Raw genomic sequence first — 57,056 nt, forward strand, 5'->3', positions numbered from 1 at the left:
CGGCGTCTCGACGATCCCCCACGTCAGCAACCGGTGCACGCCGGTGGCCAGCGCAACCGCCAACGGCCCGACGAGGTCGCCGCGGCCCTGCTCCTTGAGCGCCAGGATGGCTTGCCGGCGCGCGCCGGCGTAGCGGCCGAGGGCGAACACCGGCACCTGCGGGTCGATCCGGGGGTTCACCACGTGCGGTTGGTCGGCGGCCACCGACAGCTCCCGCGCGCACGCGTCACACCAGCGGGTCGACGGCGCACCGCAGCCGCCGCACTGCAGCGGCAGGATGAGGTCGAGCATGGGGCCAGTGTCGCGGCCGGGACCGACATGGCCTGACCAGCTCAGCCCGGCAGCACCGGCGCCGCGCCGAACACCGTCAACCCCGGCACCTCCGACCAGCCCTGCTGGCTTTCGGCCGCCGCCGCCGAATACTGCAGCACCCCTTGCGGAGCGCCGACGTAAACCGTGGACGGGTTGGCCGCGACTGTGATCACCGGCATCTGCAGGCCCCGGGCGGGCGCGTCGGAGTTCACCCCGTCGAGGTTGACGTATGACACCGGATGGCTGGCGTCGGTGCGGGTCACCACGATGTCGTCGCCGGTTCGCCAGGATAGCGACACCACCGAGTTGCCCAGCCCGAAGCCGAGCCGCCGCGGGTAGGTCAGCGCGTACTGGCCGGCCTGGGTCTGCTCGACGCTGGCCAGGATCACCTGGCCGCCGATCACCATCGCGGCGCGCGTGCTGTCGCGGGACAGCTGCAGGTCGGTGATCGGCCCCGGGAAACGGGTGGCCACCGCGACGGAATCGACCGGGATGCGGGCGGGTTGGCCCGACGCCGGCTCCTGGATCGCGCGCAGCACGTTGTTGCCGTCCACCACTACCCAGACCGCGTCGTCCAACGACCAACTCGGCCGCGACAGGCTGTGCCCGTCGGCGGATTGGACCGCTTCGCCACCGAGGTCACCGATCCACAGCGACGCCGCCTCGTCCGGCGCGCCGCGGTGCAGCGTGACGACGGACGCCACCTGCCGCCCGCTGCGGGACAGCGCGGCCCCGGTCTGATCCCCCATCCGCCCGAAGGCCCCCGGCACGTTGCTGATGCGCTGTCCGTCCAGGCCGACCAGGGAGCCGTTCACCAGGGCATGCAGCCCGGCGCCCGCCCCGTCCGCCACGCCCGGGTCGGTGGCGGCGACGTCGGAGGTCGTCCACCCCTCGGCGAACCGGTCGTCCAGCGGTGCGCCGTCGGCGTTGATGACGTACGGCCCGCGGATGTCGGCCCTGGCCAGGGTCCAAATGATCTGCGCGGCAAGCAATTGCCGGCTGTGCGGATCGGTGGTGGACAGCTTCTCCAGATCGATGCGCGCGCCGCCGTAGCCGCGCCCGATCCCGTTCTTGCCGCCGTCGGCCCGCGTCACCGGTCCACGCAGCCGCAGCGGCGGGGCGAGCAGGTTGCGCACCGTGTGGGCCATCTCCGGCCGCGGCCCGGCGATCATCTTGGAGACCAACTCGGTGGCCAACTGATCGTGGTCGGCGACCGCGACGTAGCGCGGGTCGGGGACCACGGTCTTGCCGGTCGGGTCGGCGAAGTACAGGGTGTTGCGCTTGTAGGTGGACTGAAACTGCTGCCAGTCCAAAAAGACTCCGTTGGGCAGGCGGTCGATCCGCCACCCGCCCGACGTCTTGACCAACTCGATCGGGCCCGGGTCGGGCAACACCCCCTCGGCGGTTTCGAACACCCCCATGTCCGACAGCGAGCCGAGGATATCCGCCCGCATGGTCGCCGAAACCCGTTCGGCGGCACGGGTTTCCACGAACACGACGTGGTCGATCAGCAGCGCGCTGCCGGCGTCGTCCCACGCGTTGGATGCCGACTGGGTGAGGAACTGCCGGGCCGCCAGATGCCGGTTCGCGGGATCGGCTGTGGCCTTGAGGAATTCGCGCAGCAACACGTCGGGGTCCATGCCCGGCGTGGGCTTGGGCAGATTCGACGGTGCCGGCCGCTCGACGGTGCCGATGGCTTGGGGCGCCGACGAGCTGGGCACGCCCGCGCAGCCGCCCAGCAGCACCGCCAGCAGCAACAACCCGAGCAGGCGCCGCATCACCCGCTCCTCTCGGCGTGTTCACGTTGGTGCGAACGGTCTTTCGGCTGCGGGCCGGTGTTGGCGGTCGGCGGAATCGGCTTCATGGGCAGCGGGCTGGTGGTGACCTTGTGGCCGCGAACCAGCGGAAGCGTCAACCGGAAGCACGAGCCCTCGCCCGGCTCGCCCCACGCCTCGAGCCGGCCCTGGTGCAGGCGCGCGTCCTCCACGCTGATCGCCAGGCCGAGCCCGGTGCCGCCGGACCGGCGCACCCGCGACGGGTCGGCCCGCCAGAACCGGCTGAACACCAGCTTCTCCTCGCCGGGCCGTAGCCCAACCCCGTAGTCGCGGACGGTGACGGCGACGGTGTCCTCGTCGGCGCCCATCCTGATCTGCACGGGCTTGTGTTCGGCGTGGTCGATGGCGTTGGCGATCAGGTTGCGCAGGATCCGCTCCACCCGCCGGGTGTCGACCTCGGCGATCACTTCCTCGTCGGGCAGGTCGACGAGCAGCTCGATGCCGGCCTCTTCGGCCAGGTGGCCCACGTTGCTGAGCGCGCTCTGCACGGTGGTGCGCAGATCCACTGCCTCGACGGACAACTCGGCCACACCGGCGTCGTGCCGGGAGATTTCCAGCAGGTCGTTGAGCAGCGACTCGAACCGGTCGAGCTCGTTCACCATCAGCTCGGTGGACCGCGCCAGCGTGGGGTCGAGGTCGGCGCTGTGGTCATAGATGAGGTCGGCGGCCATCCGCACGGTGGTCAGCGGGGTGCGCAGTTCGTGGCTGACGTCGGAGGTGAACCGGCGCTGCAGGTTGCCGAACTCTTCGAGCTGGGTGATCTGGCGGGACAGGCTCTCGGCCATGTCGTTGAACGACACCGCGAGCCGGGCCATGTCGTCCTCGCCGCGCACCGGCATCCGTTCGGACAGGTGGCCCTCGGCGAAGCGTTCGGCGATCCGCGACGCCGACCGCACCGGCACCACCACCTGGCGCGAGACCAGCAGCGCGATCCCGGCGAGCAGCACAAGCAGCACGGCGCCACCGGTGATCATGGTGCCGCGCACCAGCGTGATGGTGGCCTGCTCGTTCTTCAACGGGAAGATCAGGTACAGCTCCAAGTTGGCCACCTGGGACGACGCCGGCGTGCCCATGACCAGCGCCGGACCGGAGAATCCGTCGGTGTGCACGGTGGCGTACTGGTACGACGCCTGCCCGGCCTTGACGAAGCCGCGCAGGGAATTCGGCACCTGGTCGACGGGCCCGGCCGTGGTCGCCGCGCGCGGCCCGTCGCCCGGCACGATCAGCACCGCGTCGAACGCGCCGGCCAGCCCGGCGCCCGACGCGGGGTCGGTCTTGGACGTCAACGTGTTGCGGGCCAGCTGCAGGCTGCTGTCCAGCGAGCGCGTCTCCTCGCCGCTAACGATCCCGCCGACGGTGGTGCGCGCGCGTTCGATCTGTTCGATGCCGGCCTTGACCTTGACGTCCAGCACGCGATTGGTGACCTGAGAAGTCAACACGAAGCCGAGCGCCAAAATCACCGCCAGGGACAACCCGAGCGTCAGCGCCACGACGCGCAGCTGCAACGACCGGCGCCACGCAACGGCAACGGCTCGACTCACCGCACCCATGCCGCGAGTCATGGGACCGGAGCGCCCCCAACGGCTCCGAGTGCGTCGCCGGGAGCCCCAGATCAATGACGGCGCTCCTCAGCATCACTCCGTTCTGCATCGTCTCCGATGCGGATCACGGAGGTCCGGCCTTGTAACCCACTCCTCGAACGGTCAACACCACTGTCGGGTTCTCAGGGTCTTTCTCAACCTTGGCCCGCAGACGCTGGACATGCACGTTCACCAAGCGGGTGTCCGCTGGGTGACGGTAGCCCCACACCTGTTCGAGCAGCACATCACGAGTAAACACCTGCCGCGGTTTGCGCGCCAACGCGACCAGCAGGTCGAATTCCAGCGGCGTCAGGGAGATCTGCTCGCCGTTGCGGGTCACCTTGTGCGCCGGCACGTCGATCTCGACGTCGGCGATGGACAGCATCTCGGCCGGCTCGTCGTCGTTGCGCCGCAGCCGCGCCCGCACCCGGGCCACCAGCTCCTTGGGCTTGAACGGCTTCATGATGTAGTCGTCGGCGCCCGACTCGAGGCCGAGGACGACGTCCACGGTGTCGGTCTTGGCGGTGAGCATCACGATCGGCACGCCCGAATCGGAGCGCAGCACGCGACAGACGTCGATGCCGTTCATGCCCGGCAGCATCAGGTCCAACAACACCAGATCGGGGCGCAGTTCGCGCACCGCAGTCAGGGCCTGGGTGCCGTCACCGATGACCGCGGTGTCGAAACCCTCCCCACGCAACACGATGGTGAGCATCTCGGCCAGCGAAGCGTCGTCATCGACGACCAAAATCCTTTGCCTCATGGAGTCCATGGTGTCACCAGATCGGGACAAACCCGGCGCGCCACACGGGCGTTTCTTGCGCCGAGCCGCAAATATGGATGCAAATTCGGTCAAATTCCCGTGCTCGAGGCCCCCGCCGTGCCCTTCCGGGCGGTTGCGGGGACCTCTTTGGCGCCGGTGAGGGTGGCGGCCAGCCGGTCCGGGTCGACTTCCGCGTCGGCGACCAGCCAGGGTCCCCCCCAGCCCGCGGCGGCCAGTTCGGCGTAGACGGCGCCCGTGCGCAGCTGCAGCTCGTGGTCGCGTTCGTAGCTGTCGCGCGGCCGCCCCGGGTCGGACTGCGCCCGGCTGCGGGCGCGCTGCCCGGCCAGCTCGGCCGGCACCGCGAGCAGCACCTGCCAGTCGGGGGCGGGCAGCCCGAGCCGCCGGTACTCCAGCTCGAGCACCCAGGCGGCCGCCGCCCCGCCCGCGTCCTCGTGCAGGCGCGCGGCGCTGTAGGCCGCGTTGGATGCGACGTAGCGATCCATGATGACCACGTCGTGGTCGCGGCGCAGGGCCTCGATGTCCTCGACGGCGCCGGCCCGGTCGAGCGCGAACAGCAACGCCATCGCATACACCGACGACGCGAGATCACCGTGCTGGCCGTGCAGGGCCTCGGCCGCGACGTCGGCGGTCACCGATTTCCCGTAGCGCGGGAACGCCACGATCGCCACCGACTTTCCGGCCGCCTCGAAGGCTCTGCGCAGTCCGTCGGACAGCGTCCGCTTGCCCGCGCCGTCCACTCCCTCGATCGCGATCAGCACGGCGCCGAGCCTATCGGGCCGACGAGCGTGAAGTTATTTTCACACTCGCTGCCGAGCGTGAAACTAGTTTCACGTTCGGCAGCGGGGCACCCTCAGTAGCGGTAGTGGTCGGCCTTGTAGGGGCCGTCAACGTCGACGCCGATGTACTCGGCCTGCTCCTTGGTGAGCTTGGTCAGCTTGCCGCCGAGCGCCTCGACGTGGATGCGGGCCACCTTCTCGTCGAGGTGCTTGGGCAGCCGGTAGACCTCGTTGTCGTACTCGTCGTTCTTGGTCCACAGCTCGATCTGGGCGATCACCTGGTTGGAGAAGCTGTTGCTCATGACGAACGACGGGTGGCCGGTCGCGTTACCCAGGTTCAGCAGCCGCCCCTCGGAGAGCAGGATGATCGACTTGCCGCTGTCTTTGAACGTCCACACGTCCACCTGCGGGCGGATGTTGGTCTTCGTGGCGCCGGACTTTTCGAGCTGCGCGACCTGGATCTCGTTGTCGAAGTGCCCGATGTTGCCCAGCACCGCGTAGTCCTTCATCGCCTTCATGTGCTCGAGGGTGATGATGTCCTTGTTACCGGTGGCGGTGATGACGATGTCCGCCTCGCCGATCGCGTCCTCGACCGTCGCGACGTCGTAGCCCTCCATCAGGGCCTGCAGCGCGTTGATCGGGTCGATCTCGGTGACGACGACGCGCGCCCCCTGGCCCTTGACCGACTCCGCGCAGCCCTTGCCCACGTCGCCGTAGCCGCAGACCAGCACCTTCTTGCCGCCGATCAGGACGTCGGTGCCGCGGTTGATCCCGTCGATCAGGGAGTGCCGGCAGCCGTACTTGTTGTCGAACTTGGACTTGGTCACCGAGTCGTTGACGTTGATCGCCGGGAAGGCCAGGTCGCCGGCCGCGGCGAACTGGTACAGGCGCAGCACGCCGGTGGTGGTTTCCTCGGTGACGCCCTTGACCGACTCGGAGATCTTGGTCCACTTGTCCTTGTCGGTCTCGAAGCGCTTGCGCAGCAGCTCCAGGAAGACCTTCCACTCGGTGGGGTCGTCGTCCTCCGCCGGGGGCACCACGCCGGCCTTCTCGTACTGCGCGCCGCGCAGCACCAGCATGGTGGCGTCGCCGCCGTCGTCGAGGATCATGTTGGCCGGCTCGTCGGGCCAGGTCAGCATCTGCTCGGCGGCCCACCAGTACTCCTCCAGCGTCTCGCCCTTCCAGGCGAACACCGGGACGCCCTTGGGCTCCTCGGGCGTGCCGTGGGGGCCGACGACCACTGCGGCGGCGGCGTGGTCCTGGGTGGAGAAGATGTTGCACGACGCCCACCGGACCTGCGCGCCCAGCGAGACGAGGGTCTCGATGAGGACCGCGGTCTGCACCGTCATGTGCAGCGAGCCCGAGACCCGCGCCCCCTTGAGCGGTTGCACTTCGGCGTACTCGCGGCGCAGCGACATCAGACCCGGCATCTCCTGCTCGGAGAGCTCGATGTCCCGGCGACCATAGTCCGCCAACGACAGGTCGGCGACCTTGAAATCGATGCCGTTGCGGACGTCGGCGGTCAGCGAACTTTCGGTCGTCGTCATAAATCTCATTCCTTCTGCGGCTTAGGGTCCAAGAGGATTACTTAGCTTAGGTATGCGCTCTTGCGCCACTGTAGTCGGCGGCCGCGGGGGCAGCAGGCGTCAGGGCACGTTGACGACGCCGTGACGTTCCGCGAACGGCGTCATCAGCCGGGCCAGGTCCGCCGCGACGTCGTGGTCGGCCTCGGGCGGCATCGACACGTAGCTCATCGCCAGTCGCACGATGGCCCGCGCGAGCACGCCGGCGTCCTCGTCACTGGTGGCCACCCAGCTTTGGGTGAATGCCGCACTCAGCCGTTCGGACGCCCGCGTGATGATGGGTCCGCTGTCGGTGGTGATGATCTGCAGCAGGTCCGGCTTGGCGACACCGGTCAGCAGGGAGATCACCAACGGGTCGGCCGCCGACTCCGCGAAGAAGGCGCGAAAGCCTTGCAGGAACGCTTCGTAGATGTTGCCGACGTTGGCGTCGATCGCTGCCCCGACCGCGTCGACCAGGCGATCGGCCAGGCGCAGGGCGTAACCCTGCGCCAGGCCCTGCCGCGAGCCGAACTCGTTGTAGATGGTCTGCCGGCTGATGCCCGCCGCGCGGGCCACGTCCGAGAGCGTGATGGCCGACCAGTCGCGGGTGCCCAGCAGCTCGCGCATGGCGTCCAGCACCGAGTCGCGCAACAGGACGCGCGACGCCTCGGGGTACGGCATCCGCTTCACAGGCGCGACAATAGCCGCTTTCGCGACGGTTTCCGGTTCTTCGATCGCATTCGTGGCGATCACGAACGGGCGATCTCCACCATCTCGAAGTCGGATTTCGCGGCGCCGCAATCCGGGCAGCTCCAGTCCTCCGGGATGTCGTCCCAGCGGGTCCCGGGGGCGATGCCGTCTTCCGGCCAGCCCTTGGCCTCGTCGTACTCGAAGCCGCACTGCACGCAGATGAAGAGCTTGTAGTCGGTCACTGATTCACTCCTATCCAATTGTCCGGCTCCTCCTCACCCGCTTGCGCGGCTGCATCGTCGCCGGACGACGTCTCGAAGTCGGCCTTCTCGCGCACCGCGCAATCGGGGCAGCACCAGTCGTCGGGGATGTCGCTGAAGGGCGTGCCCGCGGGAAAGCCCTCCCGCGGGGCGCCTTTCGCCTCGTCGTAGATGTAGTCGCAACCTGGGCAGCGGTAGGCGATCATGCCGGCACCCCGTAGCGCGCCAGCACCTTGCCGCGCATCCGCGGGTGGATGTTGACCTTGGTGATGTCGCCGTCGTAGTGCTCCAGCACCCGGTGGTCCATCACCTTGCGCCACAGCGGCGGGATGTAGGTCAGCGAAATCATCGATGCGTACCCGCTCGGCAGGTTGGGCGCGCCCTCCATGCTGCGCAGCGTCTGGTAGCGGCGCGTGGGGTTGGCGTGGTGATCGCTGTGCCGCTGCAGGTGGTAGAGGAACAGGTTGGTGACGATGTGGTCGGAATTCCAGCTGTGCACCGGAGCGCAGCGCTCGTAACGACCGTTGCCACTCTTCTGCCGCAGCAGCCCGTAGTGCTCCAGGTAGTTGACGGCCTCCAGCAGGCTGAAGCCGAAGACGGCCTGGATGATCACGAACGGGATCAGCGCCGGGCCGAAGACCGCGATCAACACCCCCCACAACACCACCGACATGAGCCAGGCGTTCAGCACGTCGTTGGACAGATATGTCTTGGGGTTCCACGGACTGCTCCCCTGCCGGCGGATTCGCTGGGCCTCCAGCCGCAGCGACGAGCGCAGGCTGCCGAACACGCTGCGCGGCAAGAACTCCCAGAACGTCTCCCCGAAGCGGGCCGACGCGGGGTCTTCCGGCGTGGACACCCGCACGTGGTGGCCGCGGTTGTGCTCGATGTAGAAGTGGCCGTAGCAGGTCTGCGCCAGGGTGATCTTGGACAGCCACCGCTCCAGCGCGTCCTTCTTGTGCCCCATCTCGTGGGCGGTGTTGATGCCCACGCCGCCGAGGACGCCGACCGACAGCGCCAGGCCCAGCTTGCCCGCCCAGCCCAGCGCGCCGTCAAAGCCGAGCCAGTGCAGGTTCGAGGCGGTGAACAGGTAGGCGCCGAAGACCACGCTGAGGTATTGGAACGGAACGTAGATATAGGTGCAGTAGCGGTAGTACTTGTCGTTCTCCAGCTGCTCCATCACCTCGTCGGGCGGGTTCTGCCCGTCGGGCCCGAACCGCAGGTCCAGGATCGGCAGCAGGATGTAGAGCAGGATCGGCCCGATCCACAGCGGCACCTGCGCGGCGGCGTGCCAGCCGAGCTGGTTGAGGCCCCAGACGATCGGCAGCATGACGAACAGCGCCGTCGGGGCGATCAGACCCATCAGCCAGAGGCGCCGCTTTTTGTCCCGCCAGACAGGCGGCTCGGCCGCTTCGGGCGTCACCTGCGGTTCCAGTGTGGTCATATGCCAAACCTCCTTGTGAGTCACACCACGTTGGAGATTGACAATATCGCCATATGCGTCTCGTGTCTAGACACCAGACGTACTTTTGTAAAGCAATCCGCCTAGGGCACGGTGTCCGGTTCGGCGCCCGCGGGCGCTTCGACCCCCTCCGACTCGCGGCGGCCCTGGACCGAGTGCCGGTATCCGTAGCCGACGTAGATCGCCGTTCCCACCACCAGCCAGACGCCGAACCGCACCCACGTCAGCGCGGTGAGGTTGAGCATCAGCCACACGCACGCGCAGATCGAGGCGATCGGCAGGACCGGGACCCAGGGGGCCCGGAAGCCGCGCTCGAGGTCCGGGCGGGTGCGGCGCAGCACCATGACGCCGGCCGAGACCAGGATGAACGCGAACAGCGTCCCGACGTTGACCATCTCCTCGAGCTTGGCGATCGGGAACACCGACGCCGTGAGGGCCACCACCAGCGCGACGAGCACGGTGATCCGCACCGGGGTGCCGCGCGTGCCGGTCTTCGCCAGCTGCCGCGGCAACAGCCCGTCGCGCGCCATCGCGAACAGCACCCGGCACTGGCCGAGCATCAACACCATCACCACGGTGGTCAGCCCGGCCAGCGCCCCGATCGCGATGATCTTGCTGGCCCAGTGGATTCCGTTCTCCGTGAACGCCGTGGCCAGGTTCGCCGGCTTGTGGCCGGGGAGGGTCTTGAGCTGGGTGTAGGAGACCATCCCGGACAGCACCACCGAGACGGCCACGTAGAGCACGGTCACGATCGCCAGCGACGCCAGGATTCCCCGCGGGACGTCGCGCTGCGGCCGCTTGGTCTCCTCGGCCATGGTGGCGACGATGTCGAACCCGATGAACGCGAAGAACACGATCGATGCGCCGGCCAGCACGCCGTACCAGCCGTAGTGGCTGCTGTGCGCGCCGGTCATCAGCGAGAGCACCGACTGGTTCACACCCGAGGCCTCGTGCCCGGCTTCGGGCTTGGGAATGAACGGCGAAAAGTTGGAGGTCTTGATGTAGAAGGCGCCGACGACGACGACCAACAGCACCACCGAGACCTTGATGCCGGTGATGATGGCGGAGAACCTCGACGACAGCTTGGTCCCCAGGGCGATCAGGGTGGCCACCCCGGCGACGATCAGCAGCGCGCCCCAGTCCAGGTCGAAAGACCCGAGGCTGGTTGTGCCGCCGGCGAATCCGAACACGTTACCCAGGTAGCTCGACCAGCCCTTGGCGACGACGGCCGCGCCGATCGCCAGCTCCAGCAGCAGATTCCAGCCGATGATCCAGGCCAGAAACTCCCCGAAGGTGGCATACGAGAAGGTGTAGGCGCTGCCCGCGACGGGCAGCGTCGAGGCGAACTCCGCGTAACACAGTGCCGCCAACGCGCAGGTGACCGCGGCGATGATGAACGAAATCCAGATCGCGGGCCCGGTGATGTCGCCGGTCGTCGACGCGGTCACGGTGAAGATTCCGGCGCCGATCACCACGGCGACCCCGAAAACGACCAGGTCGAACCAGGTCAGCTCCTTGCGAAGCCGGGTGTCTGGCTCGTCGGTGTCGGCGATCGATTGTTCGACCGACTTCATGCGCCATCGGTTGGCCATCCGCCGCCCTTTCCCATTCACTGGGACCCATTGGTCCGTGACAGTACTGGGTACTCTGCCGAGATGCCGGACACCAAAGCAAACACCAGGGACCATGCTGTGGTCATCGGGGGCAGCATCGCCGGACTGTGCGCCGCGCGGGTGCTCTCGGATGCGTATTCGCGCGTCACCGTCTACGAACGCGACGACCTGCCGAGCACACCGACGAACCGCACGACGGTCCCGCAGGACCGGCACCTGCACATGCTGATGGCCCGCGGCGCAATGGAGTTCGAGAGCCTGTTCCCCGGGCTGCTGCAGGACATGGTGGCCGCGGGCGTGCCCATGCTGGAGAACCGGCCCGACTGCATCCACCTCGGCGCCGCCGGCCACGTGCTCGGCACCGGGCACACCCTGCGCGACGAATTCACCGCGTACGTGCCCAGCCGACCGCACCTCGAGTGGCAGCTGCGCAAACGCGTCCGCGACACCGACAACGTCGCGATGATGCGCCGCTCCGTGGCCGAACCGCGGTTCGACCCGGCGCGCCAGCGGGTGACCGGGGTGCTGCTGGACCCCGTCGACGGCGGGGACCCGGAATTCGTCGCCGCGGACCTCGTCGTCGACGCGGCGGGCCGGGGCACCCGGCTGCCGACGTGGCTGACGCAGTGGGGATATGAGCGGCCGAGGGAAGACCTCCTCGACATCGGCATCTACTACGCGACCCAGCAGTTCCGCATCCCCGACGGTCTCATCGCCGAGAAGGTGGTGGTCGCCGGCGCCTCGCACGACAAGTCGCTGGGGCTGGGCATGCTGTGTTACGAGGACGGGACCTGGGTGCTGACCACCTTCGGGGTGGCCAGCGTCAAACCGCCGCAGACCTTTCCCGAGATGCTGGAACTGGCTGAGGAGCTGGTCCCGCCCCATGTGAGCGCGGCGCTGAAGCAGGCCGACCCGATCGGGGAGCCGGCCTTCCACGCCTTCCCGGCCAGCAAGTGGCGCCGCTACGACAAGCTGGACCGCCTACCGGCAGGCATCATCCCCCTCGGCGACGCCGTCGCCAGCTTCAACCCCACCTTCGGGCAGGGCATGACGATGACCTCACTGCAGGCGGGTCACCTGCGCCGCGCCCTGCAACTGCCGGACGACGAGGTGGCCGCCGCGCTGAACCGAGCGACGGCCAAGAGCACGTTTCCGGTGTGGACGATGAACGCGATCGGCGACGTCACCTTCCACCACGCCGACACCAAGGGGCCCATCCCGTGGTGGTGGCGGCCCTCCGGCGCGCTGTTCGACCAGTTCCTGGGGGCCGCCGAAACCGATCCGGTTCTGGCGGAATGGTTTTTGCGCCGCTTCTCGCTACTCGACAGCCTCTATATGGTTCCGCCGCCGCGCATCGTCGGCCGGACCATCGCCCACAACCTGCGGCTGTGGCTGGGCGAGCGCCGTCAGGCCGCGAAGGACCGGCGGGCCGTTACAGCCCTACAGTCGCCCTGAACAGCTTGCTGGGCTCGCGCGCGACCAGTCGGATCGGGGCGTCGTCGGCCGCCACCCAGGCGGCCATCCCCCGTTGCAGCGTCAGCGATCCGGACTTGCCGTGCACGGTCGTGCAGCCCTCGGTGCACAGCAGAATCTGCGGACCCTCGTGGCTGCACGAGGCGTCGACCTCGTGGCCCAGATAGTCGCCGTCGAGCTCCAGCAACGCGACCGCGAACTCGTCGGCCGGGGTCTCGTAGATCAGGCCGAAGCCCTCGCGGTGAACGGGTGCTCGCACCTCCGCCTCGGTGGTCGGCGCGAAGTCGAGCACCCGCAGCAGCTCGGGGACGTCGACGTGCTTGGGGGTCAGGCCGCCCCGTAACACGTTGTCGGAGTTGGCCATGACCTCGACGGCGAAACCCCGCAGGTAGGTGTGCAGGCTGCCGGCCGACACGAAGATCGCCTCGCCCGGGGCCAGGGTGATGCGGTTCAGCAACAGGGCCGCCAGCACCCCGGCGTCGCCCGGATAGCGTTCCCCCAGCTCCAGCACCGTCTTGACCTCGCCGGCGAATTCCGTTGCGCCCGAGCTGATGTACTGGATGGCACCGTCCAGCACGGCCGGCACCAGCACGTCGATGTCGGGCTGCGGTGCGGTGATCCAGGTGGTGAACAGCGCGCGCAGTCCGTCGGCGTCGGACTGGTCGTTGAGCAACTCGATGTAGGGGTCGAGGTCGGAGACGGCCAGGGCCCGCAGCAGCTCGACGGTGCGCGACGCCGGCCGGAATCCGGCCAGCGCCTCGAACGGCTGCAGCGCCACCAGCAGCTCGGGTTTGTGAGAGGTGTCGCGGTAGTTGCGCACCGGGGAGGACAGCGGAATGCCCAGCCGCTCCTCACGCAGGTAACCCTCGGCCGCCTGCGCCGCGCTCGGGTGGGCCTGCAGGGACAGCGGCTCGTCGGCCGCGAGGACCTTGACCAGAAACGGCAGCACGTCACCGAACCGGGCGCGCGCCCCCGGGCCGAGCTGCCCCTCCGGGTCGGCGACCAGCGCGTCGAGCAGGGACTCCGCGCCCGCGCCGGTTTCCAGCCAGGCAGGGTCGCCCGGATGCGCGCCGAACCAGAGCTCGGCCTCCGGATGGGCGGCCGGAACCGAACGCCCGGTGAACTCCGCTATGGCGGTACGCGATCCCCAGGCGTAGGTCCTCAAGGCTCCGCGAAGCAGTTCCACTGTTCTATCTATCCCCGCACCAGTCGCGCGTAAACCGCGGCCATCTCCAGTCGAACGGCCAATACTGCCAGTTGCTGCTCGGCGCTGATGGCGCCACCCAACGCCGGCGCGACCGTCGAACCCGCCGAGCCGCCGGGACCGTCGGGCACGTCTTCGGCGGCCAGCAGATAGACGTCGTCGAGCCCCGCGGTCCGGGCCGCCACGATCGGCTGTTCGGCAGACAGGGTGAGGGCCAGCACCAGCGGGCGCGGGGCCAGCGGCCCGTCGATCTGTTCGTCGTGGAAAAGCGCCTCGGCGGGATCCAGGAAGCCGCCGGAGATCCCGGCGCGCAGCGCGACGACGGCGTCCGACAATCCGGTGGCGCCGACCACCTGGTGGGCGATGCGCAGCAGGACCGAGCTGCCGTGCCGGGCCAGCGCCAGCGTCGCGGCGCAGTCCCCGGCCAGCGCGACCTGTCGGTCGGCGATGCGCGCGGCGATTGTCTTGGCCGGGTTGGTGAACAGCTCACGGCCCGCGCTGTTGCGCAGCGCCTCGGCGTCCAACTGGTCGGCCAGCGCACCCAGGTCGATGCTGGGCCGCTGGTCCACGCTTTGCACGACGGCCAGGCCGGCGGCCAGGTAGCGGCACAACCCGAATTCGTCGGGGAGCGGAAGCCGTGGCGCCAGCACCGCGGCCCGGCCGGCCGTGGCATCCCGCAGCGGGCCCTCGTACGGCGCGACGACCACGACCCGCGCCCCGCGGCGCGCCCCGGTCGCGGCGGCGCTGACCAGCGCCGGGTCGCCGGGATCGTCGCCCGCGACGATCAGCACATCGAGCGGGCCGATCCACGGCGGAACCTCGGCGGTCTGCACGATCGGCTCGGACGCCGCACCGCCCACCGTCGCGGCCACCATGGCGCCGGCGGTTTCGGCCGCCCCGCGGCCGGCGACCCAGATCAGGCTGCGCGGTCGGTCGTCGGCCCGCAACGGGTCCAGCGCGCCCTCGTCGACGGCGGCGGAAATCGCGCGCACCTGCGCGCCGGCCGACGACGCCGAGCGCAGCAGGCCATCCCGGTCGGCGGCCAGCAGGCCCTCGGTGTCCTCCAGATCGATCGCCCGGACCGCGCTCACGGCGCGGCCCCGGCGGGCGCCGACTGCGCGCGGATCTGCGCGCTGATCTGGGCGACCACCGCGTCGACATCCTCGGCGCTGCGCGCCTCCACGTTGAGCCGCAGCAACGGCTCGGTGTTCGAGCTGCGCAGGTTGAACCAGCTGCCGTCGCCCAGGTCGACCGTCACCCCGTCCACGTGGTCGATGGAGTGGATCCGGCTGCCGAAGGACTTCAGCACCGCCTCCGTGCACAGCGCGGCGTCCGCCACCGTGAAGTTGATTTCGCCCGACGATTCGTAGCGCTGGTAGTCGGCGGTCAGCTCCGACAACGGCCGGTCCTGCTCGCCGAGGGCGGCCAGCACGTACAGCGCGGCGAGCATCCCGGAGTCCGCGCCCCAGAAGTCGCGGAAGTAATAGTGCGCGGAGTGTTCGCCGCCGAAGATGGCGCCAGTGTCGGCCATCATCGCCTTGATATAGGAGTGTCCGACGCGCGAGCGCAGCGGCGTGCCGCCGCGTTCGGTGACCAGCTCGGGCACGGCCCGCGACGTGATCACGTTGTGGATGATGGTGGCGCCGATCTCGCGGCCCAGTTCCCGGGCGGCCACCAGGCTGGTCACCGTCGAGGGCGACACCGGCCGGCCGCGTTCGTCGACGACGAAGCACCGGTCGGCGTCCCCGTCGAAGGCCAGCCCTATGTCCGCACCGACGGCGCCGACGTATTTCTGCAGGTCGACCAGGTTGGCCGGGTCGAGCGGGTTGGCCTCGTGATTGGGAAACGTGCCGTCGAGCTCGAAGTACAACGGCAGCAAGGTGATTGAGTCGATCGCGCCGAGCACCGCGGGCGCGGTGAGGCCGGCCATGCCGTTGCCGGCGTCCACGGCCACCCGCAAGGGACGCAGCCCCGAGGTGTTCACCAGCGAACGCAGGAACGTCCCGTAGTCGTCCAGCACGTCGCGGTCGGTGACGGTTCCGGGTGGTCCGTCATAGCGCTCGACGCCGGCGATGACGTCCTCGCTGATGATGCGCAGGCCGCTCTCGGCGCCGACCGGCTTGGCGGCCGCGCGGCACAGCTTGATGCCGTTGTAGGCCGCCGGGTTGTGGCTCGCGGTGAACATCGCGCCCGGGCAGTCCAGCGACCCGGAAGCGAAGTACAGCTGGTCGGTGGAGGACAGGCCGATCCGCACCACGTCCAGGCCCTGGCCCGTCACGCCCGACGCGAAGGCCGCGGCCAGCGTCGGCGAACTGTCGCGCATGTCGTGGCCGATCACCACCTGCCGGGCGCCCTCGCCGCGCATCAGCTTGGCGAAGGCCGCCCCCAAGGCGGTGACCAGCGGCTCATCCAGCTCCTCGCCGACCAGCCCGCGCACGTCATAAGCCTTGACGACGCGGTGCACGGTCGCGGCGAGCCGAGACATGCCGGGGCCTCCTGACGCCATGAAAATGCTTCGTTCCTTCGCCTGTTGGCCGTCAGCCTATCGGCCCCCGGGAAACACCGACCGCAGCGGTGTGCGGGGAATGCGCGCGACGCCGGAACGGCTAGTCACTGGGATCGGGCAGCACCCGCAGATGCCCGCGGCGCCGGCCGGATCGATGCTCGGGCGGCGCGAGCACACTGCTGCTGGGCGCGGTGGCCTGCGACCCGCCGTGATGGATGTGCGGGTCGGCGAAGCCGTTCACCGGGGCGTACGGCACGACGCGATCGCCACCTTCGCGCACCGCGTCGGCCAGGGCGACCAGGTCGTCCTCGTCAGGGTGGGCGGGCTCGGCAAGGAGGGGTCCGGCGTGGCGCACCAGATCCCACCCGCGGGGCGCGGTGATCCGGCCGGCATGTCCGACACACAGGTCCCAGGAATGCGGTTCCCGCGCGGTCGCCAACGGGCCGACGACTGCCGTCGAGTCCGAGTAGACGAACGTCAGGGTCGCCACGGCGTAGTGCGGGCACCCGGGCCGGCAACAGCGACGGGGAACGTTCACGAGCGAAAGGCTATCGTGCGGAAACGCCGTCGAAGCGCCGGACACGCGCAACCGGCCGACCCCCGATGTGCAACCGTTACCATCGGCGCGTGGGCGATTCGCGCAGCTCCCCGCGGAGGGATCGGTCCCAGGGCCGATTCGCTTCCCATCGGTCCTCCCGGCGGGGCCGCGATGTGCGCGGCCCACTGCTGCCGCCGACGGTGCCCGGCTGGCGCAGCCGGGCCGAGCGATTCGACATGGCGGTGCTGGAGGCCTACGAACCCATCGAGCGGCATTGGCAGGCCCGCCTGGCCGACCTCGACGTAGCGGTCGACGAGATTCCGCGCATCGCCGCCAAGGATCCCGACAGCGTGCAGTGGCCGCCGGAGGTGATCGCCGACGGGCCGATCCCGCTGGCACGACTGATCCCGGCCGGTGTCGACGTCCGCGGCAACGCCACGCGGGCGCGAATTGTCTTGTTTCGCAAGCCGATCGAGCGACGGGCCAAAGACACCGTCGAGCTCGGTGATTTACTGCACGAAATCTTGGTGGCCCAGGTGGCCATCTACCTTGATGTAGAGCCGTCGGTCATCGACCCGACGATCGACGACGAATGACGCTGGCGCGGCGTTAGATAATGCCGCGCTTGAGGCGGCGGCGCTCGCGCTCGGAGAGACCGCCCCAAATGCCGAAGCGCTCGTCATGCTCCAGGGCGTACTCCAGGCACTCGTGGCGTACCTCGCACCCCAGGCAGATCTTCTTCGCCTCCCGGGTGGAACCGCCCTTCTCCGGGAAGAAAGCCTCGGGATCCGTTTGGGCGCAAAGCGCCCGGTCCTGCCACTGGTCCGCAACAGGCGCCGGCATCGGCTCGGGCTCGAATGCGACTGGCGCATCAGGAACCACGGTCAGGTGCGGCCGAACGGGTCGGACCGGCGCTGAGACGATAGGGGTGTGCGGCGTGCTCGCCATGACTCCTCGAAGATGTTCGTAAGACATACGGTCGTCCGCCTCCTCATTTTGATTGGGAGAGTGAGTGGTTCCCACTTTTCTGATGTGTACAGACAATTCGAACAAGTGATCGAATCTCGGTCTGCGACACCGGAACCGGCCGGCCAACCGGGAAATGACACTGTTGTGATTAGACACGGGTTAATCTGCCGGGTCAAGCATTACGGCGCATTTCCATACCATCTCGTGACCGAATTACGGCGTTTCCGTTGTTTTGCGCATTCGGCGTGTCGATCACACCGCGCGCGACTACGCTTAAGGGCCGCGTAACGGCCCCGCCACCGCACAGTCGCCGGGCAGTACTGTCGTCCACGTGAAGGTCACCGTTCTGGTCGGTGGGGTTGGCGGCGCCCGCTTCCTGCTGGGGATTCAACAGTTGCTCGGGCTGGGACAGTTCGAAACGCAACAGCACCCAGACGCGGGAGCCGGCAACCACGAACTTAATGCAATCGTCAACATCGGCGACGACGCCTGGATTCATGGACTGCGGGTCTGCCCGGATTTGGACACCTGCATGTACACCTTAGGTGGAGGGGTAGACCCGGAGCGAGGGTGGGGTCACCGCGACGAAACCTGGCACGCCAAAGAGGAATTGGCGCGCTACGGCGTGCAGCCGGATTGGTTCGGGCTCGGCGACCGGGATATCGCCACCCACCTGGTGCGCACCCAAATGCTCAACGCCGGCTACCCCCTCTCGCAGATCACCACGGCGCTGTGCGATCGCTGGCAACCCGGCGCCCGGCTGCTGCCCGCGAGCGACGACCGCTGCGAGACGCACGTGGTGATCACCGATCCGGACGACGGCACCCGGCGGGCGATCCACTTCCAGGAGTGGTGGGTGCACTACCGCGCCGACGTGCCCACGCACAGCTTCGCGTTCGTCGGCGCCGAAAAGGCCACCGCCACAAGTGATGCTGTCGCGGCCATCGCCGACGCCGACGTCATCCTGCTGGCACCCTCCAACCCGGTGGTGAGCGTCGGCGCCATCCTGGCCGTCCCCGGCATCCGGGCGGCGCTGCGCTCGGCGACCGCCCCGGTCGTCGGCTACTCGCCCATCATCGGCGGAAAACCATTGCGCGGCATGGCCGATGCGTGCCTGTCGGTGATCGGCGTGGAGTCCACCGCGGAGGCGGTCGGCCGGCACTACGGGGCGCGCCGCGGCACCGGGATCCTGGACTGCTGGCTGGTGCACGAGGGCGACCACGCTGACATCGAAGGGGTGGCGGTGACGGCCGTGCCGCTGTTGATGACCGACCCGAAGGCGACGGCCGAGATGGTGCGCGCCGGGCTCGAGCTCGCGGGAGTGGCCCCGTGACCGAACACGGCACCGGGGCCACGATCGAGATCCTGCCCGTCGCAGGGCTGCCCGAATTCCGTCCCGGCGACGACCTGAGCGCCGCCCTGGCCGCGGCCGCGCCCTGGCTCCGCGACGGCGACGTCGTGGTGGTGACGAGCAAGGTGGTGTCCAAGTGCGAGGGCCGGCTGGTGCCGGCCCCGCAGGATCCCGAGGAGCGCGACCGACTCCGGCGCAAGCTGGTCGATGCCGAGGCGGTGCGGGTGCTGGCGCGCAAGGGCCGCACCCTGATCACCGAGAACCGCATCGGCCTGATTCAGGCGGCCGCGGGTGTGGACGGATCCAACGTGGGCCGCGACGAACTGGCGCTGCTGCCGGTCGACCCGGACGGCAGCGCCGCGGCGCTGCGCGCTGGGCTGGCCGACCGGCTCGGCGTCGACGTGGCCGTGGTCATCACCGACACGATGGGCCGCGCGTGGCGCAACGGCCAGATCGATGCGGCGGTGGGGTCGGCCGGTCTGGCTGTACTGCACGGCTATTCGGGGACAGTCGACCGGCACGGCAACGAGCTGATCGTCACCGAGATTGCGGTCGCCGACGAGGTGGCGGCGGCAGCGGATCTGGTGAAGGGCAAATTGACCGCCATGCCGGTGGCCGTGGTGCGCGGCCTGCCAAAGAATCTCGTGGCCGACGACGGGTCGACGGCCCGGCAACTGTTGCGGCCCGGCGAGGAAGACCTGTTCTGGCTGGGCACCGCCGAGGCGCTCGACATGGGGCGCCGGCAGGCGCAGCTGTTGCGCCGGTCGGTGCGCCGGTTCAGCGCCGAGCCGGTCGCCGCCGAGCTGATCGAGGCCGCCGTGGCCGAGGCGCTCACGGCGCCGGCCCCGCACCACACCCGGCCGGTCCGGTTCGTCTGGCTGCAGACCCGCGACGTTCGGACGCGGCTGCTGGACCGCATGAAGGACAAGTGGCGGTCGGACCTCGCCGGTGACGGCCGGCCCGCCGACTCGGTAGAGCGGCGGGTGGCGCGCGGCCAGATCCTCTACGACGCACCCGAGGTCGTCGTCCCGATGCTGGTTCCCGACGGCGCGCACACGTATCCCGACGCCGCCCGCACCGACGCCGAGCACACGATGTTCACCGTCGCCGTCGGGGCGGCCGTGCAGGCGCTGTTGGTCGCGTTGGCCGTGCGGGGAGTGGGCAGCTGCTGGATCGGCTCCACGATCTTCGCCGCCGACCTGGTGCGCGCCGAGCTCGACCTGCCGGCCGATTGGGAGCCGTTGGGCGCCATCGCGATCGGCTACCCCGAGGAACCCGCCGGGCCGCGCGACCCGGCGGACGCCGGGGATTTGTTGATCCGCAAGTGATACTGGCCCCATGAAAACGTTCGCGGGCAAGGCGGCGGCATCCGCCGACAAGGTCCGCGGCGGCTACTACACACCGGCGCCCGTCGCCCGGTTCCTGGCCCGCTGGGTGCGCGGCGCCGGACCGCGCATCGTCGAACCCTCCTGCGGCGACGGTGCGATCCTGCGTGAGCTGGCCGCCCTCGGCGGGCGGGTCCGCGGCGTCGAGCTGGTCGCCGAAGAGGCGGCCAAGGCGCGGGAATTCGCGCCCGTCGACGCCGCGAACCTGTTCGCCTGGCTCGCCACCACCCGGCCCGGCGGTTGGGACGGGGTCGCGGGGAATCCGCCCTACATCCGGTTCGGCAACTGGGCGGCCGAGCAGCGCGAGCCCGCGCTGGAGCTGATGCGGCGCGAGGGATTGCGGCCCAGCCGGCTCACCAACGCCTGGGTCCCCTTCGTGGTGGCGAGCTCGGTCTTGGTGCGCGACGGCGGCCGGGTGGGCCTGGTGCTGCCCGCCGAGTTACTCCAGGTCACCTACGCCGGACAGCTGCGCGAGTTCCTGTTGAGCCGGTTCAGTGACATCACGCTGGTGACGTTCGAGCGATTGGTGTTCGACGGCATCCTGCAGGAGGTGGTGTTGTTCTGTGGGGTTGCCGGCGCCGGGCCCGCCCGGATCCGCACGGTCCACCTCACCGACGCCGATGCCCTCGCGCACGCGGATCTGGACGCCGAATGGGCGCCCGCGCTGTTGCACGAGAACGAGAAGTGGACCCAGTACTTCCTGGACCCGGCCGCGATCCGGCTGCTGCGCACGCTCAAGGAGTCGACGACGCTGACGCGGCTCGGGTCGGTCGCCGCCGTGGACGTGGGGATCGTGACGGGCCGCAACAGCTTCTTCACGTTCACCGACGCGCAGGCCCGCGAGCTCGGGCTGCTGCCCCACTGCGTCCCGCTCGTCTCGCGCAGCGCACAGTTGTGCGGACTGGTCTACGACAACGTCTGCCGGGCAAGCGATCTCGCCGCCGGGCGCCGGGGCTGGCTACTCGACGCGCGGCGCGACGCCGTCGACCCCGCCCTGCTGGCGCACATCGATGCCGGTGCGGCCGCCGGCGTGGACCGCGGCTTCAAGTGCTCGATCCGCAAGCCGTGGTGGAGCACGCCGTCGCTGTGGATCCCGGACCTGTTCATGCTGCGCCAGATCCACCGGGCGCCGCGGCTGACCGTCAACGCCGCCGCGGCGACGAGCACCGACACGGTGCACCGGGTCCGGCTCACCGCCGGTGTCGACCCGACCGGGCTGGCCGCGGTGTTCCACAACAGCGTGACGTTCGCCTTCGCCGAGATCATCGGCCGCAGTTACGGCGGCGGGATCTTGGAGCTGGAACCGCGCGAAGCCGAGCAGCTGCCCATTCCCCCGCCGGCGCTCGCCGGCCCCGAGCTCGCCTGCGACGTCGACCTGCTGTTGAAGGCCAACGAGATCGAAAAGGCGCTCGACCTCGTCGACCGCCACGCCCTGATCGACGGGCTGAAATTGCCGCCCGACGTGGTGCGGCACTGCCGCGCGGCCTGGGTCGCGCTGCGGGACCGCCGGAAACGGCGGGGTTCCCGGTGAGCGTCCGGGAGTCGGCGATCTCGCTGCTGTCCGGGTGGGAGGCGCCCGACGCGGCGCAGGACGCGTTGCGGCAAGCGGTCCTGGCCTTCGTGTACGCCCGCCCCGACGCGTGTCGCCGCGAGTGCGTGCCGGGTCATGTCACCGCCTCGGCTCTTGTGCTCGACGACACCGGCGGCCGGGTGCTGCTGACGCTGCATCCCCGCGTCGGCCGGTGGGTGCAGCTGGGCGGCCACTGCGATGAGGACGACGGCGACATCGTCGCCGCCGCGCTGCGCGAGGCCACCGAGGAATCCGGCGTCGACGGTTTGCGCATCGAGCCGCGGCTGGCCGCGATCCACGTTCACGCGCTCACCTGTTCGTTGGGTGTGCCCACCCGGCACCTGGATCTGCAGTTCGTCGCGCACGCGCCGGCCGGCGCGCAGATCGCGATCAGCGACGAGTCGGAGGACCTGCGGTGGTGGCCGGCCGACGGTCTACCCGAGGGCACCGATCACGCGTTGGCCTATCTGGTGGGGCGCGCCACCCGCCGAACGTGAAGCTAGCTTCACACTCGGCGCGGGAGGGGCAATGCGCTCAGACGTCGGAGGAGTAGCGGATCCCGCCGTCGGGGATCGAGACGCCGGGCCAAACCCGGGCGCCGCGCAGCAACTCGCAGCGCGCGCCGATGTCGGCGCCGTCGCCGATCACGCCGTCGCGGATCAGCGCCCGCGGGCCGATGCGCGCGCCGAAGCCGATGATGGACCGCTCGATCACGCTGCCGGCCTCGACCTTGACGCCGTCGAAGATCACGGCACCGTCCAGCCGGACGCCGGGACCGATCTCGGCACCCCGCCCGACGACGGTGCCGCCGACCAGCACCGCGCCCGGCGACACCGCCGCGCCGTCGTGCACCAGCTGCTCGCCGCGGTGGCCGTGCAGCGCCGGCGACGGCGCGATCCCTCGCACCAGGTCCGCCGATCCGCGCACGAAGTCTTCCGGTGTGCCCATGTCCCGCCAGTAGGTCGCGTCGACGTAGCCGCACACCTTGACGTCCGGGTCGGAGAGCAGGGCGGGAAACACCTCGCGTTCGACCGACACCTCGCGCCCCCGCGGGATGCGGTCGATGATGCCGCGCTCGAAGACGTAGCAGCCGGCGTTGATCTGATCGGTGGGCGGGTCCTGCGTCTTCTCGACGAACGCGGTGACCCTGCCGCTCTCGTCGGTCGTGACGCAGCCGAAGGCCCGCGGGTCGCCCACCCGCACCAGGTGCAGGGTGACGTCGGCCTGCTGGGCCCGGTGGAAGTCGATCATCTGATTGAGGTCGGAACCCGAGAGCACGTCGCCGTTGAACACCATCACGGTGTCGTGACGCAGGTGGCCTGCCACGTTGGCGATGCCGCCGCCGGTCCCCAACGGCCGCTCCTCGGTGACGTAGTCGATCTGCAGGCCGAGCTTGGACCCGTCGCCGAACTCCGCCTCGAACACCGCGGCCTGATACGACGTGCTCAGGATGACGTGCTCGATGCCCGCCGCGGCGATCCGCGAGAGCAGGTGGGTCAAAAACGGCAGACCGGCGGTGGGCAGCATGGGCTTGGGCGCCGACAGCGTCAGCGGCCGCAGCCGGGTGCCCTTGCCGCCGACCAGAATTACGGCATCGACTTGCGGGTTAGCCATCTCAGCGCCGCCCTTCCGCCAGTTTCCGGCTCCGACTGCGCAGCGCGCCACGCACCATCAGGCGGGACCGTAGCGCCAGCGACGCCCGCAGCGTCCAGCGCAGCGGCGCGCGCCGCCACCCCGAATGCCGGTCGGCCAGAAACAGATAGGTGCTCTTGTGATGCGCCGCCAGGTGGCTCGCCGGGTCGTCGCCGGTGGAGTGGCCCTTGTGGTGCAGCACCTCGGCCGACGGCACGTACACGTTGAGCCAGCCGGCCCGGCCGAGCCGGTCCCCGAGGTCGACGTCTTCCATATACATGAAGTAGCGCTCGTCGAACCCGCCGACTTGGCCAAAGGCGGACCGGCGGACCAGCAGGCACGACCCCGACAGCCAGCCCACGGCGCGTTCGGTGGGCTCCAGCCGCTCCTGGCGGTAGGCCGCCGTCCAGGGATTGCGCTTCCAGATCGGGCCGACGACCGCGTGCATGCCGCCGCGGATGAGGCTGGGCAGGTGGCGCGCCGACGGGTACACCGAGCCGTCGGGGTCGCGGATGAGCGGGCCCAGGGCGCCGGCGCGCGGCCAGCGGGTGGCGGCGTCCAGCAGGGCGTCGATGCTGCCCGGGCCCCACTGCACGTCGGGGTTGGCCACGATCACCCAGTCGTCGTCGATGTCCGGCGTCTCGGCGAGCTGGGCGACCGCGCGATTGATCGCGGTGCCGTACCCGAGGTTGGCGCCGGTGTGGAAGAGCCGCACGTTCGGGTAGCGCTCGACGGCGGCCTGCGGGGTGCCGTCGGTGGAGCCGTTGTCGGCCATCAACACGCACACGGGCCGCTCGGTGGCCAGCGACAGCGAGGCCAGGAAGCGCTCGAGGTGTGGGCCCGGCGAGTAGGTCACCGTCACGACCGGCAGGACGTCAGTCACGCGTTGAGGGTAACGGTAGATCGGCGGCGAGCGCCGCGACAAGCGCAGCGCGCCAGGGCCTTAACGGCCGCAGGCCCGCCGCGGCGGACTCGCGGCCCGACAGCGCGGAGTAGGTCGGGCGCGGCGCGGGGCGGGGAAACTCCGCGGTGCTGACCGGGTGCACACGCTCGGGGTCGGCGCCACACTCGGAGAAGATCGCGCGGGTCTGCTCGAAGCGGGACACCGCGCCCTCGTTGGCGGCGTGCAGGATCGGCCCGGGCACGTGGTCGTCGGCGATCTGCAGCAGCGCCTCGGCCAGGTCGCCCACATACGTCGGCGATCCGACCTGGTCGTCGACGACTTTCACCGGCCCGTCCCCCGCGGCCAGCCGGCGCATGACGGCGACGAAGTCCTTCCCGTCGCCGCCGGTGTAGACCCAGGCGGTGCGGACGATGACGGCATCCGGCATCGCCGCCAGGACGGCCTCTTCCCCGGCATGCTTGCTGCGCCCGTACACCCCCGCCGGGGCGGTTTGATCGCTGGGCTCGTAGGGCCGCGGGTCGGCGCCGCCGAAGTCTCCGTTGAAGACGTAGTCGGTGGAGACGTGGATGAACCGGGCGCCGGCCCGCGCGCAGGCCCGGGCGATGTTCTCGGGGCCGGTGGCGTTGACGGCGTAGGCGCCGGCCTCGTCGCTCTCGGCGCCGTCCACGTCGGTGTATGCCGCGCAATTGATCACCACGTCGCCGCGCTCGATGATCCGCTCGGCGGCGGCGGGGTCGGTGATGTCCCACTCTGACGACGTCAGCGCCAGCACGTCGCGGCCCTGACTGGCCGCCAGCGAGCGCAAATAGCTGCCCAGCTGCCCCCCGGCACCGGCGATCACGATCCTGCTCGACATGGTTTGAGTCTGGCATGCCCGGGAAAGCCCGGGCGAACGCCCGGGGCGCGCGGGGGTTCGCTACCCGCGAAGCGCGTGTGCCGCAAGTAACCTAGTGGGATGCCTGTGCAACGTGTGGTTCGTGTGATTGCCACTGCGCTCACCCTCGTGGTGGTCCTCGGCACCGGGCTCGCGTGGAGCAACGTCCGGTCCTTCGAGGACGGCATCTTCCACATGTCCGCACCCTCGCTCGGCAAGGGCGGCGACGACGGCGCGATCGACATCCTGCTGGTGGGGCTCGACAGCCGCACGGACGCGCACGGCAACCCGCTGTCCCAAGAGGAGCTGGCCACCCTGCGGGCCGGCGACGAGGAAGCGACCAACACCGACACGATCATCCTGATCCGGATCCCCAACAACGGGAAGTCGGCGACCGCCATCTCGATCCCGCGCGACTCCTACGTCGCGGCCCCCGGCCTGGGCAAGACGAAGATCAACGGCGTCTACGGCCAGACCCGCGAGGCCAAGCGCACCAGCCTGGTGAAGGCCGGCGACTCCGCCGAGGACGCCGCGGCGCAGGGCACCGAGGCCGGGCGCGAGGCCCTGATCAAGACCGTCGCCGACCTCACCGGCGTCACCGTCGACCACTACGCCGAGATCGGGCTGCTCGGCTTCTCGTTGATCACCGACGCGCTCGGCGGCGTGGACGTGTGCCTCAAAGAGCCGGTGTTCGAACCGCTTTCGGGCGCCGACTTCCCCGCCGGCCCGCAACGGCTGGACGGGCCGGAGGCGCTCAGCTTCGTCCGTCAGCGCCACGAGTTGCCCCGCGGCGACCTGGACCGGGTGGTGCGCCAGCAGGTGGTGATGGCCTCACTGGCGCACCGGGTGATCTCCGGCAAGACGCTGTCCAGCCCAGCCACCGTGCGACGCCTCGAGGCCGCGGTGCAACGCTCGGTGGTGATCTCGCAGGGTTGGGACGTCATGGATTTCGTCCAGCAGATGCAGAAGCTCGCCGGCGGCAACGTCGCGTTCGCCACCATCCCGGTGCTGGACGGGGCCGGCTGGAGTGACGACGGCATGCAGAGCGTGGTGCGGGTGGACCCGCACCAGGTTCAGGACTGGGTCAACGGGCTGCTGCACGACCAAGAGCAGGGCAAGACCGAGGAGCTCGCCTACACCCCGGCGAAGACCATCGCCAGCGTGGTCAACGACACCGACATCAATGGCCTGGCATCGGCGGTCTCCCAGGTGTTGACCGCCAAGGGCTTTGGCGCCGGCACGGTCGGCAACAACGACGGCGGCCACGTCAAGGGCAGCCAGGTGCGGGCCGCCAAGAGCGACGACCTGGGCGCCCAGGAGGTGGCCAAGGAGCTCGGCGGGCTGCCGGTGGTCGCCGACCCATCCGTCGCGGCGGGCACGGTGCGGGTGGTGCTGGGCAACGACTACAGCGGCCCCGGCTCCGGACTTTCGGGCACCGGGTCGGTGATGCCCGCCCGGGTGTCCAACGTCGGTGCGGTGGCGGCCGACCCGAACGTCCCGGCGCCCTCGCCGATCCTGACGGCCGGTTCCGACAAGCCCGAGTGCATCAACTGAGCACGCTCGCCGGCGCCATCCTGGACCCGATGCTGCGGGCCGACCCGGTCGGCCCGCGCATCACCTACTACGACGACGCGGCCGGCGAGCGCATCGAGCTCTCGGCGGCGACGCTGGCCAACTGGGCGGCCAAGACCGGCAACCTGTTACGCGACGAGCTCGGCGCCGGGCCGGGCAGCCGGGTTGCGATCCTGCTCCCGGCGCACTGGCAGACCGCGGCCGTGCTGTTCGGGGTGTGGTGGATCGGCGCCGAGGCCGTGCTGGCAGGTGAGGCGGACATCGCCATGTGCACCGCCGAACGGCTGGCCGAGGCGGACGAGACCGGGGCCGGCGAGGTGGCGGTGCTGTCGCTGGACCCGTTCGGCCGCCCCGCACCCGACCTGCCGATCGGCGTCACCGACTACGCGACCGCCGTGCGGGTGCACGGCGACCAGATCGTCGCCGAACCCCATCCCGGTCCGGCCCTCGCGGGCCGATCCGTCGACGAGGTTCTCGCCGACTGCCAAAGCGCTGCCGCCGCAAGGGGATTGACGGCCGGTGACCGGGTGCTGTCCACCGCCGCGTGGTCGGAACCCGGCGAGCTGGTGGACGGCCTGCTGGCGATCCTGGCCGTCGGCGGGTCGCTGGTGCAGGTGGCCAACCCCGACCCGTCGGCGCTTGCGCGCAGGATCGAGACCGAAAAGGTGAACCGCGAGCTGTAGGCCCGGCGAATACATATTGATATCGCAATATTTCAATGTTAACGTCGAGCGAGCATCAGCTGACGCCGCGACGACAGGGAGGTCCGGGTAATGGCGGGGTACGCGCTCTTGGCGAAGGCAGCATCGACGGTGGTCACCGGCCTGGTCGGCGTGACGGCCTACGAGGTGGTGCGCAAGGCCGTGGCCAAGGCGCCGCTGCACGAGACCGCGGTGTCGGCGGCCGAGCTGGGGCTGCGTGGGACGCGCAAGGCCGAGGAAGCCGCCGAGTCCGCCCGGTTGAAGATCGCCGACGTCATGGCCGAGGCCCGCGAACGCATCGGCGAGGAAGCGCCCACGCCGGCCGTCGCCGACGTCCACCAGCACGACCACTGATCCCCGCGCAGATGGCACTCGCCACCGCCCTGGACCCGGTCCGATCGAAAGACCCTGCGCTGCAGGTTGTTTCGGACGCCGCCGGGCGCATGCGGGTTTCCGTCGGCTGGCTGCGGTGCGACTCGCGGCGCGCGGTGGCGGTCGAGGAGGCCGTCGCCAGCGAGGACGGCGTGCGCGTGGTGCACGCCTACCCGCGCACCGGGTGCGTCGTCGTCTGGTATTCGCCGCGGCGCTGTGACCGCGGCGCGGTGCTGGCCGCGATCGGCTCCGCCGCTCACGTCGCCGCCGAGCTGATCCCGGCGCGCGCGCCGCATTCGGAGGAGATCCGCAACACCGACGTGTTGCGGATGGTCGTCGGCGGTGCCGCGCTGGCGCTGCTCGGCGTGCGCCGCTACGTGTTCGCCCGGCCGCCACTGCTCGGCCCGAACGGCCGGGTGCTGGCCACCGGCGTCACCATCTTCACCGGCTACCCGTTCCTGCGCGGCGCGCTGCGCTCGTTGCGCTCCGGCCGGGCCGGCACCGACGCCCTGGTGTCGGCGGCGACGGTGGCGAGCCTGGTGCTGCGCGAGAACGTGGTGGCGCTGACGGTGCTGTGGCTGCTCAACATCGGTGAGTACCTGCAGGACCTCACCCTGCGCCGGACCCGTCGGGCCATTTCCGAACTGCTGCGCGGCAGCCAGGACACGGCGTGGATCCGGCTGACCGACGGGGCCGAGGTTCAGGTCCCGATCGACAGCGTCCAGATCGGCGACGAGGTGATCATCCACGATCACGTCGCGATACCGGTGGACGGCGAGGTGGTCGACGGCGAGGCGATCGTCAATCAGTCCGCGATCACCGGGGAGAACCTGCCCGTCTCCGTCATGGTCGGCGCGCACGTGCACGCCGGATCGGTCGTGGTGCGCGGGCGCCTGGTGGTCCGCGCGCAGGCCGTCGGCAATCAGACCGCGATCGGGCGCATCATCACCCGGGTCGAGGAGGCCCAGCACGACCGGGCGCCCATCCAGACCGTCGGCGAAAACTTCTCCCGCCGTTTTGTTCCGACGTCGTTCATCGTGTCGGCCCTCACTCTGGCGGTCACCGGCGACGTCCGCCGCGCGATGACCATGCTGTTGATCGCGTGCCCCTGCGCGGTGGGTCTGTCCACCCCGACCGCGATCAGCGCCGCGATCGGCAACGGCGCGCGCCGCGGCATCCTGATCAAGGGCGGCTCCCACCTCGAACAGGCCGGCCGGGTGGACGCGATCGTGTTCGACAAGACCGGAACGTTGACCGTCGGCCGTCCCGTTGTCACCAATATCATTGCGCTGCATAAGGATTGGGAACCCGAGCAGGTGCTGGCGTACGCGGCCAGCTCGGAGATCCACTCCCGCCATCCGCTGGCCGAGGCGGTGATCCGCTCCACCGAGGAACGCCACATCACCATCCCGCCGCACGAGGAGTGCGAGGTGCTGGTGGGCCTGGGCATGCGCACCTGGGCCGACGGCCGCACCCTGCTGCTCGGCAGCCCCGGGCTGCTGCGTGCCGAGAAGGTGCGGGTCTCGAAGAAGGCGTCGGAGTGGGTGGACAGGCTGCGCCGCCAGGCCGAAACCCCGCTGTTGCTCGCGGTCGACGGCAAGCTGGTGGGGCTGATCAGCCTGCGCGACGAGGTGCGGACCGAGGCGGTCGAGGTACTGAAGCAATTGCGGGACAACGGCATCCGCCGCATCGTCATGCTCACCGGCGATCACCCGGACATCGCCCAGGTGGTAGCCGAGGAGCTGGGCATCGACGAGTGGCGCGCCGAGGTGATGCCGGAGGACAAGCTCGAGGTGGTGCGCGGGCTGCAGGACGCCGGCTACGTGGTCGGCATGGTCGGCGACGGCATCAACGACGCCCCGGCGCTGGCGGCCGCCGACATCGGGATCGCGATGGGCCTGGCCGGAACCGACGTCGCGGTCGAGACCGCCGACGTGGCGCTGGCCAACGACGACCTGCACCGGCTGCTCGACGTGCGCGACCTGGGCGCCCGCGCGGTCGACGTGATCCGGGAGAACTACGGCATGTCCATCGCCGTCAACGCCGCCGGGCTGATCATCGGCGCGGGCGGCGCGCTGTCCCCCGTGCTGGCCGCGATCCTGCACAACGCGTCGTCGGTCGCGGTGGTGGCCAACAGCTCCCGGCTGATCCGCTACCGGCTGGACTGACTCAGCCGCTGGTCAGCACCCGCTTGAGCACCTTGCCGCCGGCATTGCGGGGCAGTTCGTCGACGAACAGCACGTCGCGGGGAATCTTGAAGCGCGCCAACCGGTTCCGCACGTATTCCCGGACGTCGTGTTCGGTCAGCGCCGCACCGGGCCGGACCACGATGTAGGCGCGCAACCGCTGCCCGAACTCCTCGTCGTCGACGCCGACCACGGCGGCGTCGAGGATGCCGGGATGCTGCGCGAGCGCCTCTTCGACCTCGCCGGGGTACACGTTCTCCCCGCCGGAGACGATCATCTCGTCGTCTCGCCCGTCGATGAAGAGCCTGCCGCCGGCATCGAAATGGCCGATGTCGCCGGTGGACATCAGGCCCTCGATCGACTCCTTGGTCGCGCCATCGGTGTAACCCTGGAAGGTCAGCACGTTGCCGACGAAAATCCGCCCCGGCGTGCCCGGCGGTACCTCGCGGCCGTCGTCGCCGAAGATCTTGACGACCGAGCCGGGGACCACCCCACCCACGCAGCCCGGCGCGGCGGTCAGATCGGCGGGCGTGGCGATGGTGGCGTAGGCGACCTCGGTGGACCCGTACATGTTGTAGACCACCGGGCCCAGCGCGTCGAGCGCCCGGGTGGCCAGCGCCGCGCCGAGCTGGGAACCGCCGACGAACACGATGCGCAGCGACGACAGGTCGTGCTCGGCCATGACGGCCGGCCCGAGATCGAGGATGCGCCGCAACATGATCGGCACGACGATCATCGCGCTGGCCCGGTGCGCGGCCACGCTGGCCAGCGCCTGCCGGGCGTCGAATTCGCGGCGCAGCACCAGCGTCGAACCCAGCACCATCGCGTACATCGCGTGGCTGAACCCCATCGAATGAAGCAGCGGCACACAGCATTCCGTGACTTCCCGACCGCGGAACGGGACCTTGCCGAGCAGACCGCCGACCGGTATCAGCGAGTGGGGCTCGGAACGCGCGGCGCCCTTGGGGGTTCCCGTCGTCCCGCTGGTCGCGATGACGATCTTGGGCCGCCCGCCCGACGGGGGCGGCGGGCCGGGGTCGCCGCGCTCGATCAGCGCGTCCAGGGTGTCGGGAGCGGGCGCATCCGTCCAGGCCCGGATCCGGCCCAACCTCGGCCGCACGTCCCCGACCACGGCGCTGTATTCCTCGTCGTACACCAGGAGGTCGGCGCCCTCGCGGGCCAGCGTCTCGGCGAACTGGGTCGGCCCGAAGCCGGTGTTGAGCAGCAGGACGGTCGCGCCGCACTTTCCGGCGGCGAAGACGGCCTCCAGGAAGCCCCGGTGGTTGCCGGCCAGGATGGCCACGCCGGCGCCCGGGCCGAGCCCGCGCCGCCGCCACTCGTTGGCCAACGCGTTGGTCCGCTCGTCCAGCTCACCGAACGTCACGGGCCCGCGCTCGTCGATCAGCGCCAACCCGGCACGGTCTCGCCCGGCGGCGATGGTCGGCGCCGCCCCCAGCAGTCCGTAGCGGTCGAGCGCGCGCACCACGGGCAGGATCCGCCCGGGCGGTAGCCACCCCAATCCGCCCGACCGGGCATAGAGAAACAGCGACCGAGCTTCCAAACCCGCGCGCCGGAGAAGTTTCACACATCGATGCTGTCGCGCGACCCGGCCCGGGATAAGGGCGCAACGCCACTACGGACCGGGGTCTTTGGTCACCATCGTTACTCTGGTTAACGACTAGACGGAAAGGGCATTGCCGATGACGCGCACCGACAACGACAGCTGGGACCTGGCCACGAGCGTGGGAGCCACCGCCACCATGGTGGCGGCCGGGCGGGCCCGGGCCACCCGCGACGGGTTGATCGACGACCCGTTCGCCGAGCCGCTGGTGCGCGCGGTCGGCGTGGAGTTCATGACGCGGTGGGCCGCGGGCGAATTGAGCTCGGCCGACGTCGACGAGCCCGGCGCCCCGTGGGGCATGCAGCGCATGACCGACATGCTGGCCGCCCGCACGCGCTACATCGACGCGTTCTTCGCCGAGGCGGGCGCGGCCGGCCTCCGCCAGGTGGTGATCCTGGCGTCCGGCCTGGACGCGCGCGCCTACCGGCTCCCGTGGGCGGCGGGCACCACGGTGTTCGAGATCGACCAGCCGCAAGTCATCGAATTCAAGACGGCCACCATCGCCGAGCTCGGCGCCGAGCCCGCGGCCGAAGTCCGCGCCGTCCCGGTCGACCTGCGCCACGACTGGCCGTCGGCCCTGCGCGACACCGGATTCAACCCCGCCCTGCCCGCAGCCTGGGCCGCCGAGGGCCTGCTCGGCTTCCTGCCGCCCGAGGCGCAGGACCGGCTGCTCGACGACATCACCGCACTCAGCGCCGACGGCAGCCGGCTGGTGGCCGAGGTCTTCATCAACTCCGGCACCAACGGGGACGCGCTGAACGCCGCGAGCCAGAAGTGGCGCGACAACGGCCTGGACATCGCGCTCGGCGACCTCGGCTTCCCTGGCGAGCGCAACGACGCGGCGACGTACCTGGAGCGGCACGGCTGGCGCGCGGTTCGCACACCCCTGAATCAGCTGTTGGCCGACAACGGGTTACCTTTGCAGCGCACCGAACCCGGTGCGCCGTTCGCCGAGAACTACTACTGCATCGCGGAGTTGCACACGGCCCGTTGAGGAAGGCCACCCATGGCAGACAGCACGCCCGCCAAGCCGCTTGACGGGTTCCGGGTACTCGATTTCACCCAGAACATCGCCGGGCCGTTGGCCGGCCAGGTGCTGGCCGACCTGGGCGCCGAGGTGATCAAGGTCGAGGCGCCCCTGGGTGAGGCGGCCCGGCAGATCACCGCGGTCCTGCCCGGGCGCCCGCCGCTGCCCACGCTGTTCCTCCCGCACAACCGGGGCAAGAAATCGGTGGCGGTCGACCTCACCAACGACGAAGCCAAACAACAGATCCTGCGGCTCGTCGACACCGCCGACGTCGTGCTGGAAGGGTTCCGCCCCGGCGTGATGGAACGGATGGGCCTGGGCCCCGACGAGTTGCGCGCCCGCAACCCCAGGCTCGTCTACGCGCGGCTTTCGGCCTATGGCGGCAACGGCCCGCACGGCAGCAGGCCGGGCGTCGACCTGATGGTCGCGGCCGAATCGGGCATGACCACCGGAATGCCGACCCCCAGCGGCAAACCGCAGATCATCCCGTTCCAGCTCGTCGACGCCGCCAGCGGTCACGTGCTGGCTCAGGCGGTGCTGGCCGCGCTGCTCAATCGGGAGCGCCATGGCGTTGCGGACGTGGTGCGCGTCGCCATGTACGACGTCGCCGTCAACTTGCAGGCCGGCCAGCTCACCATCCATCTGAACAAGCCCAGCGAGGCGCCCAAACCCGACGCCACACCGAAAGCCAAGAAGCGCAAGGGAGTTGGCTTCGCCACCCAACCATCCGACGCGTTCAAAGCCGCCGACGGGTACCTGGTGATCAGCGCGTACGTGCCCAAGCATTGGGCGAAGCTGTGTCAGATCATCGGGCGGCCGGAGCTGCTGACCGACGAGCGGTTCATCGATCAGCGTTCGCGCGCAATGAATTACCCCGAATTGACCGAGGAACTCGAGTCTGCGCTGGCCGCCAAGACCGCGGCCGAATGGGTTGAGCTGCTTCAGCAAGGCGGACTGATGGCCTGCCTGGCCTACACCTGGAAGCAGGTGGTGGACACCCCGCTGTTCGGGGAGAACGAGCTCGCCTTGCGGGTGGGCGACGGTGACGAGGCGGTCACGGTGGTCCGCATGCCGGCGCGCTATGCGAGCTTCGACGCGGCGGCCACCGATCCCCCGCCCGCGCCCGGGCAGCACAACGACGAGTTTCTCGGCGCGCCATAGCCTTACAGGCTGGGCAGGCGCACCACCTGGACGAAGAACTCGTCGATCTGCCGGACCGCCTTCATGAACTGGTCCAGGTCGACCGGCTTGGTGACGTAGGCGTTGGCGTGCAGCTTGTAGCTGCGCAGGATGTCCTCCTCGGCCGAGGAGGTGGTGAGCACCACGACCGGGATGCGGGCCAGGTCCGGGTCGGACTTGACCTTCTCCAGCAGCTGGCGGCCGTCGTACTTCGGCAGGTTCAGGTCCAGCAGGATGAGGTCGGGCCGCGGCGCATTCTCGAACTTACCGCGCTGGTAGAGGTAGTCGAGGCCTTCCTCACCGTCGTGCGCCACATGGAGCCGGTTCTTGAGTTTGTTGTGCTCGAACGCTTCTCGCGTGATGAGTTCGTCCCCCGGGTCGTCCTCGACGAGCAGGATGTCGATCGCTCTGCCTTCCGATGTCATTGATGCGCTCCTTCCAAAGCGTCTGAGTCTGCTTCGCCGGCGGGCTCGGGCATGGGCAGCGTGAACTCGAACCGCGTCCCTTCGGTGCGGGTCGGGTCGATCCGGATGGTGCCGCCATGGTGCTCGACGATCTTCTTGACCAACGCGAGACCGACGCCGGTCCCGGCGTACACGTCGCGACCGTGCAGGCGTTGGAAGATGACGAAGACCTTGTCGGCGAACTCGGCCGGGATGCCGATGCCGTTGTCCGACACGGTGATCAGCCATTCGCCGTCATGGATACCGGTGCCCGGCGCGCACTCGATGACGACGCGGGGCCTGCGGTCTTTGTGCCGGAACTTCACCGCGTTGCCGATGAGGTTCTGCCACAGCATCGTCAGCAACATGGGGTCGCCCTTGATCCGCGGAAGCGCGTCGGGGCGCACGATTTCGGCGTCCGACTCTTCGATCGAGGTGGCCAGGTTGGCCAGGCCGGAATCCAGCGCCGTGTCGAGGTCCACGTCGGTCTCCGTGGCGCCAAGCCGGCCGACGCGCGAAAAGGTAAGCAGGTCGTTGATCAACGCCTGCATCCGTTTGGCCCCGTCGACCGCGAATCCGATGTATTCGATGCCGCGCTCGTCGAGCTTGTCGCCGTATCGCCGCTCCAGCAGCTGGCAGAACGAGGCGACCTTGCGCAGCGGCTCCTGCAGGTCATGCGACGCGACGTAGGCGAACTGCTCGAGTTCGGTGTTGGACCGGCGCAATTCGGCCGCCTGCTCGTCCAGCTGCGCCTGGGCGGTACGCGATGTCTCGAGCTCGTCGACCATGCGCTTGCGCATGTTCTCCACGTCGATCGCCATGCCGCGAACGTCTTTGGGCCGCTTCGGCGCTGCGATGCTCTCCTCGAAGTTGCCCTCGGTGATCCGCCGGCACGCCGCGGCCAGCGCGGCGAGTGGACGCGCGACGGTGTCCCGGATCAGGAACCCCAGCAGCCCGGCCGTGACAAAGAACAGCAACACCATGGCGCCGAACGCCCTGTCGCGCCAGGCATCGACGCGCTGGAGTTCGCCCGCTGCACTCACCCGTGCGGCGGCGAGGTTCGCGTTCTGGCTGTCGAAAAGCCCTCGCAGATGGTCGAATTCGGCCTTGCCGCGCTCCGCCGACGGTTTGCTCGTGACGTTCTTCCCGTTCGGCAGCACGGTGCCGATGGCCGGTTCGGCATAGCTGGCCCGCCACTTGGCCGCGGCGCTCTCGATCGCGTCCAGGTCGCCGATGAGGTCCGGACGTTCGCTCAGGCGGCGCCGGATCTCTTCCACCGCGGCGCGTTCGGCGTGCTGCCCGTCGTAGTACGGCGTGAGGAATTGCCGGTCCCCGGCGATCAGATAGCCCCGGATGCCCGTCTCCTGGTCGCGCAGCGCGGCCTGCAACTGGAAGGCCGCCACCCGCGCCGGCTGGATGTTGTCCAGGAGCTCGTGCGTCATCTCGTCGGTGCGGTCCAGCAACAGCGCGCCGACGACGGCGCCGGCGAGCACCATCACGCCCATGCTGACCAGGACGAGGGCCTGCCAGCCACGCACGGTGAGCTGCGACAGACGCAGGCGACGCAACCTCGGGGTCACGTGGTGGTCCTTTCGACCCGCAACACGGCGATGTCGTCGGTGAGCCCGCCGTGCGACTGGGCGAGTTCCTGGGCGCCGTCGATGAGCGCGTCGACGAACTCCGGACCCGGCCGGTTCGCGTGCGCCCGGGCCAGCTCCAGCAGACCGTCCTCGCCGAGGCGCTGGATGCCTCGCCCCGAATATCCCTCGAACAGGCCGTCGGTCAGCAGCAGCAGGCCATGGCCCGCGGGAAACTCCATCTCGTGCCGCGGCCAGTCATCGTCGGCGCGCAGGCCCAGCGCGGGACCGCCCGGCGGCTCCACCCATTCCACGTTGCCGTCGTACTGCAACAGCATCCCGGGATGGCCGGCGCGGATGACCGTGATGCGCGGGCTGTCCGCCGGGATCTCCAGGCTGAGCACGGTCGCGAAAACGCCTGTGCCCGTTCGCTCGGAGTGCAGCACCCGCTCGAGCTGCCGCATCAGCTCGACCCCGTGCACGCCGGCGAAGGTGAGCGCGCGGAAGGCGATGCGCAGCGCCGCGCCCAGGGCTGCCTCGTGTGGACCGTGCCCCGCGACGTCGCCGATCAGGACGTGGACGACCCGGTCGGGCGTCTGGACCACGTCGTAGAAGTCCCCACACAGCAGCGCGTCCTCGCGGCTCGGCCGGTACCGGGCGACGATGTCGACGCCCGGGTTGTCCAGCAGCAGCGGGGAGGGCAGCAGGCCGCGTTCCAGCAGGGCGTTCTCCCGTGCCCTCAGCTGGGTCGCGTGCAGGTCGGCTGCGATCAGCTCGGCGCGCTTGCGCTCGATCGCGTACAGCAGCGCGCGCCGCAGCATCTCGGGCTCGACCCGGCCCTTCACCAAATAGTCCTGGGCGCCGGCGGCGACCGCCGAAGCGCCGAAGTATTCGTCGTTCAGCCCGGTCAGCACGACGATGGGGACCGTGGCGTCGTGCTTGGCGATGCGGTCCAGCGCGTCGATGCCGTTGGCGTCGGGCAGGTGCAGGTCCAGCAGCACGCAGTCGGGGCGGGCCGAGGCGAGCTCGCGCTCGGCGTGGGCCATCGACTGTGCCCACACCACCCGGATGTCGGCGACCGCGTCGGCGATCAGGTCTTCCACCAGCACGGCGTCGGCGCGGTCGTCCTCGACCAAGAGCAACGACAATGACTGCCAAGTCGCCGCCGGGGTCACTGGTGCACGCACGGGCATCAATTCCCGGTCATCCTGAGACCCCCACGGTCAGACCCATTCGCACGACTCTACGTGTGGCCCCACCACCCCGTATGGCAGCCCTGAGAGATCCTAGCGTCGCGGTCAGCGCAGCAGCGCCCGCGACATGACAACGCGCTGAATCTGATTCGTGCCCTCGTAGATCTGGGTGATCTTGGCGTCGCGCATCATCCGCTCGACCGGGAAGTCGACGGTGTAGCCGGCGCCGCCGAAGAGCTGCACCGCGTCGGTGGTCACCTCCATCGCCACGTCGGAGGCCCAGCACTTGGACGCCGCGGAGATGAAGCCCAGGTTGGATTCACCGCGCTCCGCGCGGGCGGCCGCGTGGTACACCATCAGCCGGGCGGACTCCAGCTTCATGGCCATGTCGGCGAGCATGAACTGCACACCCTGGTTGTCGCTGACCGGGCGGCCGAACTGCTTGCGGTCCTTGGTGTAGGCGATGGCGGCGTCCAGCGCGCCCTGCGCGATGCCGACAGCCTGGGCGCCGATGGTGGGCCGGGTGTGGTCCAGCGTCGCCAGCGCGGTCTTGAAACCGGTGCCCGGCTCACCGATGATCCGGTCGCCCGGGATGCGGCAGTTCTCGAAGTACAGCTCGGTGGTCGGCGAGCCCTTGATGCCGAGCTTCTTCTCTTTGGGACCGACCGTGAACCCCTCGTCATCGGCGTGCACCATGAACGAGGAGATGCCGTTGGCGCCCTTGTCCGGGTCGGTGACCGCCATGACGGTGTACCAACTCGACTTGCCGCCGTTGGTGATCCAGCACTTGGCGCCGTTGAGAATCCAGTCGTCGCCGTCGGCCTTGGCCCGGGTGCGCATCGAGGCCGCGTCGCTGCCGGCCTCCCGCTCGCTCAGCGCGTAAGACGCCATCGCGGTGCCGTCGGCGATGGACGGCAGCACCTGCTTCTTCAGCTCGTCGGAGCCCCGCAGGATCAGCCCCATGGTGCCCAGCTTGTTCACGGCGGGGATCAGCGACGCCGAAGCGTCGACGCGGGCGACCTCCTCGATCACGATGCACGCCGCGACGGAATCCGCGCCCTGACCGCCGTACTCCTCGGGGACGTGGACCGCGTTGAAGCCCGACGCGTTCAGCGCCTCCAGCGCCTCGTCCGGGAAGCGCGAATTCTCGTCCACGTCGGCGGCGTGCGGGGCGATCTCCTTCTCCGCCAGCGCGCGGATCGCCGCCCGCAGCTCCTGGTGCTCCTCGGGCAACTGGAACAAATCGAACGACGGGTCTCCGGCCCAACCAGCCATCTCAAGCCTCCTTGCTACTCACCGGTAACTTTACCGTGCAGCTGTTGTAGCGCCTCATCCTTGGCGCGCACGCTCTCGGCCAGCTGGTCTTGGAACTCGACGATGCGGGCCCGCAGCGCCGGGTCGGAGGAGCCGAGGATGCGCACGGCCAGCAGGCCCGCGTTGCGCGCGCCGCCGATCGAGACCGTGGCCACCGGGACGCCCGCGGGCATCTGCACGATCGACAGCAGCGAGTCCAGGCCGTCCAGCCGCGCCAACAGCGCCGCCACCCCGATCACCGGCAGCGGCGTCGCGGACGCGACCATCCCGGGCAGGTGCGCGGCGCCGCCGGCGCCCGCGATGATCACCTCGATCCCGCGGTCGGCCGCGCCGCGCGCGTAGTCGAACATCACCTGCGGCGTGCGGTGCGCGGAGACGACGCGAACCTCTGCCGGTACGTCGAACTCGGCCAGGGCCGCCGCGGCGTCGGACATCACCGACCAGTCGCTGTCGCTGCCCATGATCACGCCCACGCGCGCTTTAGTCATTGCCATTTATGCCGCTTCTCCTCATCGCTTCGCTCTGCATCGTCGCGGCATGCGGGTCCCATCCGTCCGTCCACTGCCCGTGCGACAACCAGTGTGCCGCCAACTCGGCACGCGTCCGCAGCGCGGCCACCTCAGCCATGTCGCTGCCCAGGAAATTGATGTGGCCGACCTTGCGGCCGGGCCGTTCCTCCTTGCCGTACAGGTGGACCCGGGCGTCGGGCATCCGCGCGAACAGGTGGTGCAACCGCTCGTCGATCGTCATCGCGGGCCGCTCCGCGGCGCCGAGCACGTTGGCCATCACCGTCACCGGCGCGATGGCGTCGGTGTCGCCCAGCGGGTAGTCGAGCACCGCGCGCAGATGCTGTTCGAACTGACTGGTGCGCGCACCGTCCATGGTCCAGTGCCCGGAGTTGTGCGGCCGCATCGCCAGCTCGTTGACGAGCAGCTCCCCGCCGGTGGTCTCGAAGAGCTCGACCGCGAGCACCCCGACCACACCCAGCTCGGCGGCCAGGCGCAACGCCAGCCGCTGGGCGGCGGCGGCCGACTCGGCGGCCAGCCCGGGCGCGGGCGCGATCACCTGCACGCAGATGCCGTCCCGTTGCACCGTCTCGACGACCGGCCACGCCGCGCCCTGGCCGAACGGTGAGCGCGCCACCAGCGCCGACAATTCGCGGTGCAGACTCACCTGCTCCTCGGCCATCACCGGTACGTCATCCGCCAGGAAGCCGGCCGCGATCTCTCGGGCGTGCAGCGGGTCGCGTGCCATCCGCACCCCACGCCCGTCGTAGCCGCCGCGGACCGCTTTGACGACCACGGGGCCGGCGATGCGCTGCGCGAAGCCATCGAGTTCGTCGACGCTCCGGATTTCCGCGTAGCGGGGCACGGGAACGCCGAGGGCCTCCAGACGCCGTCGCATGACCAGCTTGTCCTGCGCGTGCACCAGCGCCTGCGGCGGCGGGGCGACGTTGACGCCCTCGGCGACCAGCTTGTCCAGCAGCTCGCCCGGCACATGCTCGTGGTCGAACGTCAGCACATGTGCGCCGGCGGCGACCCGGCGCAGGTCTTCCAGCTCGGTGTGCGAACCGATCACGACGTCCGGGGTGACCTGCGCGGCCGGCTCGTCGGCCGCGGTCGCCAGCACCCGCAGCGTCTGCCCGAGGGGGATCGCGGCCTGATGGGTCATCCGGGCCAGCTGGCCGCCGCCGACCATGGCGACCAACGGCGGGTTCGTGTGGGCGGCCCCGGGTGGGCGTGTATTCGGCACGGCCATCATGGTGTCACGGCGCGGGCGGCGTGTTGACCGGCGGTGACACCGAATCGTTATGTACGATTTTGCGTCGATTTTGTGTCCGTCCGTACACTGACGACTTGTGCCCTTCGCCGACGCCGCAATCGAGCGCATGCCCGGGTTTATTCAGCCCTATTTGCTGCGCCACCACGAACTGATCAAATTCGCCATCGTCGGCGGAACAACGTTCGTGATCGACTCGGCGATTTTCTACACGCTGAAGCTGACAATTCTGGACTCCAAGCCGGTGACCGCGAAGGTCATCGCCGGCATCGTCGCGGTCATCGCGTCCTACGTGTTGAACCGCGAGTGGAGCTTCCGCGACCGTGGCGGCCGGGAACGCCACCACGAGGCGCTGCTGTTCTTCGCCTTCAGCGGCGTGGGGGTGCTGCTGTCCATGGCGCCGCTGTGGTTCTCCAGCTACGTCCTGCAGCTGCGGGAGCCGATGGTCTCGCTGACCGTGGAGAACATCGCCGACTTCATCTCGGCCTACATCATCGGCAACCTGCTGCAGATGGCCTTCCGCTTCTGGGCGTTCCGGCGCTGGGTGTTCCCCGACGAGTTCGCGCGCAACCCCGACAAGGCGCTGGAATCCGCCCTCACCGCCGGCGGTATCGCCGAGATGCTCGAGGACGAGATCGAGGGCGGGAACGTCACGCCGCTGCGCGCCTGGCGCAACCGGGCGGGCCGGCTGGGTCAGCTGGGCGACTCCTCCGAACCCAGGGTGTCGAAAACTTCGTGATACAGCAGCGCGTGCACCTCGCGCAGGCGCGGAATGTCGTAGAACTCCAACGGATCCTGTGACGCCGATTCGATAATCAGCGTCCCGGTGCGAAACATTCGCTCGGTGATCCGGTCGCGGAATTCCACGCTGTTGATCCGCGCCAGGGGGATATCGATTCCGGTGCGGGTGAGTACCCCGTGCCGAAACATCACCCGCCGGTTCGTCACCACGAAATGGGTGGTCAGCCAGCTCAGGAACGGCCACAGCGTCAGCCAGCCGACGATCACCAGCCAAATGCCCCAGATGACGCCGTAGATGATGTTCTTGGCCAGCTGGTCCCAATGCGTCGAGTTCAGGTATCCGGACCCGAACGACGCCAGCGCGGTCGCCAGCAGCAGGGCCACCACGGGCCAGATCAACCGCTTCCAGTGCGGGTGGCGGTGGACGATGACCTGCTCGCCCGCGGCCAGGACGTTATCCGGATAGCTCATGCTCGCCGACATTAGCCGCGGCGGGCCGGATAACTAGCGCAAATGCACGACGTCGCCCGCCGAGACGACGACGGTCTCTTCCCCCGTGTCGATGCACAGCCGGCCCTGGTCGTCGACGGCGGTCGCGTCCCCGACCACTTCCTTGCCGCCGGGCAGGTGGGCCCGCACCCGGTGGCCGATGGTCAGGCTGCGCGCCCGGTAGTCGGCCGCCAGCGCCCAGTCCGCCCCGCGCGCGGCTCGCCACGCCACGATCCGCCGGCCGAGCTCGGACAGCAGCCCGCACACCAGCAGGGTGCGGTCGGGAGCCTGCACGCCCAGGTCGAGCAGCGAGGTGGCCCCCTCGATGCCGTCGGGCGCCTGAAACACGTTGAGCCCCAAGCCGATTACCACCACCGGCCGGGCCACCTCGGCGAGGATGCCGGCCAGCTTGCCCTGGGATTCGGGGGCGCCCGCCAGCACGTCGTTGGGCCACTTGAGTCCCACCGGAACCCCGCCGAGCAGCGGGGCCACCGTGTCGACCACCGCCACCCCGGTGGCCAGGGGCATCCAGCCCCAGCCGGCGGTCGGCACGTCGACGATGCTGACGCCGACCGACATCGTGATCTGGGTCCGCGGGGTGGCCGACCAGCCGCGGCCGTGCCGCCCGCGGCCCGCCGTCTGGTGCTCGGCGATCAGCACCGCCCCGGCCACGTCGGCCCCCGACGCCGCTCGCGCGAGCAGATCGGCGTTCGTGGAGCCGGTCTGTTCGACGACGTCGAGCCGGCGCCAGCCAAGTCCGGTGCCGATCAGTTCGGCGCGCAGCGCGGCCTGGTCCAGCGGTGCCCTGGGCTGGTCTCGGTCTGTCACTGGACCCAGCCTAGAACTCAGGGGCGCGGGCGGCTCGTGTCTCGCATGTCTAAGACGGCCAGATGGCTGAACAGCATGCTGGTGCCGATCGGGTTGCCGCCGCCGGGATAGGCGGTGCCGCTGGGCGCGGCCATCGTGTTGCCGGCGGCGTACAAACCGGGGATGGGGTGACCGGACGTGTCGAGCACCCGGGCGGCGGCGTCGGTGCGCAGGCCGCCCTTGGTGCCCAGATCCGAAATGCCAAAGGCCGCGGCGTGATACGGCGGGCGATCGATGGGCACCAGGGGTGAGGCGCCCCCCGAGAATGCCCGGTCGAAAGCCTCGTCACCCCTGCCGAAATCCTCGTCGACGCCGGACGCGGCAAAACCGTTGAACCGGGCCACCGTTGCCGCCAGCTGCCGCCCCGGGACACCGATCTTGTCGGCCAGTTCCTCCAGCGTGTCCGCGGTATGCCACAGGCCGGCGGCGACGTACTTCTGCGTCTCGACGATGGAGACGTTGGCGGCCTTGACCGGCGGCACCTCGCCGTCGGTGTCGTCGTAGATCATCCAGTACGGCAACGTGATCGACCCGTCCTGCAGTTGCGCGATGATCTCGCGGCCGGCCCGGTCGTACGCCCGGGATTCGTTGACAAACCGCTTGCCGTCCTGGTTGACGAAGATGCCGCCGGTGAACCAGAGCGCGAACGCGGACCGGCCGTCCGGGTGCGTCATGCCCGGCGACCACCACGCCTGATCCAGCAGGTCGGTGTCGGCGCCCGCGGCGATGCCGGCCTGCAGCGCCAGTCCCCGACTTCCCGGGCCGCCCATGGTGTCTCGGGCCGCGCCCGGCACCCCGTATCGGCGCCGCAGCTCGTCGTTGTTCTCGAAGCCGCCGGCGGCCAGCAGCACGCCCAGCCGGGCGCGGATGGCAAGCCGCTCTCCGCGGCTCTCCACGATCGCGCCCGTCACCGCCCCGTCGGACAGGACGAGCTCGACCAGGGCGGTGTCGCGCCGCAGCGCCGCGTTCGGGTATTGGCCGATGGCCTTGAGGAACCGCGCGATCAGCGCGCGACCCCCGAGGTAGTAGTCGGAGGGCGGTTCGGCGCCCAGCCGGTCGGTGTCCAGCGGCCCGCGGATCACCTCCCGCAGTTCGGGGGCGGCGGCCACCTTCCAGGGCTTCGCGGCGATGTGGCGCTGGCCGTCCAGCCGCGCCTTCGGCGCTTTGCCGTAGTAGTCCGGCCAGGGCAACGGCACGAACTTCAGCAGGGGGTCGACCTCCAGGTACTCGATCAGCCCGGCGCCGCCGCGGACATACGTTTCCTGCAGTTCCCGGGGGGTGCGGTCACCGACGACGGCATGGTAGTAGGTGAGCGCGTCCTCGATCGTGTCGTCGACCCCGGCCCGTAACAGCACCGGATTGCACGGGAACCAGACGCCGCCCCCACCGGAGTAGGCGGTGGTCCCACCGAATTTCGACGTCGCCTCCACCAGGAGCACGTTCAGGCCCTCGCGCGCCGCGGTGTAGGCACCGGTGACCCCGCCGCCGCCCGACCCGGCTACGAGCACATCGCATTCGGTCGCCCAGTCCATCAGCGGAGACTAGCCCGCCGCTAAGCTCGACTCCCATGACAAGCGTTACCGACTCCTCTGCTCATACCGCAGAGCCCGCCGCCGAGCACACCATCGACATCCACACCACCGCGGGCAAGCTGGCCGAGCTGCACAAGCGCCGGGAAGAGTCGCTGCACCCGGTGGGTGAAGAGGCCGTCGAGAAGGTGCACGCCAAGGGCAAGCTGACCGCCCGTGAGCGCATCCTCGCCCTGCTCGACGAGGACTCGTTCGTCGAACTCGACGCGCTGGCGCGGCACCGCAGCAAGAACTTCGGCCTGGAGAACAACCGCCCGCTCGGCGACGGCGTGATCACCGGCTACGGCACCATCGACGGCCGCGACGTGTGCATCTTCAGCCAGGACGCCACGGTGTTCGGCGGCAGCCTCGGCGAGGTGTACGGCGAGAAGATCGTCAAGGTGCAGGAACTGGCGATCAAGACCGGCCGGCCGCTGATCGGCATCAACGACGGCGCCGGCGCGCGCATCCAGGAGGGCGTGGTCTCGCTCGGCCTGTACAGCAAGATCTTCCGGAACAACATCCTGGCCTCCGGTGTCATCCCGCAGATCTCCCTGATCATGGGTGCCGCCGCCGGTGGGCACGTCTACTCCCCTGCCCTGACCGACTTCGTGGTGATGGTCGACCAGACCAGCCAGATGTTCATCACCGGCCCGGACGTCATCAAGACCGTCACCGGCGAGGACGTCACGATGGAGGAACTCGGCGGCGCCCACACCCACATGGCCAAGTCCGGCACGCTGCACTACGTCGCCTCGGGCGAGCAGGACGCCTTCGACTGGGTGCGCGACCTGCTGAGCTACCTGCCGCCCAACAACGCCACCGACGCGCCGCGCTACGCCGAGCCCGTCCCCGAGGGCGCCATCGAGGACAACCTCACCGAGGAGGACCTCGAGCTGGACACGCTGATCCCGGACTCGGCCAACCAGCCGTACGACATGCACGAGGTGATCACCCGGATCCTCGACGACGACGAGTTCCTGGAGATCCAGAACGGCTACGCCACCAACATCGTCGTCGGCTTCGGCCGCATCGAGGGCCGGCCGGTCGGGATCGTCGCCAACCAGCCCACGCAGTTCGCCGGGTGCCTGGACATCAACGCCTCGGAGAAGGCGGCCCGGTTCGTGCGGACCTGCGACTGCTTCAACATCCCGATCATCATGCTGGTGGACGTCCCGGGCTTCCTGCCGGGCACCGGCCAGGAATACAACGGCATCATCCGGCGCGGCGCCAAGCTGCTGTTCGCCTACGGCGAGGCCACCGTCCCGAAGATCACCGTCATCACCCGCAAGGCCTACGGCGGCGCGTACTGCGTCATGGGCTCCAAGGACATGGGCTGCGACGTCAACATCGCCTGGCCGACCGCGCAGATCGCGGTGATGGGCGCCTCCGGGGCCGTCGGCTTCGTCTACCGCAAGCAGCTGGCCGAGGCCGCCAAGGAGGGCAAGGACGTCGACGCCCTGCGGCTGGAGCTGCAGCAGGAGTACGAGGACACCTTGGTCAACCCCTACGTCGCCGCCGAGCGGGGCTACGTCGACGCGGTCATCCCGCCGTCGCACACCCGCGGCTACATCGGCACGGCGCTGCGGCTGCTGGAACGAAAGATCGCGCACCTGCCCCCCAAGAAGCACGGGAACATCCCGCTATGAGCGACGGGAGTCAGGACATGAGCAGCGAAAACGGTTCTGAGACAACCGAAGCCGCGCACCAGCCACACGAGCCGCACCTCCATATCCTCAAGGGTCACCCCACCGACGAGGAGCTGGCCGCGCTGGTCACCGCGCTGGGCGTCGTCGGCGGCGGCGTCCCCGAGCCCACCGAGCCCGAGCCCACCCGCTGGGGCCTGCCGGTGGACCGGCTGCGGTTCGCGATGTCCAACTACCAGCGGCTCACCATGCAGCAAATGACGCACATGAAGCATTGACCCGGCTGGTCCTCGGGTCGGCCTCGTCGGGCCGCCTGCGGGTGCTGCGCCAGGCCGGCATCGATCCGCTGGTCGTGGTCTCCGGCGTGGACGAAGACGCCCTCGTCGCCGAGCTGGGGCCCGACGCCGCGCCCGCTGAGGTGGTGTGTGCCCTGGCGGCGGCCAAGGCCGAGCGCGTGGCGGACGAGCTGGACGGTGGCGTCGCCGCCGATTGCGTTGTCGTCGGCTGCGATTCGATGCTCTACCTGGACGGCGAACTGTGCGGCAAGCCCGGGTCGGCCGATGAGGCGCTGGCCCAGTGGCACCGCATGGGTGGCCGGTCGGGCCGGCTGCACACCGGGCACTGTCTGCTGCGGCTGGCCGGCGGCGCAATCACCCATCGCGAGGTCGAATCTGCTTGCACCACAGTGCATTTCGCCGATCCCCCGGAGGCTGACCTGCGGGCCTATGTCGCCAGCGGGGAGCCGCTGCACGTGGCCGGCGGGTTCACCCTCGACGGGCTCGGCGGCTGGTTCGTCGACGCGATCGACGGCGACCCGTCGAACGTGATCGGGGTGAGCCTGCCGCTGCTGCGGTCCCTGTTGCAGCGGGCCGGGTTGTCGGTGACGGCGCTGTGGGCGCCCGCGCGGAGCCGGTGAATCGCAGGCGCCCACTCGCACACTTTCCGCAAAATTGCGGGGTCGGCGGAAACCCTAGGGTCAAGCCATGACCACGTGGACCGAGTTCACCGCCCAAGCGCCGCGCATTGCCAGCATCTTCGCCCGTCGCCATCACGCCAGCGGCAATCTGTGCATGCTGGCAACCCTGCGCTCTGACGGGTTCCCCCGGATCAGCCCGATGGAGCCGCGGATCTTCGAGGAGCAGTTGTGGCTGCCCGGGATGCCGGCCACCACCAAGTTCCTCGATCTGGCGCGCGACCCGAGGTTCTGTCTGCACACCGCGACCGTCGACACCCAGGTGACCGACGGCGACGCGAAGCTCTGGGGCCTGGCCCGGGTCGTTCCCTACGGCGCGGTGCACCGCCGCTTCGCCGAGACGCTGTTCTCCGAGACCGGATTGGACCTGCGCGAGCAGCGATTCGATCTGCTCGGCGCCGACATCACCGGGGCGTCGGCGGTCGAGGTCCGCGACGGCCACCTGGACATCACCATCTGGAATCCCGGCGTTCCCGAGCGGGTGGTCCGCAAGCACTGACCCGATGGCCGTTGCGGCACTGACGGTAGGCTTTCAGGCGTGGCATTACCCCCGGATCCAAGCCCGACTCTGACGGCCTACGCCCACCCCGAACGGCTGGTCACCGCCGACTGGCTCTCCGCCCATCAGGGCACGCCCGGCCTGGCGATCGTCGAATCCGACGAGGACGTCTTGCTCTACGACGTCGGCCATATTCCCGGCGCGGTCAAGATCGACTGGCACACCGACCTCAACGACCCGAGGGTCCGCGACTACATCAACGGCGAGCAGTTCGCCGAATTGATGGACCGCAAGGGCATCTCGCGCGACGACACCGTGGTGATCTACGGCGACAAGAGCAACTGGTGGGCCGCGTACGCCCTGTGGGTCTTCACGTTGTTCGGCCACCCCGATGTGCGGCTGCTCAACGGCGGACGCGACCTGTGGCTGGCCGAGCGCCGGGAGACCACCCTGGACGTCCCCACCAGGACCTCCACCGGCTATCCCGTCGTCGCGCGCAACGACGAACCCATCCGGGCCTTCAAGGACGACGTCCTGGCCATCCTGGGCAGCCAGCCGCTGATCGACGTGCGCTCGCCGGACGAATACACCGGCAAGCGCACGCACATGCCCGACTACCCCGAGGAGGGCGTGCTGCGCGGCGGCCACATCCCCACCGCCCGGTCCATCCCGTGGGCCAAAGCGGTCGACGAGAGCGGGCGATTCCGCAGCCGCGAGGAGCTCGAGGAGCTCTACGACTTCATCGACCCCGAGGACAAGACCGTCGTGTACTGCCGCATCGGTGAGCGGTCCAGCCACACCTGGTTCGTGCTCACGTACCTGCTGGGCAAGCCCGGGGTGCGCAACTACGACGGATCGTGGACCGAATGGGGCAACACCGTGCGCACGCCGATCGTCGCCGGTGAAGAGCCGGGGGCCGTGCCGGTCCGATGACCCTGCCCGCCCCGTTGGCCGAGGTGGTCTCCGACTTCGCCGAAGTCCAGGGCCAGGACAAGCTGACGCTGCTGCTGGAATTCGCCAACGACCTGCCTGCCCTGCCCCCCGAGCTGGAAGAGCAGGCCATGGAGCCGGTGCCCGAGTGCCAGACCCCGCTCTTCCTGCACGTCGATGCCAGCGACCCGAACCGGGTGCGGTTGCACTTCAGCGCGCCCGCCGAGGCGCCGACCACCCGGGGGTTCGCGTCGATCCTGGCCGCCGGTCTCGACGAGCAGCCCGCGGCCGACATCTTGGCGGTGCCCGAGGATTTCTACACCGACCTGGGCTTGGCCGCGCTGATCAGCCCGTTGCGGCTGCGCGGCATGTCGGCGATGCTCGCCCGCATCAAGCGGCGACTGCGCGAGTCGGCCCAAAATTCCGGCACCGCCTGATCGGCCCGACGGCGCGGCGCTTAGACTTCCCAAGAGTTGTAAGAAACTCTCTTAAAGAAGCCCAAGGCGGAAACACGTCCGCTTCAGATCTGCCAAACAGGAGGCGCAGTGGCTAGTCACGCCAGCTCGAGGATCTCCAAAGTGCTTGTCGCCAACCGCGGCGAGATCGCTGTCCGGGTGATCCGCGCGGCCCGCGATGCGGGCCTGCCCAGCGTGGCGGTCTACGCCGAGCCCGATGCCGATGCCCCGCACGTGCGGCTCGCCGACGAGGCGTTCGCCCTGGGCGGGCAGACCTCCGCCGAGTCCTACCTGGACATCGGCAAGCTCCTCGACGCGGCGGCCAAGTCTGGCGCCAACGCCGTCCACCCCGGCTACGGGTTCCTCTCGGAGAACGCCGATTTCGCGCAGGCGGTCATCGACGCCGGCCTGATCTGGATCGGTCCGAGCCCCCAGTCGATCCGCGACCTCGGTGACAAGGTCACCGCCCGCCACATCGCCGCCCGCGCCCAGGCTCCCCTGGTGCCGGGCACCCCCGACCCGGTCAAGGACGCCGACGAGGTGGTGGCCTTCGCCGAGGAGTACGGCGTCCCGATCGCCATCAAGGCGGCCTTCGGCGGCGGCGGCCGCGGCATGAAGGTGGCGCGCACCATCGAGGAGATCCCGCACCTGTACGAGTCGGCGGTGCGCGAAGCCGTCGCCGCCTTCGGCCGCGGCGAGTGCTTCGTCGAGCGCTACCTGGACAAGCCCCGCCACGTCGAGGCGCAGGTGATCGCCGACCAGCACGGCAACGTCATCGTGGCCGGCACCCGCGACTGCTCCCTGCAGCGCCGCTTCCAGAAGCTGGTCGAGGAGGCGCCCGCGCCGTTCCTCACCGACGCCCAGCGCAAGGAGATCCACGAGTCGGCCAAGCGCATCTGCAAGGAGGCGCACTACTACGGCGCCGGCACGGTCGAGTACCTGGTCGGCCAGGACGGCCTGATCTCGTTCCTGGAGGTCAACACCCGCCTGCAGGTCGAGCACCCGGTCACCGAGGAGACCTCCGGAATCGACCTGGTGTTGCAGCAGTTCAAGATCGCCAACGGCGAAAAGCTGGACCTCACCGAGGACCCCACCCCGCGCGGCCACGCCATCGAGTTCCGGATCAACGGCGAGGATGCCGGACGTGGCTTCCTGCCGGCGCCCGGTCCGGTCACCCGCTACGACACTCCCAGCGGTCCCGGCGTCCGCCTGGACTCCGGCGTGGAGGCCGGTTCGGTGATCGGCGGTCAGTTCGACTCGATGCTGGCCAAGCTGATCGTGTACGGCGCCACCCGCGAAGAAGCCCTGGCCCGCTCCCGCCGCGCTCTTTCTGAATTCCACGTCGAAGGGCTGGCCACCGTCATCCCGTTCCACCGCGCCGTGGTGTCCGACCCCGCTTTCATCGGCGACGGCGACAGCTTCTCGGTGCACACCCGGTGGATCGAGACCGAGTGGAACAACACCATCGAGCCCTTCACCGCCGGCGAGCCCCTCGACGAGGAAGACGCCCGGCCCCGCCAGACGGTGGTCGTGGAGGTCGGCGGCCGCCGGCTCGAGGTATCGCTGCCCGGCGACCTGGCGCTGTCCAACGGCTCCGCGGATCCGGCCGGCGTCATCCGCAAGAAGCCCAAGCCGCGCAAGCGCGGGTCGCACGGGGGTGCCGCCGCCTCCGGGGACGCCGTCACCGCCCCCATGCAGGGCACCGTGGTCAAGGTCGCGGTCGAGGAGGGACAGGAGGTCGCTACCGGCGACCTGGTCGTGGTCCTCGAGGCGATGAAGATGGAGAACCCGGTCACCGCGCACAAGGACGGTGTCATCACCGGACTTGCGGTCGAGGCCGGCGCCGCCATCACCCAGGGCACGGTGCTCGCCGAGATCAAATAGCCCACGGACAGTAATCCTGGGAAACAGTTGTCGACCAGGTCTGGCGCGGGTAGCGTTCGGGTCAGGTTGAGTTCACAGCCGTCCGGATCACGTCAAATGGCGCGGGGAAGGCGAACTCCCTGTCTTTCCGCTTCGTTCCACGCCTGACGTTTTCCGCAGCACAACTGCTCTACGGATGGAGTCAGTAATGTCTGTGGCCCAATCTTGGCAGCACAGCCGCGCAGCGCAGTTCACCGCGCGCTGGGACCCATCGGGGACCCTGGTCACTGTGGACGGCGAGCTCGACGCCGCCAACGCCGACCAGCTCGCCGCCTACGTCCGACACGTCGTCGCTCGTTCCCCGCGCGTGATCCTGGATCTGCGCGGCCTGAAATTCATTGGCACAGCAGGCTTTTCGGCGCTACACCGAATCAATGTCGCCTGCTCGGGCGCCCAGGCCTATTGGGCGATGGCGCCCAGCCCGGCGGTGGCTCGGTTGCTGCGCATCTGCGACCCCGACGGCACGCTCCCGGTGACGACGCCCGCGGCCGAGCCGCTTCTGGCATCGCTGCGAGCGGAGGGCGACGAGCCGCCGTCCCTATTGCAGTTGGTCACGCAGCCGCGTTAGCGACTTCGCCAGCAGCCGGGACACGTGCATCTGGGAGATGCCGACCCGCTCGGCGATCTGGGTCTGCGTCATCGACTCGAAGAACCTGAGCACCAACACGGTTCGCTCCCGCTCGGGCAGGGCCTCCAGCAGCGGGCGCAGCGACTCCTGATCCTCGATCCGGTCCAGGCCGGTATCCACATCGCCCAGGGTGTCGGCGATCGCGCGGGCCTCGTCCTCTTCACTGCCGCCGCCGCTGTCGATGGACAGGGTGTTGTAGGAGCTGCCCGCCACCAGACCCTCGACGACCTCGTCGCGGTCCATGTCGAGTTCGGCGGCCAGTTCGGTCGCGGTGGGCGCCCGGCCGAGTCGTTGGGACAGATCCGCGGTGGCGGTGCCGAGACGCAGGTGCAGTTCCTTCAGGCGCCGCGGCACCTTGACCGACCAGCTGTTGTCGCGAAAGTGGCGGCGGACCTCGCCCATGATCGTGGGCACCGCGAAGGACACGAAGTCGGAGCCGGCGTCGACGTCGAACCGCACCACCGCGTTGACCAGCCCCACGCGCGCCACCTGGACGAGGTCGTCGCGCGGTTCGCCGCGGCCCTCGAACCGGCGGGCGATGTGATCGGCCAGGGGCAGGCAGCGCTCGACGATCTTGTCCCGTTGACGCTGGAATTCCATCGAGTCGCCGTCGACCGCGGCCAGCTCTCGGAACATGTCCGGGACATCGGCGTACTCGTTCGGGCGCGAGACCGAACCGCCGGCAGCTGGTGGTGTCACCTGCTGGAGGCCGCCCGTCGCGCCGTCAGCGTGATGCCGAAAACGCTGCCGGTTTGGTTGGGCTCGCGACCATCGTGGAAAGTCTGGACGTCGTCGGCCAGGGACGTCAGCACGTGCCAGCTGAAGCTGCCCGGGGCGACGACGTCGTGGGTGTCACACGCCGCCGAGGCCTCTACCACCAACTGGTCGTCCTGCGGGTCCACCACCACGACCAGGGTCGCGTCGGGGGTCGCGCAGCGGATCAGCCGGGTGCACACTTCGTCGACCGCAAGCCGCAGATCCGCGACGGCGTCGAAGTCCAGGTCCTCGAAGGTGCCGATCGCACCGACCAGTGTCCGCAGCATCGCCAAGTTCTCCAGGCGCGCCGCGACGTGTAGTTCGACGGCGCGATGGCCACGCTGACGCTTGTTAGTGCGCAATCCCGCATCGTTCATCTGGTCTCCCGGCAATGTTTGACTGACACTACTACCGCCCCGCAGCGCGCCGTGGACCGTACGTTCGAGCCGATTAGTCATGGTTTCCGCCGGGTGTGCGGCCCGATATGGACGGGCCGGAAACCACAGAAACGGTTCGGACGCGGCGGCTCAAGCGCGTGGCGGTGATCGCCGGGATCGCGCTGGTCGTATTGGTAGTTCTCGCTGTAAGCATCTATGTCGGTGTCTTCGTGTTCCTGCCCCCCGTGGGGTGACCACGCTGACGCAACCCTTCCGGCACTCATCATGGTGCACACCTGATACCCACTCGAAGAGGCGGGTAACCCCCCGCGTTTACTTCCCGGCAAAAATCACTCGGCGCTCACGCACGCCGCGGCGCGGGGGCTCCTAGCTGGCGGGCCACTGCCTTTGCACCTCGGGGTGCTCGGCGTACCAGCGATCGGCGATCCGGCGGATCCGCCGGTGCTCGATCGCTACCCACACCAACCCGAGGACCGTGGCGATGATCGCCACCACCCCCGCGGTCATGCCCTCGTGGTGATGCCCGGTGCCGAAGGCCGACAGGCTTCCGGATCCTCCGATCACACCGGCCACCACCAACAGGTAGCCGGGCCAGTGCAGTACGTCGATCAGCGACTCGCCGGCGAGTGGCCGCGTTGTCCTCAGGTGGTCGACGGGGTCATGAAACGTGTCTCCCATGGCTGCTCCTAGTGGAGATTGGTGACGCATTCGCAGCTCAATACGGGTTGCACCATCAACGGTAGATCTCCCGGGAGGCTTTTGGCGAGACCCCTGTCAGAGGACCAGGGCCGGGCCGGCGATCGGGGCCACGCCCATGGCGACCATCAGCACCATCAGCGTGAACAGAAACCAGCCCGCGCCGTGCCATCCCCACCAGGTGCCCCGCGCCTTCCATACGTGATAGGTCCGCAGGAACGCCCAGAGGCCGGCCGCCAGCAGGATCAGCGGTCCGCCCAGCGCCAGCAACGTCCGCTGCGGCGCGCCGCACGCCGCGGTGTCCACACCGGTGCCGGGACAGGTGCTCACCCACAGCGCGGCCAGGATCAGGAAGCCGACCGCCGCGGCCGCGGCCGCCGCCGCGAACCGGATGGCGGCACGCACCTCGCCGTCCTCCTGTCCCAAGCGATCACCACCCGATCGCTCATCCGCTTTGTGCATCGGTGCCCCTCATATCCCGGGAATTCGTTGTTTTGTCCATCGTTTGCTGCGCCGCAATGGTTACCGCGCGATGACAAGCGGAAATCGCATGGGGACAAATACCCATCGGCAAACCCGGTAAAACGGCCGGATCCCGGGTCGCGGCCGCAAAATTTCCGCCGGTGCGCGAATAGCCCGCAGCGTCAATTATTCGGATGTATTACCGCTGGCACGGGGCGTGGAGCCCGGATAGACACAATATGGTTGGTGTCTCAGGACCGATGAGTACTATCTCTCACATGCCGACAGGCCGAAGGCGGTTATCCCCCGAGGATCGACGCGCTGAGCTGCTCGCTTTGGGGGCCGAAGTCTTCGGAAAGCGACCCTACGACGAAGTGCGGATCGACGAGATCGCCGAGCGCGCCGGAGTGTCCCGGGCGCTGATGTATCACTACTTCCCCGACAAGCGCGCCTTCTTCGCCGCGGTGGTCAAGGACGAGGCCGACCGGCTGTACGAGACCACCAACATGGACGACGCCACCGGCCTCACCATGTACGAAGAAGTGCGGATGGGGGTCATGGCGTACATGGCCTACCACGAGCAGAATCCGGAGGCCGCCTGGGCCGCCTACGTCGGGCTCGGCCGGTCCGACCCGGTTCTGCTGGGCGTCGACGACGAAGCCAAGAACCGCCAGCTCGAACACATCATGAGTCGCATCCACGACCTGGTGGCCAACATCTCCGGGGCGAAGCTGGAAGGGGACGTCGAGCGCGACCTTCGGGTGATCTGTCACGGCTGGCTGGCGTTCACGTTCGAGCTGTGCCGCCAGCGCATCATCGATCCCACGATCAACGCCGAACGCCTCGCCGACGCCTGCGCGCACTCACTGTTCGACGCCATCGCGCGCGTGCCCGAGATACCCAAGGAGCTGTCCCACGCGATGGCGACGGCCCGAATCCAGCCGCGCTAGCCCGCGCTCTTGTCGGTGCGCCTTGGCACCATGGTGAAGTGACCACCCGTGACCCCTTAGGCCGGTTCAGCGCGACCACGCGCGAATGGTTCACCAGCACCTTCGCCGGTCCAACCACCGCGCAGGCCGAAGCCTGGGACGCCATCGCCGACGGCGACAACACGCTGGTGATCGCGCCGACCGGATCCGGCAAGACGCTCGCGGCGTTCCTGTGGGCCTTAGACTCCCTCGCCTCCCCCAGCGCTGTTGACCGCTCGGCCGCGAGGCCGGCCGGCACCCGCGTGCTCTACGTGTCCCCGCTCAAGGCGCTGGCGGTCGACGTCGAGCGCAACCTGCGCACCCCGCTGGCGGGCCTCACCCGCATCGCCGAGCGCCACGGTCGCCCCCCGCCCGGCATCAGCGTCGGCGTCCGCTCGGGCGACACCCCTCCCGCCGAACGCCGGCAGCTCATCGCCCGTCCCCCCGACGTCCTGATCACCACGCCGGAGTCGCTGTTTTTGATGCTCACCTCGGCCGCGCGCGAAACGCTGGCCGGCGTGCAGACGGTTATCGTCGACGAGATCCACGCCATCGCCGCCGGCAAGCGCGGCGCGCACCTGGCGCTGTCGCTGGAGCGGCTCGACGAGTTGAGGGACGGGCCGCCGGCACAGCGCATCGGGTTGTCGGCGACGGTGCGCCCACCCGAAGAGCTCGCCCGGTTCCTGTCCGGGCGGCAACCGACGACCATCATCGCGCCCCGCACGGCCAAGACCGTCGAGCTGGCGGTGCAGGTTCCGGTGCCCGACATGGCCAACCTGGCCAACAACAGCATCTGGCCCGACGTCGAGGCGCAGCTGGTCGACCTCATCGAGGCGCACAACTCGACCATCGTGTTCGCCAATTCGCGCCGGCTGGCCGAGCGGCTCACCGCGCGGCTCAACGAGATCCACGCCGAACGCTGCGGTGTGGGGCTGTCAGGTGAGACCAACCCGAAGGTGGCGGGCGGGGCGCCCGCGCACATCATGGGCAGCGGCCAGACCTACGGCGCCGACCCGATCCTGGCCCGCGCTCACCACGGCTCGGTCAGCAAGGAACAGCGCGCCCTGGTCGAGGAGGACCTCAAGCGGGGACTGCTCAAGGCGGTGGTGGCGACGTCGAGCCTGGAGCTGGGCATCGACATGGGCGCGGTCGACCTGGTGATCCAGGTGGAGGCGCCGCCGTCGGTGGCCAGCGGCCTGCAACGCATCGGGCGGGCCGGCCACCAGGTCGGCGAGGTGTCCCAGGGCGTGCTGTTCCCCAAGCACCGCACCGACCTGATCGGCTGCGCCAGGATGTCCAGCGGGTTGGCGGGAACCCGCATCGTCTCGATCTCGCCCGCGAGCATCCGCTGCACGGTCACGGCGCAGCCGATCAGGTCGGTGCGGTGCTTGGGGAACAGCACGCCCTGGGACACCTCGCCGACCTGGCGGCCGCCGCCCTGGAGCCGCTGGACGCCGACCGGTGGTTCGACACGGTGCGCCGCAGCGCGCCCTTCGCGACGCTGCCGCGCAGCGTGTACGAGGCCACCCTCGACCTGCTTTCGGGCAAGTACCCCTCGACCGAGTTCGCCGAGCTGCGTCCCCGCCTGGTCTACGACCGCGACACCGGCACGCTGACGGCGCGGCCGGGCGCGCAGCGGTTGGCCGTCACCTCCGGCGGCGCCATCCCGGACCGGGGCATGTTCACCGTCTACCTCGCCAGCGAGTCGGAAAAGCCGTCGCGCGTGGGCGAACTGGACGAGGAGATGGTGTACGAGTCCCGGCCCGGGGACGTGATCTCGCTGGGCGCCACCAGCTGGCGGATCACCGAGATCACCCACGACCGCGTCCTGGTGATACCGGCGCCCGGCCAGCCGGCCCGGCTGCCGTTCTGGCGCGGCGACGACGCGGGCCGGCCCGCCGAGCTGGGTGCCGCGCTGGGCGCGTTCACCGGCGAGCTGGCCGGCCTGGACCGCGACGCCTTCAACGCCCGGTGCGCGGCCCTGGGCTTCGACGCCTACGCCACGGACAACCTGTGGGCGCTGCTGGACGAGCAGCGGGACGCCGCCGGCGTGGTCCCAACCGACACCACCCTGCTGGTCGAGCGGTTCCGCGACGAACTGGGCGACTGGCGGGTGATCCTGCACTCGCCGTACGGGTTGCGGGTGAACGGGCCGCTGGCACTGGCGGTGGGCCGGCGGCTGCGCGAACGCTACGGCCTCGACGAGAAGCCGACCGCCTCCGACGACGGCATCGTGGTGCGACTGCCGGACATGCTGTCCGATGCCGGCGAAACCCCGCCCGGCGCCGAGTTGTTCGTCTTCGACGCCGACGAGATCGATCCGATCGTCACCGACGAGGTGGGCGGTTCGGCGCTGTTCGCGTCGCGGTTCCGCGAGTGCGCGGCCCGCGCCCTGCTGCTGCCCCGCAGGCACCCGGGCAAGCGATCGCCGCTGTGGCACCAGCGCCAGCGGGCCGCCCAGCTGCTTGACGTGGCTCGCAAATACCCCGACTTCCCGGTGGTGCTGGAGACCATCCGCGAATGCCTGCAAGACGTGTACGACGTGCCCGCCCTGGCCGCCCTGATGGCCGGCATCGCGCAGCGCAAGGTGCGGGTGCTCGAAACCGAGACGGCGCGGCCGTCGCCCTTCGCGGCCTCCCTGCTGTTCGGCTACGTCGGCGCCTTCATGTACGAGGGCGACACCCCGCTGGCCGAGCGCCGGGCGGCGGCGCTGTCGCTGGACAGCACGCTGCTCGCCGAGCTGCTCGGCCGGGTCGAGCTGCGCGAGCTGCTCGACCCGGACGTCATCGCCGCGACCGGCCGCCAGTTGCAGC

General features: G+C 69.6%; 55 protein-coding genes and 1 pseudogene (2 of these 56 running past the window's edge). 23 read left to right on the forward strand and 33 right to left on the reverse strand.

The features are described from left to right. From A5709_RS06340 to A5709_RS06390, 11 genes are all read right to left on the reverse strand, one after another. Positions 1–291, reverse strand: the 5' portion of a protein-coding gene (locus A5709_RS06340) for a ComF family protein (protein WP_067947647.1). The gene continues 351 nt to the left of window position 1, outside the view; the window shows 291 of its 642 coding nt (coding positions 1–291); the start codon lies at positions 289–291; the stop codon falls past the left edge of the window. 41 nt (positions 292–332) lie between these two features. Beyond that, positions 333–2,090 carry an MtrAB system accessory lipoprotein LpqB gene (gene lpqB, locus A5709_RS06345; RefSeq protein ID WP_197501119.1) on the reverse strand — a complete coding sequence of 586 codons (1,758 nt, stop codon included), beginning with the start codon at positions 2,088–2,090 and terminating at the stop codon, positions 333–335. Beyond that, entirely contained in the window at positions 2,090–3,763 is a 1,674-nt protein-coding gene (gene mtrB / locus A5709_RS06350) for an MtrAB system histidine kinase MtrB (RefSeq protein ID WP_082953600.1), read from the reverse strand. Before mtrB ends, lpqB begins: the two co-directional genes overlap by 1 nt. Positions 3,764–3,812: 49 nt before the next feature. Further along, on the reverse strand, positions 3,813–4,499 hold the full coding sequence (gene mtrA / locus A5709_RS06355; protein WP_046187325.1) for a two-component system response regulator MtrA: 687 nt from the start codon (positions 4,497–4,499) through the stop codon (positions 3,813–3,815). 80 nt (positions 4,500–4,579) lie between these two features. Further along, positions 4,580–5,269 (reverse strand): dTMP kinase, encoded by a 690-nt coding sequence (locus tag A5709_RS06360; protein WP_068118867.1) that lies wholly within the window; start codon positions 5,267–5,269, stop codon positions 4,580–4,582. 92 nt (positions 5,270–5,361) lie between these two features. Beyond that, a complete protein-coding gene (gene ahcY / locus A5709_RS06365) occupies positions 5,362–6,834 on the reverse strand; it encodes an adenosylhomocysteinase (RefSeq protein ID WP_068012607.1) in 1,473 nt (490 codons plus the stop codon). Positions 6,835–6,933: 99 nt separating this feature from the next. Continuing rightward, positions 6,934–7,530, reverse strand: a complete 597-nt coding sequence (locus A5709_RS06370) for a TetR family transcriptional regulator (protein WP_156673457.1) — start codon at positions 7,528–7,530, stop codon at positions 6,934–6,936. A 68-nt stretch (positions 7,531–7,598) separates the two neighbouring features. Continuing rightward, the gene (locus A5709_RS06375) at positions 7,599–7,781 is read right to left on the reverse strand and encodes a rubredoxin (protein WP_066956259.1); all 183 of its coding nucleotides are present in this window, start codon (positions 7,779–7,781) and stop codon (positions 7,599–7,601) included. After that, positions 7,778–8,005, reverse strand: a complete 228-nt coding sequence (locus A5709_RS06380) for a rubredoxin (RefSeq protein WP_067947642.1) — start codon at positions 8,003–8,005, stop codon at positions 7,778–7,780. Before A5709_RS06380 ends, A5709_RS06375 begins: the two co-directional genes overlap by 4 nt. After that, entirely contained in the window at positions 8,002–9,243 is a 1,242-nt protein-coding gene (locus A5709_RS06385; RefSeq protein ID WP_068012608.1) for an alkane 1-monooxygenase, read from the reverse strand. The genes A5709_RS06380 and A5709_RS06385 overlap by 4 nt, the downstream gene beginning before the upstream one ends. 101 nt (positions 9,244–9,344) lie before the next feature. After that, the gene (locus A5709_RS06390; protein WP_067947640.1) at positions 9,345–10,853 is read right to left on the reverse strand and encodes an APC family permease; all 1,509 of its coding nucleotides are present in this window, start codon (positions 10,851–10,853) and stop codon (positions 9,345–9,347) included. Between the two features lie 99 nt (positions 10,854–10,952). Between A5709_RS06390 and A5709_RS06395 the strand changes: the two genes are divergently transcribed. Beyond that, positions 10,953–12,329 carry an NAD(P)/FAD-dependent oxidoreductase gene (locus tag A5709_RS06395; RefSeq protein ID WP_197520093.1) on the forward strand — a complete coding sequence of 459 codons (1,377 nt, stop codon included), beginning with the start codon at positions 10,953–10,955 and terminating at the stop codon, positions 12,327–12,329. Here A5709_RS06395 and manA read toward each other — a convergent pair. The 4 genes from manA to A5709_RS06415 form a co-directional block, all read right to left on the reverse strand. Next, on the reverse strand, positions 12,307–13,533 hold the full coding sequence (gene manA, locus A5709_RS06400; RefSeq protein WP_067947638.1) for a mannose-6-phosphate isomerase, class I: 1,227 nt from the start codon (positions 13,531–13,533) through the stop codon (positions 12,307–12,309). The two genes, A5709_RS06395 and manA, sit on opposite strands and share 23 nt — an antisense overlap. Positions 13,534–13,541: 8 nt before the next feature. Next, positions 13,542–14,642, reverse strand: coding sequence for a TobH protein (locus A5709_RS06405; protein WP_067947637.1), 1,101 nt, complete (start codon positions 14,640–14,642; stop codon positions 13,542–13,544). After that, the gene (locus A5709_RS06410) at positions 14,639–16,036 is read right to left on the reverse strand and encodes a phosphomannomutase/phosphoglucomutase (RefSeq protein WP_068118872.1); all 1,398 of its coding nucleotides are present in this window, start codon (positions 16,034–16,036) and stop codon (positions 14,639–14,641) included. The genes A5709_RS06405 and A5709_RS06410 overlap by 4 nt, the downstream gene beginning before the upstream one ends. 121 nt (positions 16,037–16,157) lie before the next feature. Then, complete coding sequence (locus tag A5709_RS06415; protein WP_197520090.1) at positions 16,158–16,595, reverse strand: DUF3499 domain-containing protein; 438 nt, start codon at positions 16,593–16,595, stop codon at positions 16,158–16,160. 173 nt (positions 16,596–16,768) lie between these two features. Between A5709_RS06415 and A5709_RS06420 the strand changes: the two genes are divergently transcribed. Next, the gene (locus tag A5709_RS06420; protein WP_007168084.1) at positions 16,769–17,191 is read left to right on the forward strand and encodes a metallopeptidase family protein; all 423 of its coding nucleotides are present in this window, start codon (positions 16,769–16,771) and stop codon (positions 17,189–17,191) included. Positions 17,192–17,204: 13 nt separating this feature from the next. Here the strand turns inward: A5709_RS06420 and A5709_RS06425 are convergent, their stop codons facing one another. Continuing rightward, the gene (locus A5709_RS06425; RefSeq protein ID WP_067950190.1) at positions 17,205–17,543 is read right to left on the reverse strand and encodes a WhiB family transcriptional regulator; all 339 of its coding nucleotides are present in this window, start codon (positions 17,541–17,543) and stop codon (positions 17,205–17,207) included. A gap of 352 nt (positions 17,544–17,895) precedes the next feature. Here A5709_RS06425 and cofD point away from each other — a divergent pair, with 352 nt between their 5' ends. From cofD to A5709_RS06445, 4 genes are read left to right on the forward strand one after another with little or no spacing between them, the layout of a single operon-like run. Next, positions 17,896–18,897, forward strand: coding sequence for a 2-phospho-L-lactate transferase (cofD, locus tag A5709_RS06430; protein WP_068118882.1), 1,002 nt, complete (start codon positions 17,896–17,898; stop codon positions 18,895–18,897). Beyond that, positions 18,894–20,243, forward strand: a complete 1,350-nt coding sequence (locus tag A5709_RS06435; protein WP_068118885.1) for a coenzyme F420-0:L-glutamate ligase — start codon at positions 18,894–18,896, stop codon at positions 20,241–20,243. Before cofD ends, A5709_RS06435 begins: the two co-directional genes overlap by 4 nt. A 10-nt stretch (positions 20,244–20,253) precedes the next feature. Continuing rightward, positions 20,254–21,831: a class I SAM-dependent methyltransferase gene (locus A5709_RS06440; RefSeq protein WP_068118888.1), complete on the forward strand. Its 1,578-nt coding sequence runs from the start codon at positions 20,254–20,256 to the stop codon at positions 21,829–21,831. Continuing rightward, a complete protein-coding gene (locus A5709_RS06445) occupies positions 21,828–22,367 on the forward strand; it encodes an NUDIX hydrolase (protein WP_068118892.1) in 540 nt (179 codons plus the stop codon). Before A5709_RS06440 ends, A5709_RS06445 begins: the two co-directional genes overlap by 4 nt. A 37-nt stretch (positions 22,368–22,404) precedes the next feature. Here A5709_RS06445 and A5709_RS06450 read toward each other — a convergent pair whose 3' ends face one another. The 3 genes from A5709_RS06450 to rfbD are packed head-to-tail and all read right to left on the reverse strand — an operon-like array spanning position 22,405 to position 25,262. After that, positions 22,405–23,484: a sugar phosphate nucleotidyltransferase gene (locus tag A5709_RS06450; protein ID WP_067946396.1), complete on the reverse strand. Its 1,080-nt coding sequence runs from the start codon at positions 23,482–23,484 to the stop codon at positions 22,405–22,407. Between the two features lies 1 nt (position 23,485). Further along, positions 23,486–24,385 (reverse strand): glycosyltransferase family 2 protein, encoded by a 900-nt coding sequence (locus A5709_RS06455; RefSeq protein ID WP_068118896.1) that lies wholly within the window; start codon positions 24,383–24,385, stop codon positions 23,486–23,488. Beyond that, complete coding sequence (gene rfbD / locus A5709_RS06460) at positions 24,378–25,262, reverse strand: dTDP-4-dehydrorhamnose reductase (protein WP_067946400.1); 885 nt, start codon at positions 25,260–25,262, stop codon at positions 24,378–24,380. The genes A5709_RS06455 and rfbD overlap by 8 nt, the downstream gene beginning before the upstream one ends. Before the next feature lie 99 nt (positions 25,263–25,361). Between rfbD and A5709_RS06465 the strand changes: the two genes are divergently transcribed. The 4 genes from A5709_RS06465 (at position 25,362) to ctpC (ending at position 30,093) form a co-directional block, all read left to right on the forward strand. Next, positions 25,362–26,834, forward strand: coding sequence for an LCP family protein (locus A5709_RS06465; RefSeq protein WP_067946402.1), 1,473 nt, complete (start codon positions 25,362–25,364; stop codon positions 26,832–26,834). Further along, positions 26,822–27,535: a TIGR03089 family protein gene (locus tag A5709_RS06470; RefSeq protein WP_197500897.1), complete on the forward strand. Its 714-nt coding sequence runs from the start codon at positions 26,822–26,824 to the stop codon at positions 27,533–27,535. Before A5709_RS06465 ends, A5709_RS06470 begins: the two co-directional genes overlap by 13 nt. 90 nt (positions 27,536–27,625) lie before the next feature. After that, complete coding sequence (locus A5709_RS06475) at positions 27,626–27,907, forward strand: DUF1490 family protein (RefSeq protein WP_066949897.1); 282 nt, start codon at positions 27,626–27,628, stop codon at positions 27,905–27,907. 11 nt (positions 27,908–27,918) lie between these two features. Beyond that, on the forward strand, positions 27,919–30,093 hold the full coding sequence (ctpC, locus tag A5709_RS06480; protein WP_068118899.1) for a manganese-exporting P-type ATPase CtpC: 2,175 nt from the start codon (positions 27,919–27,921) through the stop codon (positions 30,091–30,093). A 1-nt stretch (position 30,094) separates the two neighbouring features. On the opposite strand, the gene A5709_RS06485 is transcribed toward ctpC, so the two are convergent. Beyond that, the gene (locus A5709_RS06485) at positions 30,095–31,696 is read right to left on the reverse strand and encodes an AMP-binding protein (RefSeq protein ID WP_068118903.1); all 1,602 of its coding nucleotides are present in this window, start codon (positions 31,694–31,696) and stop codon (positions 30,095–30,097) included. A 115-nt stretch (positions 31,697–31,811) separates the two neighbouring features. On the opposite strand from A5709_RS06485, the gene A5709_RS06490 reads away from it, so the two are divergent. Together A5709_RS06490 and A5709_RS06495 are read left to right on the forward strand one after the other, a co-directional pair. Then, positions 31,812–32,726 (forward strand): class I SAM-dependent methyltransferase, encoded by a 915-nt coding sequence (locus A5709_RS06490; RefSeq protein ID WP_068118907.1) that lies wholly within the window; start codon positions 31,812–31,814, stop codon positions 32,724–32,726. A gap of 12 nt (positions 32,727–32,738) precedes the next feature. Next, positions 32,739–33,920, forward strand: coding sequence for a CoA transferase (locus A5709_RS06495; RefSeq protein ID WP_068118910.1), 1,182 nt, complete (start codon positions 32,739–32,741; stop codon positions 33,918–33,920). Between the two features lie 2 nt (positions 33,921–33,922). Here A5709_RS06495 and A5709_RS06500 read toward each other — a convergent pair whose 3' ends face one another. The 6 genes from A5709_RS06500 to A5709_RS06525 form a co-directional block, all read right to left on the reverse strand. Then, positions 33,923–34,363 (reverse strand): response regulator, encoded by a 441-nt coding sequence (locus A5709_RS06500; RefSeq protein WP_067946412.1) that lies wholly within the window; start codon positions 34,361–34,363, stop codon positions 33,923–33,925. Continuing rightward, a complete protein-coding gene (locus A5709_RS06505; protein WP_082973801.1) occupies positions 34,360–35,886 on the reverse strand; it encodes a CHASE3 domain-containing protein in 1,527 nt (508 codons plus the stop codon). Before A5709_RS06505 ends, A5709_RS06500 begins: the two co-directional genes overlap by 4 nt. A gap of 71 nt (positions 35,887–35,957) precedes the next feature. Next, positions 35,958–37,151, reverse strand: coding sequence for a PP2C family protein-serine/threonine phosphatase (locus A5709_RS06510; RefSeq protein WP_068007924.1), 1,194 nt, complete (start codon positions 37,149–37,151; stop codon positions 35,958–35,960). A gap of 105 nt (positions 37,152–37,256) precedes the next feature. After that, a complete protein-coding gene (locus tag A5709_RS06515) occupies positions 37,257–38,426 on the reverse strand; it encodes an acyl-CoA dehydrogenase (RefSeq protein WP_067946419.1) in 1,170 nt (389 codons plus the stop codon). Positions 38,427–38,440: 14 nt separating this feature from the next. Beyond that, positions 38,441–38,959, reverse strand: a complete 519-nt coding sequence (gene purE / locus A5709_RS06520; RefSeq protein WP_068118917.1) for a 5-(carboxyamino)imidazole ribonucleotide mutase — start codon at positions 38,957–38,959, stop codon at positions 38,441–38,443. Then, on the reverse strand, positions 38,946–40,226 hold the full coding sequence (locus A5709_RS06525; protein ID WP_197520091.1) for a 5-(carboxyamino)imidazole ribonucleotide synthase: 1,281 nt from the start codon (positions 40,224–40,226) through the stop codon (positions 38,946–38,948). Before A5709_RS06525 ends, purE begins: the two co-directional genes overlap by 14 nt. 97 nt (positions 40,227–40,323) lie before the next feature. Here A5709_RS06525 and A5709_RS06530 point away from each other — a divergent pair, with 97 nt between their 5' ends. Next, the gene (locus A5709_RS06530; RefSeq protein WP_067946424.1) at positions 40,324–40,983 is read left to right on the forward strand and encodes a GtrA family protein; all 660 of its coding nucleotides are present in this window, start codon (positions 40,324–40,326) and stop codon (positions 40,981–40,983) included. On the opposite strand, the gene A5709_RS06535 is transcribed toward A5709_RS06530, so the two are convergent. The 3 genes from A5709_RS06535 to A5709_RS06545 are packed head-to-tail and all read right to left on the reverse strand — an operon-like array spanning position 40,938 to position 43,873. Further along, positions 40,938–41,456, reverse strand: a complete 519-nt coding sequence (locus A5709_RS06535) for a PH domain-containing protein (RefSeq protein ID WP_067946426.1) — start codon at positions 41,454–41,456, stop codon at positions 40,938–40,940. The two genes, A5709_RS06530 and A5709_RS06535, sit on opposite strands and share 46 nt — an antisense overlap. Before the next feature lie 33 nt (positions 41,457–41,489). Continuing rightward, entirely contained in the window at positions 41,490–42,302 is an 813-nt protein-coding gene (locus A5709_RS06540; protein WP_068118919.1) for a biotin--[acetyl-CoA-carboxylase] ligase, read from the reverse strand. A gap of 17 nt (positions 42,303–42,319) precedes the next feature. After that, positions 42,320–43,873, reverse strand: coding sequence for an FAD-binding protein (locus tag A5709_RS06545; RefSeq protein WP_068118923.1), 1,554 nt, complete (start codon positions 43,871–43,873; stop codon positions 42,320–42,322). 35 nt (positions 43,874–43,908) lie between these two features. On the opposite strand from A5709_RS06545, the gene A5709_RS06550 reads away from it, so the two are divergent. The 8 genes from A5709_RS06550 (at position 43,909) to A5709_RS06585 (ending at position 50,903) form a co-directional block, all read left to right on the forward strand. Continuing rightward, on the forward strand, positions 43,909–45,558 hold the full coding sequence (locus A5709_RS06550; protein WP_067946432.1) for an acyl-CoA carboxylase subunit beta: 1,650 nt from the start codon (positions 43,909–43,911) through the stop codon (positions 45,556–45,558). Continuing rightward, positions 45,555–45,833 (forward strand): acyl-CoA carboxylase subunit epsilon, encoded by a 279-nt coding sequence (locus tag A5709_RS06555; RefSeq protein WP_067946435.1) that lies wholly within the window; start codon positions 45,555–45,557, stop codon positions 45,831–45,833. The genes A5709_RS06550 and A5709_RS06555 overlap by 4 nt, the downstream gene beginning before the upstream one ends. Beyond that, on the forward strand, positions 45,830–46,471 hold the full coding sequence (locus tag A5709_RS06560; protein ID WP_068118925.1) for a nucleoside triphosphate pyrophosphatase: 642 nt from the start codon (positions 45,830–45,832) through the stop codon (positions 46,469–46,471). The genes A5709_RS06555 and A5709_RS06560 overlap by 4 nt, the downstream gene beginning before the upstream one ends. Positions 46,472–46,538: 67 nt before the next feature. Next, positions 46,539–47,027 carry a pyridoxamine 5'-phosphate oxidase family protein gene (locus tag A5709_RS06565; protein WP_068118927.1) on the forward strand — a complete coding sequence of 163 codons (489 nt, stop codon included), beginning with the start codon at positions 46,539–46,541 and terminating at the stop codon, positions 47,025–47,027. A gap of 39 nt (positions 47,028–47,066) precedes the next feature. After that, the gene (locus A5709_RS06570) at positions 47,067–47,960 is read left to right on the forward strand and encodes a sulfurtransferase (RefSeq protein WP_068118929.1); all 894 of its coding nucleotides are present in this window, start codon (positions 47,067–47,069) and stop codon (positions 47,958–47,960) included. Beyond that, positions 47,957–48,394 carry a SufE family protein gene (locus A5709_RS06575; protein ID WP_068118931.1) on the forward strand — a complete coding sequence of 146 codons (438 nt, stop codon included), beginning with the start codon at positions 47,957–47,959 and terminating at the stop codon, positions 48,392–48,394. The genes A5709_RS06570 and A5709_RS06575 overlap by 4 nt, the downstream gene beginning before the upstream one ends. 108 nt (positions 48,395–48,502) lie before the next feature. Beyond that, positions 48,503–50,296, forward strand: coding sequence for an acetyl/propionyl/methylcrotonyl-CoA carboxylase subunit alpha (locus A5709_RS06580; RefSeq protein WP_067946446.1), 1,794 nt, complete (start codon positions 48,503–48,505; stop codon positions 50,294–50,296). A 175-nt stretch (positions 50,297–50,471) separates the two neighbouring features. Further along, on the forward strand, positions 50,472–50,903 hold the full coding sequence (locus A5709_RS06585) for an STAS domain-containing protein (protein WP_068118939.1): 432 nt from the start codon (positions 50,472–50,474) through the stop codon (positions 50,901–50,903). On the opposite strand, the gene A5709_RS06590 is transcribed toward A5709_RS06585, so the two are convergent. The 4 genes from A5709_RS06590 to A5709_RS06605 form a co-directional block, all read right to left on the reverse strand. Next, positions 50,874–51,662 (reverse strand): RNA polymerase sigma factor SigF, encoded by a 789-nt coding sequence (locus A5709_RS06590; RefSeq protein ID WP_067946450.1) that lies wholly within the window; start codon positions 51,660–51,662, stop codon positions 50,874–50,876. The two genes, A5709_RS06585 and A5709_RS06590, sit on opposite strands and share 30 nt — an antisense overlap. Next, positions 51,659–52,096, reverse strand: a complete 438-nt coding sequence (locus tag A5709_RS06595; protein ID WP_055405180.1) for an ATP-binding protein — start codon at positions 52,094–52,096, stop codon at positions 51,659–51,661. Before A5709_RS06595 ends, A5709_RS06590 begins: the two co-directional genes overlap by 4 nt. 387 nt (positions 52,097–52,483) lie before the next feature. Beyond that, positions 52,484–52,795 carry a protein UsfY gene (gene usfY, locus A5709_RS06600; protein ID WP_067946451.1) on the reverse strand — a complete coding sequence of 104 codons (312 nt, stop codon included), beginning with the start codon at positions 52,793–52,795 and terminating at the stop codon, positions 52,484–52,486. 96 nt (positions 52,796–52,891) lie between these two features. Beyond that, entirely contained in the window at positions 52,892–53,275 is a 384-nt protein-coding gene (locus A5709_RS06605) for a hypothetical protein (protein ID WP_067946454.1), read from the reverse strand. Between the two features lie 278 nt (positions 53,276–53,553). Here A5709_RS06605 and A5709_RS06610 point away from each other — a divergent pair, with 278 nt between their 5' ends. Both A5709_RS06610 and A5709_RS06615 read left to right on the forward strand, forming a co-directional pair. After that, the gene (locus tag A5709_RS06610) at positions 53,554–54,225 is read left to right on the forward strand and encodes a TetR/AcrR family transcriptional regulator (protein ID WP_068118942.1); all 672 of its coding nucleotides are present in this window, start codon (positions 53,554–53,556) and stop codon (positions 54,223–54,225) included. A gap of 38 nt (positions 54,226–54,263) precedes the next feature. Further along, positions 54,264–57,056, forward strand: a pseudogene (locus tag A5709_RS06615) (ATP-dependent helicase) (it continues 1,832 nt past the right edge of the window).

The sequence above is a fragment of the Mycobacterium sp. E1386 genome, assembly GCF_001672745.1.
Lineage (GTDB): Bacteria > Actinomycetota > Actinomycetes > Mycobacteriales > Mycobacteriaceae > Mycobacterium.

Excerpts from the sequence above, each read along its gene's own strand:
- A5709_RS06410 (WP_068118872.1), bottom strand. The coding sequence starts at position 16,036 with ATGTCTCGGCTCGCCGCGACCGTGCACCGCGTCGTCAAGGCTTATGAC.
- A5709_RS06585 (WP_068118939.1), top strand. The coding sequence starts at position 50,472 with ATGGAGTCAGTAATGTCTGTGGCCCAATCTTGGCAGCACAGCCGCGCA.
- A5709_RS06440 (WP_068118888.1), top strand. The coding sequence starts at position 20,254 with ATGAAAACGTTCGCGGGCAAGGCGGCGGCATCCGCCGACAAGGTCCGC.
- A5709_RS06385 (WP_068012608.1), bottom strand. The coding sequence starts at position 9,243 with ATGACCACACTGGAACCGCAGGTGACGCCCGAAGCGGCCGAGCCGCCT.
- rfbD (WP_067946400.1), bottom strand. The coding sequence starts at position 25,262 with ATGTCGAGCAGGATCGTGATCGCCGGTGCCGGGGGGCAGCTGGGCAGC.
- A5709_RS06490 (WP_068118907.1), top strand. The coding sequence starts at position 31,812 with ATGACGCGCACCGACAACGACAGCTGGGACCTGGCCACGAGCGTGGGA.
- lpqB (WP_197501119.1), bottom strand. The coding sequence starts at position 2,090 with ATGCGGCGCCTGCTCGGGTTGTTGCTGCTGGCGGTGCTGCTGGGCGGC.
- A5709_RS06510 (WP_068007924.1), bottom strand. The coding sequence starts at position 37,151 with ATGCCCGTGCGTGCACCAGTGACCCCGGCGGCGACTTGGCAGTCATTG.
- A5709_RS06595 (WP_055405180.1), bottom strand. The coding sequence starts at position 52,096 with ATGAACGATGCGGGATTGCGCACTAACAAGCGTCAGCGTGGCCATCGC.
- A5709_RS06545 (WP_068118923.1), bottom strand. The coding sequence starts at position 43,873 with ATGGACTGGGCGACCGAATGCGATGTGCTCGTAGCCGGGTCGGGCGGC.
- A5709_RS06515 (WP_067946419.1), bottom strand. The coding sequence starts at position 38,426 with ATGGCTGGTTGGGCCGGAGACCCGTCGTTCGATTTGTTCCAGTTGCCC.
- mtrA (WP_046187325.1), bottom strand. The coding sequence starts at position 4,499 with ATGGACTCCATGAGGCAAAGGATTTTGGTCGTCGATGACGACGCTTCG.
- usfY (WP_067946451.1), bottom strand. The coding sequence starts at position 52,795 with ATGGGAGACACGTTTCATGACCCCGTCGACCACCTGAGGACAACGCGG.
- A5709_RS06390 (WP_067947640.1), bottom strand. The coding sequence starts at position 10,853 with ATGGCCAACCGATGGCGCATGAAGTCGGTCGAACAATCGATCGCCGAC.
- A5709_RS06450 (WP_067946396.1), bottom strand. The coding sequence starts at position 23,484 with ATGGCTAACCCGCAAGTCGATGCCGTAATTCTGGTCGGCGGCAAGGGC.
- A5709_RS06550 (WP_067946432.1), top strand. The coding sequence starts at position 43,909 with ATGACAAGCGTTACCGACTCCTCTGCTCATACCGCAGAGCCCGCCGCC.
- A5709_RS06525 (WP_197520091.1), bottom strand. The coding sequence starts at position 40,226 with ATGATGGCCGTGCCGAATACACGCCCACCCGGGGCCGCCCACACGAAC.
- A5709_RS06610 (WP_068118942.1), top strand. The coding sequence starts at position 53,554 with ATGCCGACAGGCCGAAGGCGGTTATCCCCCGAGGATCGACGCGCTGAG.
- A5709_RS06535 (WP_067946426.1), bottom strand. The coding sequence starts at position 41,456 with ATGAGCTATCCGGATAACGTCCTGGCCGCGGGCGAGCAGGTCATCGTC.
- ahcY (WP_068012607.1), bottom strand. The coding sequence starts at position 6,834 with ATGACGACGACCGAAAGTTCGCTGACCGCCGACGTCCGCAACGGCATC.
- A5709_RS06495 (WP_068118910.1), top strand. The coding sequence starts at position 32,739 with ATGGCAGACAGCACGCCCGCCAAGCCGCTTGACGGGTTCCGGGTACTC.
- A5709_RS06500 (WP_067946412.1), bottom strand. The coding sequence starts at position 34,363 with ATGACATCGGAAGGCAGAGCGATCGACATCCTGCTCGTCGAGGACGAC.
- purE (WP_068118917.1), bottom strand. The coding sequence starts at position 38,959 with ATGGCAATGACTAAAGCGCGCGTGGGCGTGATCATGGGCAGCGACAGC.
- A5709_RS06505 (WP_082973801.1), bottom strand. The coding sequence starts at position 35,886 with ATGGGCGTGATGGTGCTCGCCGGCGCCGTCGTCGGCGCGCTGTTGCTG.
- A5709_RS06575 (WP_068118931.1), top strand. The coding sequence starts at position 47,957 with ATGACCCTGCCCGCCCCGTTGGCCGAGGTGGTCTCCGACTTCGCCGAA.
- A5709_RS06465 (WP_067946402.1), top strand. The coding sequence starts at position 25,362 with ATGCCTGTGCAACGTGTGGTTCGTGTGATTGCCACTGCGCTCACCCTC.
- A5709_RS06555 (WP_067946435.1), top strand. The coding sequence starts at position 45,555 with ATGAGCGACGGGAGTCAGGACATGAGCAGCGAAAACGGTTCTGAGACA.
- ctpC (WP_068118899.1), top strand. The coding sequence starts at position 27,919 with ATGGCACTCGCCACCGCCCTGGACCCGGTCCGATCGAAAGACCCTGCG.
- A5709_RS06425 (WP_067950190.1), bottom strand. The coding sequence starts at position 17,543 with ATGGCGAGCACGCCGCACACCCCTATCGTCTCAGCGCCGGTCCGACCC.
- A5709_RS06380 (WP_067947642.1), bottom strand. The coding sequence starts at position 8,005 with ATGATCGCCTACCGCTGCCCAGGTTGCGACTACATCTACGACGAGGCG.
- A5709_RS06475 (WP_066949897.1), top strand. The coding sequence starts at position 27,626 with ATGGCGGGGTACGCGCTCTTGGCGAAGGCAGCATCGACGGTGGTCACC.
- A5709_RS06605 (WP_067946454.1), bottom strand. The coding sequence starts at position 53,275 with ATGCACAAAGCGGATGAGCGATCGGGTGGTGATCGCTTGGGACAGGAG.
- A5709_RS06370 (WP_156673457.1), bottom strand. The coding sequence starts at position 7,530 with ATGCCGTACCCCGAGGCGTCGCGCGTCCTGTTGCGCGACTCGGTGCTG.
- A5709_RS06565 (WP_068118927.1), top strand. The coding sequence starts at position 46,539 with ATGACCACGTGGACCGAGTTCACCGCCCAAGCGCCGCGCATTGCCAGC.